This is a genomic window from Streptomyces sp. NPDC048434 (assembly GCF_043200375.1).
In the GTDB taxonomy this organism is placed as follows: Bacteria; Actinomycetota; Actinomycetes; order Streptomycetales; family Streptomycetaceae; genus Streptomyces.
This window is the reverse complement of sequence record NZ_JBICXQ010000001.1, coordinates 452,804-498,073: the sequence shown is the minus strand read 5'-3', so window position 1 is coordinate 498,073 and position 45,270 is coordinate 452,804. Positions and strand designations below refer to the sequence as shown.

36 protein-coding genes and 1 pseudogene are annotated in these 45,270 nt (G+C 72.3%); 19 read left to right on the top strand and 18 right to left on the bottom strand.

Annotated elements, in window-relative coordinates:
• The 7 genes from ACGFWI_RS02255 to ACGFWI_RS02225 all read left to right on the top strand — a co-directional run.
• Nucleotides 1–297 (top strand): NAD-binding protein (locus ACGFWI_RS02255; protein ID WP_393903983.1); only part of this gene is annotated, 297 nt, incomplete at its 5' end.
• Nucleotides 298–301: 4 nt separating this feature from the next.
• On the top strand, nucleotides 302–1,618 hold the full coding sequence (locus tag ACGFWI_RS02250) for a thiamine pyrophosphate-binding protein (protein WP_393903982.1): 1,317 nt from the start codon (nucleotides 302–304) through the stop codon (nucleotides 1,616–1,618).
• Nucleotides 1,619–1,832: 214 nt separating this feature from the next.
• A complete protein-coding gene (locus ACGFWI_RS02245) occupies nucleotides 1,833–3,290 on the top strand; it encodes a catalase (protein WP_393904005.1) in 1,458 nt (485 codons plus the stop codon).
• Nucleotides 3,291–3,761: 471 nt separating this feature from the next.
• Entirely contained in the window at nucleotides 3,762–4,505 is a 744-nt protein-coding gene (locus ACGFWI_RS02240; RefSeq protein ID WP_393903981.1) for a hypothetical protein, read from the top strand.
• A 186-nt stretch (nucleotides 4,506–4,691) separates the two neighbouring features.
• Nucleotides 4,692–4,844 (top strand): hypothetical protein, encoded by a 153-nt coding sequence (locus ACGFWI_RS02235; RefSeq protein ID WP_393903980.1) that lies wholly within the window; start codon nucleotides 4,692–4,694, stop codon nucleotides 4,842–4,844.
• Nucleotides 4,841–5,377 carry a GNAT family N-acetyltransferase gene (locus ACGFWI_RS02230; RefSeq protein WP_393903979.1) on the top strand — a complete coding sequence of 179 codons (537 nt, stop codon included), beginning with the start codon at nucleotides 4,841–4,843 and terminating at the stop codon, nucleotides 5,375–5,377. The genes ACGFWI_RS02235 and ACGFWI_RS02230 overlap by 4 nt, the downstream gene beginning before the upstream one ends.
• 183 nt (nucleotides 5,378–5,560) lie before the next feature.
• The gene (locus ACGFWI_RS02225) at nucleotides 5,561–5,941 is read left to right on the top strand and encodes an MmcQ/YjbR family DNA-binding protein (protein ID WP_393903978.1); all 381 of its coding nucleotides are present in this window, start codon (nucleotides 5,561–5,563) and stop codon (nucleotides 5,939–5,941) included.
• A 65-nt stretch (nucleotides 5,942–6,006) separates the two neighbouring features.
• On the opposite strand, the gene ACGFWI_RS02220 is transcribed toward ACGFWI_RS02225, so the two are convergent.
• Nucleotides 6,007–6,744: an SDR family oxidoreductase gene (locus ACGFWI_RS02220; protein ID WP_393903977.1), complete on the bottom strand. Its 738-nt coding sequence runs from the start codon at nucleotides 6,742–6,744 to the stop codon at nucleotides 6,007–6,009.
• Between the two features lie 261 nt (nucleotides 6,745–7,005).
• On the opposite strand from ACGFWI_RS02220, the gene ACGFWI_RS02215 reads away from it, so the two are divergent.
• Nucleotides 7,006–7,806, top strand: coding sequence for a helix-turn-helix transcriptional regulator (locus ACGFWI_RS02215; protein ID WP_393903976.1), 801 nt, complete (start codon nucleotides 7,006–7,008; stop codon nucleotides 7,804–7,806).
• A gap of 118 nt (nucleotides 7,807–7,924) precedes the next feature.
• On the opposite strand, the gene ACGFWI_RS02210 is transcribed toward ACGFWI_RS02215, so the two are convergent.
• The gene (locus ACGFWI_RS02210; protein ID WP_393903975.1) at nucleotides 7,925–9,565 is read right to left on the bottom strand and encodes an AMP-binding protein; all 1,641 of its coding nucleotides are present in this window, start codon (nucleotides 9,563–9,565) and stop codon (nucleotides 7,925–7,927) included.
• On the bottom strand, nucleotides 9,562–11,265 hold the full coding sequence (locus ACGFWI_RS02205) for an AMP-binding protein (protein ID WP_393903974.1): 1,704 nt from the start codon (nucleotides 11,263–11,265) through the stop codon (nucleotides 9,562–9,564). Before ACGFWI_RS02205 ends, ACGFWI_RS02210 begins: the two co-directional genes overlap by 4 nt.
• A gap of 93 nt (nucleotides 11,266–11,358) precedes the next feature.
• Here ACGFWI_RS02205 and ACGFWI_RS02200 point away from each other — a divergent pair, with 93 nt between their 5' ends.
• The gene (locus ACGFWI_RS02200; RefSeq protein WP_393903973.1) at nucleotides 11,359–12,237 is read left to right on the top strand and encodes a response regulator transcription factor; all 879 of its coding nucleotides are present in this window, start codon (nucleotides 11,359–11,361) and stop codon (nucleotides 12,235–12,237) included.
• A gap of 151 nt (nucleotides 12,238–12,388) precedes the next feature.
• Here the strand turns inward: ACGFWI_RS02200 and dmpI are convergent, their stop codons facing one another.
• Both dmpI and ACGFWI_RS02190 read right to left on the bottom strand, forming a co-directional pair.
• Complete coding sequence (gene dmpI / locus ACGFWI_RS02195) at nucleotides 12,389–12,571, bottom strand: 4-oxalocrotonate tautomerase DmpI (protein ID WP_246296523.1); 183 nt, start codon at nucleotides 12,569–12,571, stop codon at nucleotides 12,389–12,391.
• Between the two features lie 172 nt (nucleotides 12,572–12,743).
• On the bottom strand, nucleotides 12,744–13,673 hold the full coding sequence (locus ACGFWI_RS02190; RefSeq protein WP_393903972.1) for a LysR substrate-binding domain-containing protein: 930 nt from the start codon (nucleotides 13,671–13,673) through the stop codon (nucleotides 12,744–12,746).
• A gap of 115 nt (nucleotides 13,674–13,788) precedes the next feature.
• Between ACGFWI_RS02190 and ACGFWI_RS02185 the strand changes: the two genes are divergently transcribed.
• Nucleotides 13,789–14,352, top strand: coding sequence for a GNAT family N-acetyltransferase (locus tag ACGFWI_RS02185; protein WP_393903971.1), 564 nt, complete (start codon nucleotides 13,789–13,791; stop codon nucleotides 14,350–14,352).
• A gap of 61 nt (nucleotides 14,353–14,413) precedes the next feature.
• On the opposite strand, the gene ACGFWI_RS02180 is transcribed toward ACGFWI_RS02185, so the two are convergent.
• On the bottom strand, nucleotides 14,414–15,673 hold the full coding sequence (locus ACGFWI_RS02180; protein WP_393903970.1) for a GNAT family N-acetyltransferase: 1,260 nt from the start codon (nucleotides 15,671–15,673) through the stop codon (nucleotides 14,414–14,416).
• A 17-nt stretch (nucleotides 15,674–15,690) separates the two neighbouring features.
• Here ACGFWI_RS02180 and ACGFWI_RS02175 point away from each other — a divergent pair.
• Nucleotides 15,691–16,485: pseudogene (locus tag ACGFWI_RS02175) on the top strand (NAD(P)/FAD-dependent oxidoreductase); the annotation flags it as partial.
• Nucleotides 16,486–16,703: 218 nt separating this feature from the next.
• On the opposite strand, the gene ACGFWI_RS02170 reads toward ACGFWI_RS02175, so the two are convergent.
• From ACGFWI_RS02170 to ACGFWI_RS02150, 5 genes are all read right to left on the bottom strand, one after another.
• Nucleotides 16,704–17,942 carry an XdhC family protein gene (locus ACGFWI_RS02170; protein WP_393903969.1) on the bottom strand — a complete coding sequence of 413 codons (1,239 nt, stop codon included), beginning with the start codon at nucleotides 17,940–17,942 and terminating at the stop codon, nucleotides 16,704–16,706.
• 37 nt (nucleotides 17,943–17,979) lie between these two features.
• The gene (locus ACGFWI_RS02165) at nucleotides 17,980–19,437 is read right to left on the bottom strand and encodes an NCS2 family permease (RefSeq protein ID WP_393903968.1); all 1,458 of its coding nucleotides are present in this window, start codon (nucleotides 19,435–19,437) and stop codon (nucleotides 17,980–17,982) included.
• Nucleotides 19,438–19,680: 243 nt separating this feature from the next.
• Nucleotides 19,681–22,095 carry a xanthine dehydrogenase family protein molybdopterin-binding subunit gene (locus ACGFWI_RS02160; protein WP_393903967.1) on the bottom strand — a complete coding sequence of 805 codons (2,415 nt, stop codon included), beginning with the start codon at nucleotides 22,093–22,095 and terminating at the stop codon, nucleotides 19,681–19,683.
• A gap of 5 nt (nucleotides 22,096–22,100) precedes the next feature.
• Nucleotides 22,101–22,700, bottom strand: coding sequence for a (2Fe-2S)-binding protein (locus ACGFWI_RS02155; RefSeq protein WP_393903966.1), 600 nt, complete (start codon nucleotides 22,698–22,700; stop codon nucleotides 22,101–22,103).
• Nucleotides 22,691–23,590, bottom strand: coding sequence for an FAD binding domain-containing protein (locus ACGFWI_RS02150; protein ID WP_393903965.1), 900 nt, complete (start codon nucleotides 23,588–23,590; stop codon nucleotides 22,691–22,693). The genes ACGFWI_RS02155 and ACGFWI_RS02150 overlap by 10 nt, the downstream gene beginning before the upstream one ends.
• A 270-nt stretch (nucleotides 23,591–23,860) precedes the next feature.
• Between ACGFWI_RS02150 and ACGFWI_RS02145 the strand changes: the two genes are divergently transcribed.
• From ACGFWI_RS02145 to ACGFWI_RS02135, 3 genes are all read left to right on the top strand, one after another.
• A complete protein-coding gene (locus tag ACGFWI_RS02145) occupies nucleotides 23,861–25,522 on the top strand; it encodes a PucR family transcriptional regulator (protein WP_393903964.1) in 1,662 nt (553 codons plus the stop codon).
• A 357-nt stretch (nucleotides 25,523–25,879) separates the two neighbouring features.
• The gene (locus ACGFWI_RS02140) at nucleotides 25,880–26,734 is read left to right on the top strand and encodes a hypothetical protein (protein ID WP_393904004.1); all 855 of its coding nucleotides are present in this window, start codon (nucleotides 25,880–25,882) and stop codon (nucleotides 26,732–26,734) included.
• 493 nt (nucleotides 26,735–27,227) lie between these two features.
• Nucleotides 27,228–28,103, top strand: a complete 876-nt coding sequence (locus ACGFWI_RS02135) for a hypothetical protein (RefSeq protein WP_393903963.1) — start codon at nucleotides 27,228–27,230, stop codon at nucleotides 28,101–28,103.
• A 17-nt stretch (nucleotides 28,104–28,120) separates the two neighbouring features.
• Here the strand turns inward: ACGFWI_RS02135 and ACGFWI_RS02130 are convergent, their stop codons facing one another.
• Nucleotides 28,121–28,819: a GntR family transcriptional regulator gene (locus ACGFWI_RS02130; RefSeq protein WP_393903962.1), complete on the bottom strand. Its 699-nt coding sequence runs from the start codon at nucleotides 28,817–28,819 to the stop codon at nucleotides 28,121–28,123.
• A 172-nt stretch (nucleotides 28,820–28,991) separates the two neighbouring features.
• Here ACGFWI_RS02130 and ACGFWI_RS02125 point away from each other — a divergent pair, with 172 nt between their 5' ends.
• Nucleotides 28,992–29,825, top strand: coding sequence for a (2Fe-2S)-binding protein (locus ACGFWI_RS02125; RefSeq protein ID WP_393903961.1), 834 nt, complete (start codon nucleotides 28,992–28,994; stop codon nucleotides 29,823–29,825).
• Between the two features lie 186 nt (nucleotides 29,826–30,011).
• On the opposite strand, the gene ACGFWI_RS02120 is transcribed toward ACGFWI_RS02125, so the two are convergent.
• On the bottom strand, nucleotides 30,012–31,481 hold the full coding sequence (locus tag ACGFWI_RS02120; RefSeq protein ID WP_393903960.1) for an FGGY-family carbohydrate kinase: 1,470 nt from the start codon (nucleotides 31,479–31,481) through the stop codon (nucleotides 30,012–30,014).
• A 385-nt stretch (nucleotides 31,482–31,866) separates the two neighbouring features.
• Here ACGFWI_RS02120 and ACGFWI_RS02115 point away from each other — a divergent pair, with 385 nt between their 5' ends.
• Nucleotides 31,867–32,952 (top strand): DUF2637 domain-containing protein, encoded by a 1,086-nt coding sequence (locus ACGFWI_RS02115; RefSeq protein ID WP_393903959.1) that lies wholly within the window; start codon nucleotides 31,867–31,869, stop codon nucleotides 32,950–32,952.
• 40 nt (nucleotides 32,953–32,992) lie between these two features.
• On the opposite strand, the gene ACGFWI_RS02110 is transcribed toward ACGFWI_RS02115, so the two are convergent.
• Nucleotides 32,993–33,370, bottom strand: a complete 378-nt coding sequence (locus ACGFWI_RS02110) for an ATP-binding protein (protein ID WP_393904003.1) — start codon at nucleotides 33,368–33,370, stop codon at nucleotides 32,993–32,995.
• 373 nt (nucleotides 33,371–33,743) lie between these two features.
• On the opposite strand from ACGFWI_RS02110, the gene ACGFWI_RS02105 reads away from it, so the two are divergent.
• Nucleotides 33,744–36,920: an alpha-mannosidase gene (locus tag ACGFWI_RS02105; RefSeq protein WP_393903958.1), complete on the top strand. Its 3,177-nt coding sequence runs from the start codon at nucleotides 33,744–33,746 to the stop codon at nucleotides 36,918–36,920.
• Between the two features lie 176 nt (nucleotides 36,921–37,096).
• Here the strand turns inward: ACGFWI_RS02105 and ACGFWI_RS02100 are convergent, their stop codons facing one another.
• Nucleotides 37,097–37,234, bottom strand: coding sequence for a hypothetical protein (locus tag ACGFWI_RS02100; RefSeq protein WP_393903957.1), 138 nt, complete (start codon nucleotides 37,232–37,234; stop codon nucleotides 37,097–37,099).
• A gap of 1,124 nt (nucleotides 37,235–38,358) precedes the next feature.
• Here ACGFWI_RS02100 and ACGFWI_RS02095 point away from each other — a divergent pair.
• Complete coding sequence (locus ACGFWI_RS02095; protein ID WP_393903956.1) at nucleotides 38,359–39,117, top strand: XRE family transcriptional regulator; 759 nt, start codon at nucleotides 38,359–38,361, stop codon at nucleotides 39,115–39,117.
• Between the two features lie 82 nt (nucleotides 39,118–39,199).
• On the opposite strand, the gene ACGFWI_RS02090 is transcribed toward ACGFWI_RS02095, so the two are convergent.
• Nucleotides 39,200–40,942, bottom strand: coding sequence for a pyruvate dehydrogenase (locus tag ACGFWI_RS02090; protein ID WP_393903955.1), 1,743 nt, complete (start codon nucleotides 40,940–40,942; stop codon nucleotides 39,200–39,202).
• A 141-nt stretch (nucleotides 40,943–41,083) separates the two neighbouring features.
• Nucleotides 41,084–42,409, bottom strand: coding sequence for a protein phosphatase 2C domain-containing protein (locus tag ACGFWI_RS02085; RefSeq protein WP_393903954.1), 1,326 nt, complete (start codon nucleotides 42,407–42,409; stop codon nucleotides 41,084–41,086).
• Nucleotides 42,410–42,903: 494 nt separating this feature from the next.
• On the opposite strand from ACGFWI_RS02085, the gene ACGFWI_RS02080 reads away from it, so the two are divergent.
• Nucleotides 42,904–43,386, top strand: a complete 483-nt coding sequence (locus ACGFWI_RS02080) for a DUF456 domain-containing protein (protein WP_393903953.1) — start codon at nucleotides 42,904–42,906, stop codon at nucleotides 43,384–43,386.
• Between the two features lie 4 nt (nucleotides 43,387–43,390).
• Here the strand turns inward: ACGFWI_RS02080 and ACGFWI_RS02075 are convergent, their stop codons facing one another.
• Nucleotides 43,391–45,091, bottom strand: a complete 1,701-nt coding sequence (locus ACGFWI_RS02075; protein ID WP_393904002.1) for a bifunctional transcriptional activator/DNA repair enzyme AdaA — start codon at nucleotides 45,089–45,091, stop codon at nucleotides 43,391–43,393.
• Nucleotides 45,092–45,270 lie beyond the last annotated feature (179 nt).

Here is a 45,270-nt window from a genome sequence, read left to right as displayed (position 1 = left end):
GACCTCCCCGCCGCCCTCGACGTCCTCAACGGCGGCCTGGCCGCCTCCACCGTCCTGACCCGCAAGAAAGACAACTTCACCCACCGCGACTTCCGCCCCGGCTTCCGCATCGACCTCCACCACAAGGACATGGGCATCGTCACCGACGCCGCCCGCACCGTCGGCGCCGCCCTCCCCGTCGGCACCCTCGTCGCCTCCCTCGTCGCCGCCCTCCGCGCCCAGGGCGACGGCAACCTCGACCACTCCGCCCTCCTCCGCGGCGTCGAACGCCTCTCCGGACACCCCACCGAAAGCTGAGGCCATGGCGGCGCAGCGGATTCCCGCCGTACAGGCGGCCGTCCAGATCATGAAGGACGAGGGCGTGGATATCGCCTTCGGCTGCCCCGGGGCCGCCCTTCGCCCGCTGTACGCGGCGATGGCGGAGGCGGGCGGCATCGAGCGGTTGTCGGTGCGGCACGAAGAGACCGCCGCGTTCATGGCTGACGGCTGGGCCCGTACGACGGGGAGGACCGGTGTCGTCGCGGTCACCGCGGGACCGGGGGCGGCACGTCTGATCACCGGCCTGTATGCGGCGCGGCAGGACGCGGTCCCGCTGGTGTGCCTCACGGGCAGGGAGACGGCCGGCCCGAGCCGGCGGAGCGGCCCGCCCCACCAGGAGGTGCACCGCCCACCGGATCTCGTCCGGCTGGCGGGTCCGGTCACCAAGCGCGCCGAGCGCATCGAGGATCCGGCGCGGATTCCGGGGGCGTTCCGCGAGGCGTTCCGGATCGCGCGGGAGGGCCGTCCCGGCCCGGTCCTGATCGATGTCCCGGCGGATCTGGCCACGGTGGAGATCGCGTACGACGCCGGGCGCCGCCCCGGTTTCGACATCCAGCCCCCGCAGGCCGGAATGCCGCACGCCGGGACGGCGCAGGCCGGGTCCGCACCTGCCGGGTCCGTACGGCCGCCCGTCCCCTCGGACCGGGCCGGCCACACGGGCCCCGACGCCCTCCCGGCCTCCCGGGTCCTGGCGGAGGTCACCGCGGTCTTCGGTGCGCCGGGTCCTCCGGACGCCGCGTCGGACACCTACCTCGTCAGCAGCTCGGCGAGCGCCGCTGCCACCGCTCTTGCGGACGCTCCACGACGGCATCGGCTGCACGGCCGGGGCCGGCCTCCCGGCTGGGAGGTGCCGGCCGCGATCGGCGTCCGCAAGGCCCTGGACTCCCGGGGCGAGCGGACTGCGGAGGTCGTCGTGGTCATCGACGGCCACGGATTGCCGCTCCTGGCCGACGAGTTGGCGTCCGCGGTCCGGTACGAGGTGCCCTTCGTGCTGATCCTGTGCAGCCCCGGCCACGAAGACCACGGCGGGTACGAGGGCCACGGCGCCGACGACGAGCACGTCACGGACCACGTGAAGCTCGTGGAGGCGTACGGCTGCGCGGGCCGGGACGTCGTCGAGCCGGCGGAACTGCGCTCGGCGGTCGAGTGGGCACGTAAGGAAGCCGTCTCCACACGGCGGCCGGTCCTCGTGGAGGTCCGGGCCGAGCGGGCCGTCGCGGAACGGGCCCGGCCGCTTGCGGGACGCCTGTCCGGCGGCGCGGCCACCGATCCCGTGCACGAGTTCGCCCACCGGGCCTAGGGCCTGGAGCAGGTCCCCCCAGCTTCCGGGCGGCGGCTGCGCCGACACTTGTCCTGTCGCGCCCAGGCGTGGCCGCCGCCCGGAATCCCCCCGGATACCACCCAGCTTTGTTTCAACAAACTGTTGACGTTTGGTCGGAGCCCTTCTTACGCTCCGACATGCGGAAGCCAACTTCCGCGCTCTCGTACGGAAGGTCACCATGTCGAAGCCCACGCTGACGGCGCGCTTTCTCACTACGGAGGCTGGCGCCCCCGTCGCCGACAACCAGAACTCCGCCACCGCCGGCGCCGGCGGCCCGGTCGTCCTCCAGGACCAGCACCTGCTGGAGAAGCTCGCCCGCTTCAACCGCGAGCGCATCCCGGAGCGCGTCGTCCATGCCCGTGGCTCCGGCGCGTACGGCTACTTCGAGGTGACCGATGATGTCACCGGCTTCACCCGTGCCGACTTCCTCGGCACCGTCGGCAAGCGGACCGAGACCTTCATCCGCTTCTCGACCGTCGCCGACAACCTCGGCGGCCCGGACGCGGCCCGGGACCCGCGTGGCTTCGCCCTGAAGTTCTACACCGAAGAGGGCAACTACGACCTCGTCGGCAACAACACCCCGGTGTTCTTCATCAAGGACCCGATCAAGTTCCCCGACTTCATCCACTCCCAGAAGCGCGACCCCTTCACGGGCAAGCAGGAGCCGGACAACGTCTGGGACTTCTGGGCGCACGCCCCCGAGGCGACCCACCAGATCACCTGGCTCATGGGCGACCGCGGCATCCCGGCCTCCTACCGCCACATGAACGGCTACGGCTCGCACACCTACCAGTGGACGAACGCCGAGGGCGAGGCCTTCTTCGTCAAGTACCACTTCAAGACGAACCAGGGCATCCGCTGCCTGGACGCCGAGCAGGGCGCCGAGCTGTCCGGCAAGGAACCGAACAGCCACCAGACCGATCTGCTGCAGTCCGTCGAGCGGGGCGTCTACCCCTCCTGGACGCTGTACGTGCAGATCATGCCGGCGGCCGAGGCGGCCGACTACCGCTTCAACCCGTTCGACCTGACCAAGGTGTGGCCGCACCGCGACTACCCGCTGCAGCGGGTGGGCCGCCTGGTCCTGGACCGCAACCCCGACAACGTCTTCGCCGAGGTCGAGCAGTCGGCCTTCTCGCCGAACAACTTCGTGCCCGGCATCGGTCCGTCCCCGGACAAGATGCTCCAGGGCCGGCTGTTCGCGTACGCCGACGCACACCGTTACCGCCTGGGCGTCAACCACACCCAGCTGCCGGTGAACGCCCCCAAGGCGACCCGGGCCAACAACTACGGCCGGGACGGCCTGATGGCCACCAACGGCTACGACCGGCACGCCAAGAACTACGAGCCGAACTCCTACGGCGGCCCGGCCCAGACGAACGAGCCGCTCTCCGCCCCGCTGGCCGTCGCCGGCCACACCGGCACCCACGAGGCCCCGGCCCACACCAAGGACGACGACTTCTTCCAGGCCGGTGAGCTCTACCGCCTGATGTCCGAGGACGAGAAGAACCGTCTGGTGAACAACATCGCCGGTGGCCTCTCCCAGGTCAGCCGCGACGACGTGATCGAGAAGAATCTCGCTCACTTCCACGCCGCCGACCCGGACTACGGCAAGCGTGTCGAGGCCAAGGTCCGTGAGCTGCGCGAGGACTGACGGGAGGTCAGCATCCTTGCGCACCGTACCGGCCGGCCCTTTTGAGGGGTGGCCGGCCGGTACGGAGAGGTAGGGCGGGCTCCGCGGTACACGGGGAGAACCAGTGCGGTGGCCGTGCCCGCCCGACAGAAGGGCGGGCCTCTCCCCCACCACGGAGCCCGCCTCCTCCCCCACCCCACAGACTCCGTCCGGCGGCACGATGTCCTGTCGCGCCCGATTCTCGTGCTGCCGGACGGGAACCACAGCGGGCCCGGAATCCGTACGTCACGGATTCCGGGCCGAGTGTGCGCCGCACCTGCCGCACGGCCCTTGTGCGCACGGTGCGCTCCCTCCGTGCGCCGTGGCTCCCCTGCTGTTCTTCCCCACCTGCGCTTCTCCTCGCAAATCGCCCCCCTGCAGCCGACTTTGGAGAGACCATGGGGGCAGCAGCAGATCCGACCTGTCTGCCGCCCGACCTGCCAGGAGCCGACCATGGCCGACAGCGTGCCGGTGCGGTGCCCCACGTGCCGCCGCGAGAACGCCTTCACCCCGCCCACCTTCCCGTGCGCGTGCGGTGCCCCGCTGACCATGCCCGTGCTGCGTGGCGGGGTACCCGTCGAGATACTCCACCGCACCTGGCAGGCCTCCTGGGTGGAGGTGCGCTGCGAGGTCTGCGGACGGCAGGACGAATGGCCGGCGCCGGAGTCCGGCTGCGTCTGCGGCACGGTCGTACGGATCCCCGTCGCCCCCGCGCCCGTCCCACCGCCGCCGAACTTCCCCTCGTTCGGGCCGCCCGCACCGAAGCCCGCACCGCAGCCCGCCCCCGTCACTCCGCGCGCCGCCCTGCGGCCCGCGTTCCGCCCGGTGACGATCCGTACCGCCCGCGACTGTGTCACCGCCGCCCAGCAGTATCTGAAGTGGCTGGGCTACGCCGATGTCGCACGGACCCAGGAGCGCACCGCCTCCGGCGTGGACCTCCGCGGTACGGGTGTGGTCGCCCAGGTCGACCCGACCACCCACGCCACCAAGCTGCGCGAGATCGAATGCGTCTGGCTCAACGGCCTCAACAACTCGGCCATCGCGGTCTTCTTCTCGCTCGCCGGCTATGCCCGCGACGCCCGGTCCCGCGCCGACGAGCTGCACATCCCGCTGTTCGTCATGGACCTCACCGGCACCCCGCAGCCGGTCAACGACCCGGCGGACGAACTGATCAAGTACGGCGCATCCGGCGGGTGAACCGGCCGTCCACGGCTGCCGGCCGTGGCTCGCCCGGTTCCAGGCCAGTACGCCCATGAACCGTCCGAGGGCCGGCACCGGAACGTACCCCAGCGATCGATCATCTGCCGTACGGGCGCACGCAGTTGCTCGTCAAGTGACTCGTAAGGCCGGCTGCGCGGCCGCTCACCCGGCAGCATGGCCCCCATGAAGATCATCGTGATCGGAGCGACCGGCACCCTCAGCAGCGCCGTCGCCCGGCAACTGGAACAGCGGGGCCATGAGGTCGTCCGCGCCGCCCCGGCGGGCCCGGAAATCCGGTGGCCGCTTCCGGCGGAAACGGCGACACTGGCCCGGTGATCATCCGTCCGCCTTCCCTTGCCGACCTGCCTGCACTGCGCGCGGTCGAACGGGCCGCCGGTGAGCCGTTCCGCGGTCTGGGCATGACATCGGTCGCCGACGACGAGCCACCGTCGCTCGCCCAGCTGACGCGCTTTCAGCAGGCCGGCCGGGCACTGGCCGCGTACGGGGAAGCGGGGCAGGCGGAGGTGGAAGGCCGGCCGATCGGCCTTCTGCTGTGGGAGCCGGTGGACGGGTGCACCCACATCGAGCAGGTGTCGGTCCACCCGGAGCATGCCCACCACGGCATCGGCCGGGCCCTCATCGACCGGGCGGGGCGGGATGGCGGCCCGGTCGCGCTGACCCTGACCACCTTCGCCGAGGTGCCGTGGAACGCGCCGTATTACGCCCGGATCGGGTTCCGGGTGCTCGCCGATGCCGAATGCACACCGGGGCTGCGGGCGATCCGTGCCCAGGAGGCGGCCCTGGGGCTCGACCGCTGGCCGCGGGTCTGTATGCGCCGGGAGCCCGGCCGGCCGGGTTCCGGCCTGTGACCGTCGTGGAGGGTGACCTTCGCGCTGGGTGCGGCGTCCCGGTCCGGTCGGTGGGCAGGCGCGGCAGGGTGCGACCACCAGGCCGTCGCCGCGGAGAGCCGGCCGGCGGCCGTGGGCGGGCCGGTCGGCGTCACCTGACGACCGGTCAGGCGGCCCCCGCCCCTCCCCGGAGATAATGCGGGGATGATCGACGCGCCTACCCTTCGGACCGTCTGCCTGGACTTCAACGGTGTGACCCAGGAATGTCCCTTTCCGCGGCACCCGGACGTATCGACCTTCAAGGTCGGCGGCAAGATCTTCGCGCTGACGACGCTGACGGACACACCGCTCAGCGTGAGCCTCAAGTGCGAGCCCGAGCTGGCGGAGCGGCTGCGAGCGGCACACCCCGAGGTGGTGCCCGGCTATCACCTCAACAAGCGGCACTGGAACACCGTTTCACTGGACGGTGACCTTCCCGACCGGCTCGTCCTCGACATGATCGAGGACTCGTACGACCTCGTGGTCGCTTCGCTTCCCCGCGCCACGCGCCTGTTGCTCGACTGGCCCGGGGAGCGGCGGGACTGAACAGCCGCCCGGATGCGCCACCTCACGCGCCGGCCGACGACTCGCCCACACGGGGAGCGGCGGGGTCAGTTCTGGGCGGTGGGCCGGACGACGATCTCGCTCACGTCGACGCCGGCCGGCTGCTCGATCGCGAACGCGATGGCCCGGGCGATCGACTCGGGCGGGATCGCGATCCGGTCCCGGGTCTCCTTGATCTGCTCTCTGACCTGCTGATTCGTTGATGCCTCGGCGAAGTCGGTGTCCACTGGGCCGGGCGAGACGGTGGTCACCCGCAGGGAGTCGCCGGCTTCCTGGCGCAGGCCTTCGCAGAGGGCGCGGACCGCGAACTTCGTAGCGGCGTAGACCGCCATGGCCGGCACGATGCGAAAGGCGGCGGTGGAGGCCGTGGTGATGAAGTGGCCGGTGCCCTGCGCCCGGAAGACCGGCAGCGCGGCGCCGATTCCGTGCAGCACGCCTTTGAAGTTCACGTCGACCATCTGGTCCCACTCGTCGACGCGCAAATCGTCGAGGGGCGAGATCGTACCGACCCCGGCGTTGCTGACCAGCACGTCGAGCCGGCCGAATCGCTCACCGGCCAGCGCCACCAGGGCGTGCAGGTCGTCGCGCCGGGTCACATCCGTACGGATCTGCACGGCCGTGCCGCCCGCCTTCTCGATCCGGGCCACCAGATCCGCGAGGCGCTCGCTTCGGCGCGCCCCCAGGACGAGGCGGGCGCCTCGCTCGGCCAGCAGCAGCGCGGTCGCCTCTCCGATGCCGCTGCCGGCCCCCGTGATCGCCACGACCTTGCCGTCGATTCCCGACATGGTGTCTTCCTCTTCCCTCTCGTTTCCGGGTTCCGGCTCGTTTCCGGGATCCGGCTGGTCACCGGGCTCCGGCTCGTCACCGTTCCGGGCGCTCGCCCGGCCCCGTCCGGGCTCCGAAACACCGGAGCCGCCCGGTGCCGGGACGAGCCGTCCACAGACCCACCCTCGGTGAGTCCGTAACCCCGCTCGGGCACCAGTCTGCGGGGGCTTTAGCCTGGTATCCAGAGCGCGTTTATTCTGGAACCAGGGATGCCATCCACCATGCCGAAACAGCCGGATCAGCGCCGTGAGCTGAGTGCTTTCCTGCGCAGCCGCAGGGAGCGGATCACGCCCGAGCAGGTCGGCCTGCCACGAACCGGACGACGCCGGACGCCGGGACTCCGCCGGGAGGAACTCGCGCTGCTCGCCGGGATCAGCGCCACCTGGTACACGTACCTGGAGCAGGGCCGGGACATCCGTGCCTCGGACCAGGTGCTCGATGCCCTCGCCGCGGTGCTGCGGCTCGACCGGCACGAACGCGGACACCTCTTCCAGCTCGCCGGTCATGCGCCCGCGGCCGAGGCCGAGGAACCCGAGCCGCTCGCCGCCGAGGTGGCGGCCGTCCCGCTCCTGCTCCAGCCGAACCCGGCGTACATCATCGGCGGCACCTATGACGTGCTCAGCTACAACCAGGCAGCCGACGAGCTGTTTCCGCACCTCATCGCGGCGGCGGACCGGCCGGCGAACTTCGCCCGCTGGGTGTTCCTCGAACCTGTGGCCCGGGACGTTGTGGTCGACTGGGAGCCCGAGGCGCGCGGCCTGCTCGCCCGGCTGCGGACGCTGGCCGGGCACCACCCCGGCGACGCCCGCTACACCCGGCTGATCGACGAGCTGAAGGCGGGCAGCCCGGAGGTGTCCGCCTGGTGGCCGCGGTACGACGTGCAGGCGCGGCACGGCGGACGGAAACGGCTACGGTGCCCGGGACGCGGGGCGGTCGATTTCACGTACACCGCATTCCACCTCGCCGAACAGCCGGAGCGGACACTGGTGATCTACTCCGATGCAGGAGAGCCGGCCGGCTGAAGCAGGACCTGCAGGACCTGCAGGTGAGCGGAGCGGTTCGTGCTGCGCACTCGCCCACGACGCGTATTCCCCGCGGCACGGCGGGCGGGGACGTGCCCCGCTGACCGCCGGGCGCGGGTCATGGCGACACTCGCCCCAGTTCCTCCGCCAGCCGCTCCCGCAGCTCGATCTTGCGGACCTTGCCGCTGACGGTCATCGGGAAGGCGTCGAGGAGGTGGAGGTGGCGCGGCACCTTGTAGTGGGCGAGGCGGGAGCGGCAGTAGCGGGCCAACTCATCGCGGGTGAGCGGGTCTTCGGGGTCACGGAGGATGACGCAGGCGGCGATCTCCTCGCCGTACTTCTCGTCGGGGACGCCGACGACCTGGACATCGGCGATCTTGGGGTGGGAGTAGAGGAACTCCTCGATCTCGCGCGGGTAGACGTTCTCGCCGCCTCTGATGATCATGTCCTTGATGCGGCCGACGATCCGGACATAGCCGTCGTCGTTCATCACCGCGAGATCGCCGGTGTGCATCCACCGGGCGGCGTCGATGACCTCGGCGGTGCGCTCGGGGTCCTCCCAGTAGCCGAGCATCACGCTGTAGCCGCGGGTGCACAGCTCGCCGGGGGTGCCGCGGGGCACGGTCACCCCGCTCGCCGGGTCGACGACCTTCACCTCGATGTGCGGCAGCACCCGGCCGACGGTCCCGGTGCGGTGGGCGAGGTCGTCGTCGCGCCGGGTCTGGGTGGAGACCGGGGAGGTCTCGGTCATGCCGTAGCAGATGGAGACCTCGGCCATGTGCATCTCGGCGACCACCCGCTTCATCACCTCCTCCGGGCAGGGCGAGCCCGCCATGATGCCGGTGCGGAGGCAGGAGAGGTCGAAGCCGGCGAAGTCGGGGTGGTTGAGCTCGGCGATGAACATGGTGGGGACGCCGTAGAGGGAGGTGCAGCGCTCGTCCTGGACGGCCTGGAGGGTGGTGGCGGCATCAAACGCGGGGCCCGGGATGACGATGCAGGCGCCGTGCGAGGTGATGCCGAGGTTTCCCATGACCATGCCGAAGCAGTGGTAGAAGGGCACCGGCAGACACACCCGGTCCTGCTCGGTGTAGGCGACGGTCTCGCCGACCCAGTAGCCGTTGTTGAGGATGTTGTGGTGGGAGAGGGTGGCGCCCTTGGGGAAGCCGGTGGTGCCCGAGGTGTACTGGATGTTGACCGGGTCGTCGGCGGCCAGGGCCTTTTCCCCCTCGGCGAGTTCGGTGTGCGGGACGCTGGCGCCGGCCGCCAGCAGCCCGCCCCAGGTCGGGTCGCCGATGTAGACCACATCGCGCAGCGCCGGGCTCTCGGCGCGCACCTGCTCGATCATCCGGCGGTAGTCGCTGGTCTTGTGGTGGGTCGCGGAGACCAGGACGGTGATACCGGCCTGTCGCAGGACATACGCCAACTCGTGGACGCGGTAGGCCGGGTTGACGTTGACGAGGATGGCGCCGATCCGCGCGGTGGCGTACTGGACGAGGACCCATTCGGCGCAGTTGGGCGCCCAGATACCGACCCGGTCGCCCTTGCGGACGCCCTTGGCGAGCAGGCCGAGTGCCACCTCGTCGACCGCGCGGCCCAGTTCGGTGTAGGTCCAGCGGCGGCCGCTCGCCACCTCGACCAGCGCCTCACGGTCGCCGAACCGGGCGATGGCGCGGGCCAGATCGGTGCCGATGGTGTGGCCGAGCAGCGGCTGCTCGGCGGCCCCGCTGGCGTACGACAGTTCCTGGTGCGGCTGGCTCATCGGTGGTTCTCCTCCCGGTACTCGGCGCCGCCGTCGCCCTGCGCGGTGCGCTCACGCAGTTCGATACGGCGGATCTTGCCGGAGACGGTCTTCGGCAGTTCGGCGAACTCCAGCCGCCGGATGCGCTTGTAGGGGGCCAGGACCTCGCGGGAGTGCTCGAAGATCAGCTTCGCGGTCTCCGGGCCGGGCAACCACCCGGCCGCCAGCACGACATACGCCTTGGGCACCGACAGCCGCAGCGGGTCCGGGGCCGGCACCACGGCGGCCTCGGCGACCGCCTCGTGCTCCAGCAGGGCGCTCTCCAGCTCGAACGGCGAGATCTTGTAGTCGGAGGCCTTGAAGACGTCGTCGGCGCGCCCAACGTAGGTGAGCCGGCCCTCGCTGTCGCGGGAGCCGATGTCGCCGGTGCGGTAGTAGCCGTCGGCCATCGCCTCCGCGGTGCGTGCCGGGTCGCCGTGGTAGCCGGTCATCAGGCCGACCGGCCGGGCGGAGAGGTCGAGGGCGATCTCTCCCTCGTCGGCCGGTGCGCCGCTGACCGGGTCGAGCAGGACGACGTCGAAGCCGGGGGTGGGCCGGCCCATGGAGCCCGGTTTGACGGTCTGGCCCGGGGTGTTCGCCACCTGGACGGCGGTCTCGGTCTGTCCGAAGCCGTCGCGGATCGTCACGCCCCAGGCCTGCCGCACCTGCTCGATGATCTCCGGGTTCAGCGGTTCGCCGGCGGCGACGATCTCCCGCGGCGGGGTGCGCAGCGCCGTCAGATCGGCCTGGATGAGCATCCGCCAGACGGTGGGCGGGGCGCAGAAGCTGGTGACGTGGGCCCGGTCCATCTCGGCCATCAGCCGGGCCGCGTCGAAGCGGGTGTAGTTGTGGATGAAGACGGTGGCCTCGGCGTTCCAGGGCGCGAAGAGATTGGACCAGGCGTGCTTGGCCCATCCGGGCGAGGAGATGTTCAGATGCACATCGCCGGGCCGCAGGCCGATCCAGTACATCGTCGCGAGATGACCGATGGGGTAGGACGCGTGGGTGTGCTCGACGAGCTTGGGGCGGGCGGTGGTGCCGGAGGTGAAGTAGAGCATCAGGGCGTCGTCGGCCCGGGTGGGACCGTCCGGCTCATAGCTGTCGGGACAGTCGTACGCCTCTTCGTAGGCCAGCCAGCCGTCCACCGCGCCGCCGACCGCGATCCGGTGGTAGTCGCCCGGTACGGCGGCGAACTTGTCGGTGTCCGCGGCGCGCACGATGACATGGCGGGCCCGGCCGCGGTCGATCCGGTCGTGGAGATCGGCCGCGCCCAGCAGGGGTGTCGCGGGGATGACGACGGCGCGCAGCTTCATCGCGGCCAGCGCGGTCTCCCACAGTTCCGCCTGGTTGCCGAGCATCACGACGATGCGGTCGCCGGCCCGTACCCCTTTGGCGGACAGCCAGTTGGCGGCCTGGTCGGAGCGGCGGCGCAGCTCCTCGAAGCTCAGCACGGTCTCGCCGCCGTCCTCCTCGACGATGTGCAGCGCGGTGCGGCCGTTGTCGCGGGCGATGACGTCGAACCAGTCCAGCGCCCAGTTGAAGTGGTCGGGGCGGGGCCAGCGGAAGCCCGCACGGGCCGCTTCATAGTCCTCCCGGTGCCGCAGCAGGAAATCCCGCGCCGCCCGGAACGCCTTGGTGGCGGCCGGTGCGCGACCCGTCGCAGCGTTTTCCGTGTCCGTCATGTGTCCTCCTCATTGCCGCACCGCTCCCTGCCATCGTGTAATCAGTGGCGCAGGTCTCACCACCCCCGAACGGGGGGAAGCGGAGGTATCGGCGTGCAGCGCGAGTCGGCGGCGAACGATTCGGTGGACGTACGGACGGCGCTGTCGCGGCTACGGCGGGCCAGCGGGCTGCCGGTGGCGTTCGGCGGTCTGCTGGCCGGCACGGGGCGCTATCGCATCAATGAGCTGGCCGGTACGGAGACCGCGGTGCTGCACGGCCTGGACATTCTGCAGGGCAACGGGCTGGGCGGGAAGGCCGTGGCACTGTCCCGGCCGTTCGCGGTGACCGACTACAGCGTCTCGTCGGTGATCAGCCATGAATACGACGCGGCGGTGGCCGCGGAGGGGCTGCGGTCGGTGCTCGCGGTACCGGTGATCGTCCGGCGCCGGGTGCGGGGGGTGCTGTACGGGGCGCTGCGCCGGCCGGTGCGGCTCGGCGACCGGCCGCTGTCGGCGGCCGTGGAGGCGGCGCGGGAGCTGGAGCAGGCGCTCGTGCTGCAGGACGAGGCGGCGCGGCTGCTGTCGGAGGTCCTCCCCCATGCCTTGCGGACACGGGAGGCGCCCCCCTCGTCGGCGGCCGCCGATCCGGCGAGGTGGGAGGAGGTACGGGAGGCGCACGGTGAGCTGCGCGCGCTGGCCCAGCGGGTCGGCGACCCGCTGCTGCGGCAGGAGTTGCTGGGGGCGTGCGGCCGGCTCGCGGCGGCCTCGTCGAGGCGGCCCGACGCGGACGGTGCGGGCCCGGTGCTGTCGCCGCGCGAGGTGGACGTACTGGCCTGTGTGGCGTCGGGCGCGACGAATGCGGTGGTGGCGCGGCGGCTGGGGCTGCGCCCGGAGACGGTCAAGAGCTATCTCCGGTCCTGTATGCGGAAGCTGGGGGCGCACACCCGGCTGCAGGCGGTGATCGCGGCCCGGCGGGCCGGGGCGCTCCCGTGAGGGGAGCTCCCGTGGGGCGACTCCCCTACGGCGACTCCCGTCAGGGGACTCCCGTACGGCGACTCCCCTACGGCGACTCCCGTACGGCGACTCCCGTAAGGCGAGGCGTGGGCCGGTCCTCCCCCGTGAAGACCGGCCCGCCGCTCGTCGGCTACTTGTCGGCGGTCAGCGTGCCCGCCGCGCCCCAGCTGTCGGTGGGGACTTCCTGGATCCAGACCTGCACGGTCTCGGCGGGAATCCGGTACGCGTCGACGAACGCGTCGGTGATCTGCCGGACCAGTTCCCGCTTCAGCTCGACGCTGCGCGGACCCTGCTGGACGGTGACGATCGGCATGACGTAACTCCCTTGTCATCTACGGCCGTTGGGAAGTGGGACACAGGGACTCCCCGTGTTCCGCGGCCTGCGGTGCGCCCGGGTTACCCCCGGTTTCCGGTGGTTGGCCGGCGTGTCCTCAGTCCATCGCGAACGGGCCGAGCGACCAAGAAGCGGATCGCGCACACAGCGATCAACGATCGAGATCGGACGCCGCGCCGTCGTCCGTCACCGCACAGGCCCGCAGCAGCAAATCCAGTCCGGCCGGCGAGTCGGTACGGCGCACCGCGACCGAGGTGGTGAGTTCCATGCCCGGGTCGCGGAACGGCAGGAAGGCGACTCTGGGGGTGCTCAGCCGGGCGGCGTGCGAGGCGTAGACGACGGTCCACAGCCCGTCCGTCGCACCGGCGGCGCCGATCGCCGTCAGGGTGTCGTCCAGCGAGCCGTAGGCGGGCCCGGTGACGGGGGTGAAGCCGGCGCCGTGGCAGGCGTCGACGACCAGATCGACCAGGGCGCGGTTGTGGCGTCGCGCGGTCAATACCAACGGGACGGGAGCGAGTTCGGCGAGCGCGACGGTGTCCCGCGAGGCGGCCAGCGGGTGGCGGGCCGGGACGACCGCCACCAGCGGGTCCTGCCACAGCGGAACGAAGCGCAGGCCGTCCCGCTGTCCGTCGTGCGGCTCACCGCGGAGGAACGCGGCAGCCAGCTCGCCGGACGCCACCCGGTCGAGCCGCTCCCGGGCCCGCGCCGCCACCAGCTCCACCCGGATCTTCGGGGCGAGATCTGCCAGCGCCTCCAGCACGCGGTCCAGATGGGCGCCCAGGCCCGTACTGGTCCCCACGCGCAGGGTGGCGGCCCGGACCTCGGCGAACTCGGCGACGACGGCGCGGGCGCGCTGCTCGGCGGCGAGCAGTGCCCGCGCCTCCGGCAGAAACCGCTCGCCGACGGCGGTCAGCCGCACCTGGCGCGCCGAACGGTCGAACAGCTCGGTCTGCAACTCCCGCTCCAGCCGTCTGATCTGCTGGCTCACCGCCGACTGCACGATGTGCAGCTTCTCGGCAGCCCGCCCGAAGTGCAGCTCCTGCGCGACCATGACGAAGTACCGCACCTGCCGCAGCTCCACGCCTCCCCCTTTCCGGCCCGCTCCTGCTGAGCCGGCCCGCCCCCACCCGGTCCGGCACTCCCCCGCCCGGTCAATTCCGTTGCCGTACGCCCCACGGCCCGGACATCATCACCCCATGATCGACGCCACCGCCCTCTCCGAGAAGCCGGTGCTCACAGGCGCCCGGATCCGCCTCGCACCGCTGTCGTCACGGCATGCGGCCGCCTTCCACACCGCCGCCGTGGACCCGGAGACCCGCCGGCTGACCGGCACCCATCATGACTTCACGCTGGAGGAGATGCAGGCGTGGTGCGCCGGCAGTGCCGACCGCGCGGACCGGCTGGACCTCGCCATCGAGGACCGGGAAACCGGCGGCTTCCTGGGCGAACTCGCCCTGAGCGGGATCGATCCGCCGAACGCCCACGGGAGCTTCCGGATCGCCCTCACCCCGGACGCCACCGGCCGCGGCATCGGCAGCGAGGCGATCCGGCTGCTTCTCGACTACGCCTTCGACCGGGTGGGGCTGCACCGCGTCCAGCTGGAGGTCTTCGACTACAACCCGCGCGCCCGGCGTACGTACGAGAAGTGCGGCTTCGAAGTGGAAGGCCGGATGCGTGAGGCTCTCTTCTGGGACGGCGCGTGGCATGACGTGTTCGTGATGGCGGCGCTGCGGCCGCGGCGGTCCGGGGGAACGGGCTGAGGGGCGGGGGCGCGGGCTGCGGCGGCCGGGGCGGGCACCCCGGCCCGACCGCGCCCGTCGCTCAGTGGTTCTCCCCGGTGAAGGGCAGCCACTCGGTCTGCAGGGCGGCGTCCAGGCGGCGGACCGCGCCCGGGGTGTGTTCGGTGGCCAGACCGGCGTGAACGAAGTGCCGCAGGGGGGTGCCACCGAGGTAGCAGGAGCCCAACTCCCTTACGTCCAGGGAGATATCGGGAGCCTCGTCGACGGGTTCCCAGGTGGCGCCGCCGGGCCCCGCGGTCAGCCGGAAGCGGCCCGCGTTGGCGGGCAGGCCGGTGTCGCGCAGATCGAGGACGAGGTCGACGGGGGCCGCCCAGGAGCGGGCGGTCAGCGCGGCGTCGACGTCCACCAGCCGGAGCCACAGGTTGGGCTCCTGCCCGGTGACGCGTACCTGGTCACGGTCGGCGGCGAGGTACAGGAGAGGGTCGTCGGCGGGGCGGCCCTGGACCCGCACGACCGAGGTGAGGTCGATCGAGGCGAGGTAGGACCACAGGGCGGCGGCGGCCGGTGCGGACTCCGCCTCCAGTTCGCCGACGAAGACCGCTCCGGTGCGGCCCTCCCCCGGGCCGCGGGTGCGGTAGACCGCATAGCCGCCGGGCTCCTCACCGGGGGCGCCGAGCACCACGACACGCGCCGCTCCGAACCCGTCCTGACCGGCGTTCATCCGGGCGCCGTTGAGGTCCAGCGCCCCGGCGCGCCACCAGCTCGCGTCGCGGGTGAAGCGGCCGGCGCGCTGCGGCAGGGTCGCGTCGTAGCGCGGTGCGAGGACCGCGGGTGCCTCGGCCGGGTCGATCAGCCGCAGCGGACGGCTGTCGGGGGCGAGGCGCAGGGCGAGCGGGCGGGACGTGTCGATCTCGATGCCGTACAACTCGGTGGCGGCGCCGAAGCCGTAGCGTCCGTAGATGGCGCTCTCGGACGCCCAGAGGCAGGCCAGTGGCCGCCCGTCGGCGGCACAGCGGCGCCAGAGCCCGTCCATCATCGAGGTGAGGACGCCACGGCGCCGGTGGGTGGGCAGCACGGTGACGAAGTCCACCGCGGCACAAGGAAGTCGGCCACCCGGTACGGAGAGGGTGCGGCGGTGCGCCCCGGCCAGTCCGGCCAGCTGTGCGCCGTCGTACGCACCGACCCGGAGGCCGGCCCGCAGCAGATCCCCGTGGAAACTCCGGGTCTTGTCGCCGGGCTGCAGATGGAAGACGGAGTAGCACATGTCCAGGGCCTGGTCGCAGTCGGCCGCGGGGAGATCCCGGATGTTCACGGTGGCGCGGGCGGCGTCGTCAGTGGTCACCCCGGGACGCTAACTCGGTGCGTCGGGACCTTCATCCCGTTTTCCGGTCCGGCCCGGTCCGTTACCGCTGCTCACCGCCGGGTTGCGTGGCCGGCGGTCCGGGCGGTGCGCCGGTGCCGTACCGGTGGGCGGCCGGCTCCCCGGGGAATCGAGGACCAGCTCCGTCAGGCAGGCGAGGTACAGGGCGATGGCCTCCGCCCGGCAGCCGCGGCACCCGCAGCGCCGGGTTCCTCGTCGAGGACCAGTGGTCGCTGGACCCGTCGTTGTTCGTCGACCGGCTGGCGGCGCGGCTGCGCGCGAAGGGCGTACGCGTCGTGGAGGGCGCCCGGGTCACGGACGTCGAGGAGTACCCCGGCGGCGTGGCGGTGCACACCACGGCGGGCAGCCACCACGCGGACCGCACGGTGATCGCGGCCGGTGTCCGCTCCCGCGAGCTGCTGCGCGGCCTGGGCACCGCGGTCACGCTGTTCCCCGGCAAGGGCTACAGCTTCTCCGTACGGACCGAGCGGCCGCTGCGGCGGCTGGTGCACCTCGGCTCCGCACATGTCGTCCTGACACCGTTGCGAGACCGGGTGCGGGTTGCCGGGACGATGGAGTTCGACTCCGCCCACGACCGGTTCCGGGCCGGCCGGGTGCGGGCCATCGCGGCGGCCGCGGGCCCGTATCTGCCTGAGGTGGACTGGTCGGCGCGGCAGGAGGAGTGGGTCGGCTCGCGCCCCATGACGCCCGACGGGCTGCCGCTGATCGGTCCGGTCCCCGGCACCGCCCGGGTGCTCGCCGCCTGTGGTCACAACATGCTGGGGCTGATGCTGGCGCCGGCCACCGAGGCGCTGGTGACCACGCTGGTTCAGGGAGACGGAGCCCCCGAGGCCGCCACGCCGTTTGCGCCGGCGCGGCTGGCCCGCAGGCACGGGCCGTTCCGCCGCCGTACGCCGTCGGCCCGGCGGTCTGGCGGTCTGGCGGCTGAGACACGACACCGGCGGAGAGCGCCGTGCGCGACGACGCCTGCCGGCCGGCGGGTCCCACGCCCTCAGGCCACCGACCCGATCCGCCCCACCGGCCGGGCCGTGTCGTGGTGGATGGGGGTGTGTGCGCCGGTCAGCGGTACGCCGGTGCCGCCGCGGCGGTTGGCGACGATCTCGGCGGCGATGGACAGCGCGGTCTCCTCCGGGGTGTGGGCGCCGAGGTCGAGGCCGATGGGCGAGCGCAGCCGGTTGAGTTCGAGTTCGGTCAGGCCGGTGTCGCGCAGCCGCCGCAGGCGGTCCAGGTGGGTGCGGCGCGAGCCCATCGCGCCGACGTAGGCGACCGGGAGCTTGAGCGCCCGCTCCAGCAGCGGTACGTCGAATTTGGCGTCGTGGGTCAGCACGCACAGCACCGTGCGGGAGTCCAGGTCCTGGGAGTCCAGGTAGCGGTGCGGCCAGTCGACGACGATCTCGTCGGCGTCCGGGAAGCGGGTGCGGGTGGCGAAGACGGGGCGGGCGTCGCAGACCGTGACGTGGTAGTTGAGGAACTTGCCGACCTTGACCAGCGCGGAGGCGAAGTCGATGGCGCCGAAGACGATCATGCGGGGCGCGGGGACGGAGGATTCCACGAGGAGGAGGACGGGCTGGCCGCACTGCGCCCCGCTCGGCTGTGCGGCGCCTTCGCCGGTGGCGTCGTCCTCGGGTGCCGGGCCCGCGCCGATCTCGATCGTCGTGGTGCGCCCGGCGTCCAGCAGGGCACGGGTCTGCGCGATCGCGGTGCGGTCGAGGGCGGGGTGGCCGCCGAGGGTGCCGGTGTGGCTGCCGTCGGGGCGGACCACCAGGGCGCGGCCGAGAAGTTCTGCGGGGCCGTCGATGATCCGGGCGACCGCCGCCGCCTCCCCCGTGGCGGCGGCGGCCAGCCCGGCGGTGAGCGTGTCGGCGGTACCGTCCGCCGGCTCCCCCGGCGCTCCGCCGCCTGCCGGGCGCCGGACGGCCGTCCGTATCGGCTGCACGAGGATGTCGATGATGCCGCCGCAGGTCAGGCCCACGGCGAAGGCATCCTCGTCGCTGTAGCCGAAGCGCTCCAGGACCGGCTCACCGGTCTGCAGCGCCTCCTGGCACAGCTCGTACACCGCCCCCTCCACACATCCGCCGGAGACCGACCCGATCGCCGTGCCGTCACTGTCGACGGCCAGGGCGGCGCCGGGCCGGCGGGGCGCGCTGCCATGGGTGGCCACCACGGTGGCCACCGCGAAGTCGCGGCCCTGCCCGACCCACCGGTGCAGCTCTTCGGCGATGTCCAGCATGTCGGTCTCCTTACGGACGGATGGGGAGGGCGGGCGGTTACTTGACGCCCAGCCACTGCTCGATCGGATGGAGCGAGAAGTAGAGGACGAAAATCGCGGTCAGCACCCACATGAAGCCGCCGACCTCGCGCCATTTGCCCTGTGCCGCCTTAATGGCAACGTAGGCGATGACGCCGGCGCCCACACCTGCGGTGATGCTGTAGGTGAAGGGCATCATGACCACGGTCAGGAAGACCGGGATGGACACCGAGCGGTCGCGCCAGTCCACGTGGCCGGCGGCGCTCATCATCATCGAGCCGATGACGACGAGGGCTGCCGAGGCCACCTGGGCCGGTACGAGCTGGGTGACCGGGGTGAAGAACAGGCAGGCCGCGAAGAACAGGCCGGTGACGACGGACGACAGACCGGTGCGTGCACCCTCGCCGACGCCGCTCGCCGATTCGATGAACACGGTCTGTCCGGAGGCGCCGGCCAGACCGCCGAGAGCACCGCCCGCGCCGTCCACGAACAGCGCCTTGGACAGGCCCGGCATCCGGCCCTTGTCATCGGCCAGCTTGGCCTCCGTGCCGACGCCGATGATGGTGGCCATGGCGTCGAAGAAGCCGGCCAGTACCAGGGTGAAGACGATCATGCCGACGCTGAGCGCGCCGATGGAGCCCCAGCCGCCGAACTCGACATGGCCGAAGAGGCCGAAGTCGGGCATCGCGACCGCGCCGCCGCTCAGCTCGGGGGGCGTACCGCCCCAGTCCTTGGCCGTCAGGCCGCCGATCCTGGTCACGGCGATGGAGAGCACGCTGCCGGCCACGATGCCGAAGAGGATCGCGCCGGGTATCTTGCGGGCCTGCAGCATGAAGATCAGCAGCAGGGTCACGCAGAAGAACAGGACCGGCCAGCCGGACAGCTGTCCGTTGAGACCGAGGGTGACGGGGCCGCCCTCGCCCTTGCCCACGAAGCCGGCCTTCACCAGGCCCAGCAGGGCGACGAACATACCGATGCCCATGGTGATCGCGTGCTTGAGCGCCAGCGGGATGGCGTTCATGATCATCTCGCGGAGGCCGGTGACCACCAGCAGACAGATGACCACGCCGTAGATCACACACATGCCCATGGCCTGCGGCCAGGTCATGTTCGGGACCACCTGTGCGGTCAGGGCGGCGGAGACGTTGAGGCCGGCCGCCAGGGCCAGCGGTACCTTGCCGATGAAGCCCATCAGCAGCGTGGAGACCGCCGCGGCCAGCGCGGTCGCGGTGACCACGCCCGCATGCGCGAGGGTGTTCTTCTCCACGTCCGGGGTCGAGAGGATCAGCGGGTTGAGCAGGAGGATGTAGCACATCGCCATGAAGGTGGTGATGCCGCCGCGCACCTCTTGCGCGAGCGTCGATCCTCTGTCGGAGATGTGGAAGTACCGGTCGAGCCAGGACCGGCCGGCGGGCTGGCGCGAGCCGTCGCCCGCCTCTTCCGCCGTGGTCCTCGGCTCGGTGGACTGCTGGGTCATGGTGCCTTACTCCCAAGGTTCAAAGGGGCACTCGCCTCGAGTGCGAGATTTGGGATGGAACTTCGGCTGCACGACCCGGGGGACGGCCCGAGACGAACGATGGGGTACTGGCTCCGCCGGGGCGGAGCAGCGACTGCGTGGTGCGGCGTGGGACTCCGGGCGGTGCGCGGAGGAGGACGGACAGGGACACCCCTGACACGCACCGCCCGGAGACCGGTGTCCGGGGTCGTCCCGGACGGCTCTCTATGTGCCGGTGAGGTGCTCGGGACGTACCGGCGTCTTGTTGAGCTCCAGCCCGGTCGCGTTCCGGATCGCCGCGAGGACGGCCGGGGTGGACGACAGGGTGGGGGCCTCGCCGACGCCGCGCAGCCCGTACGGGGCGTGCTCGTCGGCGAGTTCGAGCACATCGACCGGGATGGTCGGGGTGTCGAGAATCGTGGGGATGAGGTAGTCCGTGAAGGACGGGTTGCGCACCTTCGCGGTCTTGGGATCGACGATGATCTCCTCCATGACCGCCACGCCCAGGCCCTGGGTGGTGCCTCCCTGGATCTGGCCGACGACGGACAGCGGGTTGAGCGCCTTTCCGACGTCCTGGGCGACGGCCAGCTCGATGACCTTCACCAGGCCGAGTTCGGTGTCCACCTCGACGACCGCGCGGTGCGCCGCGAAGGAGTACTGGACGTGACCGTTGCCCTGGCCGGTGTGCAGGTCGAAGGGCTCGGTCGGGCGGTGCCGCCACTCCAGCTCCAGGTCGACCGCCTCACCCTCCAGGACGTCCGCCAGGTTGGCGAGGACCTCGCCGCCGTCGGTGACGACCTTGCCGCCCTCCAGCAGGAGTTCGGCGGTCGCCCACGCCGGGTGGTACGTACCGAACTTGCGCCGGCCGAGGTCGAGGACCTGCTCCCGGACGTGCTCACAGGTGTTCTTGACCGCGCCGCCGGTGACATAGGTCTGGCGGGAGGCGGACGTCGACCCCGCGGAGCCGACCTGGGTGTCGGCCGGCTGGATGGTGACCTGCTGGACCCCCAGTTCCGTACGGGCGATCTGGGCATGGACGGTGACACCGCCCTGGCCGACCTCCGCCATCGCGGTGTGGACCGTGGCGACCGGCTCGCCGCCGACGACCTCCATCCGCACCCGGGCGGTGGAGTAGTCGTCGAAGCCCTCGGAGAAGCCGACGTTCTTGATGCCGACGGCGTAGCCGATGCCGCGGACCACGCCCTCGCCGTGGCTGGTGTTGGACAGTCCGCCCGGCAGCGCACGGACATCGGCGCCCTCACCGGCCGCCAGCCACTGCTGCTCCGGGGGGAGCGGCATCGCCTTGACGCGCCGGAGGAGTTCGGCGACCGGGGCCGGCGAGTCGACCGGCTGGCCGGTGGGCATGAGCGTGCCCTGTTCCATGGCGTTGAGCTGCCGGAACTCGACCGGGTCCAGGCCCAGCTTCTTGGCGACCTTGTCCATCTGCGCCTCGTAGGCGAAGCACGCCTGGACCGCGCCGAAGCCACGCATCGCGCCGCAGGGCGGGTTGTTGGAGTAGAGCGCGATGGCTTCGATGTCGACGTCCTCGACCACGTACGGGCCGACGGCGAGCGAGGAGGCGTTGCCGACGACGGCCGGGGAGGCGGACGCATAGGCGCCGCCGTCCAGCACGATGCGGCACTTGAGGTGCGTGAGCTTGCCGTCCTTGGTGGCGCCGTGCTCGTACCAGAGCTTCGCCGGGTGCCGGTGGACGTGTCCGAAGAAGGACTCGAACCGGTTGTAGACGATCTTTACGGGCTTGCCGGTGCGCAGCGCCAGGAGACAGGCGTGGATCTGCATCGACAGGTCCTCGCGGCCGCCGAACGCGCCGCCGACGCCGGAGAGCGTCATCCGCACCTTCTCCTCGGGCAGGCCGAGGACCGGGGCGATCTGGCGGAGGTCGGAGTGCAGCCACTGGGTGGCGACGTACAGATCGACGCCGCCGTCCTCGCCGGGCACCGCGAGGCCGGACTCCGGGCCGAGGAAGGCCTGGTCCTGCATGCCGAAGACGTACTCGCCGGAGACGATGACATCGGCCTTCTTGGCGGCCTCGTCGGCGTTGCCGCGGACGATCGGCTGGCGGTGGACGATGTTCGGGTGCGGGACATGGCCCACGTGGTGGTCGTCGCGGTTCTCGTGGATCAGCGGGGCGCCCTCGGCGGTGGCGGAGGCCTCGTCGGTGACGACCGGCAGCTCGGCGTAGTCGATCTTGATCTTGGCGGCGGCGCGGCGCGCGGTCTCCGGGTGGTCGGCGGCGACCAGCGCCACCGGCTCCCCGTGGTGGCGTACCTTGCCGTGCGCGAGAACCGGCGTGTCCTGGATCTCCAGGCCGTAGTTCTTCACGTCGGTGGGCAGGTCGTCGTAGGTCAGGACGGCATAGACACCGGGGGTGGCCAGCGCCTCGGCCGTGTCGATCGACCTGATCTCGGCATGCGCGGTGGTACTGCGCAGGGTGAAGCCCCACAGCATGTCCTCGTGCCACATGTCCGAGGAGTAGGCGAACTCGCCGGTCACCTTGAGGGTGCCGTCGGGCCGCAGGGTGGATTCACCGATCCCGGCCTTGGTCTTGCCGCCCTGTGTGAGGTCGGTGGGGGTACGGCCCGGAGCGGTGGCGACTCGTGGTGTGGGTGTGTCGGCCATGATGATCAGACCCCCTGTCCGGCGCTGTGGTGCTCGCCGCGGGCGGCCGCGAGCCGGACCGCGTCGAGGATCTTCTCGTAGCCCGTGCAGCGGCACAGGTTGCCCGACAGCGCCTCCCGGATATCGGCGTCCGACGGGGAGTCGTTGCGCTCCAGCAGTTCGTCGGCGGCGACCAGCAGGCCCGGGGTGCAAAAACCGCACTGGACCGCACCGGCATCGATGAACGCCTGCTGGATCGGGGAGAGTTCAGCCGCCCCGCCGGTCTGCGAGTCGGCGGGCCCGGCCTGCCACCGCTTGGCCTCGTCGAGGCCGGTGCCGCAGGCGCCGGAGGCGCAGCCGCCCTTCTCGGCGCGCTGCTTGGCGAAGTCCGCCAGGCCCTCGACGGTCACCACGTCGCGGCCCTCGACCTGCCCCGCTGCGACCAGACAGGAACAGACCGGCACCCCGTCCAGACGGACCGTGCAGGAACCGCATTCGCCCTGTTCACAGGCGTTCTTGGAGCCCGGCAGACCCATCCGCTCACGGAGGACGTACAGCAGGCTCTCGCCTTCCCAGACGTCGTCGGCCTCCTGCTGACGGCCGTTGACGGTGAATGTCACGCGCACTGTGCGCCTCCCTTTGTGCCGTGGGCGTTGCCGCGGTAGGACTCCCAGGTCCAGCCGAGGGTGCGGCGCGCCATGATGCCGACCGCGTGCCGGCGGTACTTGGCGCTGCCGCGTACGTCGTCGATCGGGTTGCAGGCGCCGGAGGCGAGCTGCGCGAACTGTTTGGCGACGGACGGCGGAATGCGGCTGCCCGACTCCCAGAAGCCGCCCTCGTCCAGCGCTGCGGCGAGGAAGTCCTCGGCCTCGCGGGCCCGTACGGGGGTGGGTGCGGCGGAGCCGATGCCGGTGCGCACCGTGCGGGTGTCGGGGTGCAGCGCGATACCGAACGCACAGACCGCGATCACCATGGCGTTGCGGGTGCCGACCTTGGAGAACTGCTGCGGGCCGTCCGCCTTGGGCAGATGCACCGAGCGGATCAGCTCGTCGGGCTCCACCGCATTGCGCTTGACGCCGGTGTAGAAGTCGTCGATCGGGATCATCCGGCGGCCGCGCACGGATTCCACCTCGACCTCACAGCCGGCGGCGAGCAGCGCGGGGTGCGCATCGCCGGCCGGGGAGGCGGTGCCGAGGTTGCCGCCGACGCCACCGCGGTTGCGGATCTGCGGGGAGGCCACGGTGTGCGAGGCCAGTGCCAGACCCGGGAGTTCGGCCCGTAGATTCTCCATGATCGCGGTGTACGGGACGGAGGCTCCCAGGCGCACGGTCTTCTCTCCGACCTCCCACTCGCTCAGGTCACCGATGCGGTTCAGGTCGAGAAGGTACGCGGGGCGGCGATGATCGAAGTTGATCTCGACCATCACGTCCGTGCCGCCCGCGATGGGCACAGCGGTAGGGTGCTCGGCCTTGGCGGCGAGCGCCTCCTCCCAGCTGGCGGGGCGAAGGAAGTCCATGGTTGGCCTCTTCTAGGAATTCTACGAAATCGGTCGTTCGCTGCTCATGGTGAGGATGCTGCGCTGGCATCGCCATGGAGCCGTTCATGTCTCGTTCATGCGGATGCGCTCAGTGAACGCGCCCGGGACCCGCCCGGTGCAGTCACCGAAACCATGAAGCGGTTGGCTGGCCAAGCCACCTGTCTTGTAGATTCGAACGAAAGACGAGGCGCTGAAACCTCGCGGCATTCCACCGGCAACACCAGACAGCAAAGAACGGCGGGCGAGGTCATGCGGCTCCGCGCACTCCTGGATACCCCCACCCTGGGCCTTCGGCTGCTCGGGGGCGAGGACGAGCTGGACCGCACGGTACGCGGCGTGATGACCACCGACCTGCGCGACCCCAGCCGCTACCTCTCCGGCGGCGAGCTGGTGCTGACGGGGCTGGCGTGGCGCCGTGAACCGGACGACTCCGAGCGGTTCGTGCGCATCCTGGCCACCGCCGGGGTCGCCGGGCTCGCGGCGGGCGAGGCGGAGCTGGGCTCGGTCCCCGACGACCTCGTCGAGGCCTGTGTCCGGCACCGGCTGCCGCTGTTCTCCGTCGTCGAGGACGTCTCGTTCGCCTCCATCACCGAGCATGTCGTGCGCCAGGTCTCCAGCGAGCGGGCCGGCGATCTGGCCGCCGTGGTGGACCGCCACCGGCGGCTGATGACGTCGGGCCCCACGGGCGGCGGCCCGGAGGTGGTCCTGGACCTGCTCGGCTCCGACCTGGACCTGCGGGCCTGGGTGCTCTCCCCCACCGGCCGGCAGATCGCGGGCTCGACGCTGGCGGACTCCGGGCCCGAGCTGTCCGGTGAACTGGCCGCCCGGCTCGCGGGCGAGCATCTGGCGGCGGCCCGTACGGGCCGCCGGGGCCCGCACCGGGTCACCCTGGACGGCTCCGCCTTCTCCCTCTTCCCGATCCGCCACGAGGGCCGTGATCTGCGCCAGACGCTGCTGAGCGACTGGCTGCTGGCCGTCGAGGCGGACGCCGGCGACTGGCCCGAGGAGCGCCTCGACCTGCTGCACGGGGTCACCCAGCTGATTGCCGTGGAACGCGACCGGCGCGATGCGGCCCGTACGGTCCGCCGCCGGCTCGCCCAGGAGGTGCTGGAGCTCGTCCAGACCGGCGCACCGCCCGCCGAGATCGCGGCCCGGCTGCGGGTGGCGGCCCCGGTGCTGCTGCCCGGACTGGGCGCCGCACCGCACTGGCAGATCGTGGTGGCCAGGGTCGAGTGGGAGGACGGCGACGTCCCCGGTGGCCCGGTGGCGCAGAGCCTGCTGGAGGAGATGCTGGTCGACCCCGGCACCTTCGGCCCGGAGCCCTCCGACCGCATCGCCGTGGCGCACACCGGCGACGAGGCGGTGGCGCTGGTGCCGCTGCCCGTCCCGGACGAGCCCGGAGACGCCTCGACGACCGGTCTGCACGCCGATGAGCTGCTCTCCGTCGTCCGGGAGCCGCTCGGCCGCGGTCTGTCGGACGACGGGCGGCTGACGGTCGGGGTGAGCGCCGCGGTCCACTCGGCCGAGGGGCTGCGCGGCGCCCTGGAGGAGGCCCGGCACGCCCGCAGGGTCGCCGCGGCCCGCCCTGGCCGGGTCTGCGCCGCCGGGCACGAGGAGCTGGCCTCGCACGTCCTGCTGCTGCCCTTCGTGCCGGACGACGTCCGCCGGGCCTTCACCGCCCGCCTCCTGGACCCGCTGCGCGACTACGACCGCAAGCACCGCGCCGAGCTGATCCCCACCCTGGAGGCGTTTTTGGACTGCGACGGCTCCTGGACCCGCTGCGCCAGCCGCCTCCACCTGCACGTCAACACCCTCCGCTACCGGGTGGGCCGGATCGAGCAGCTCACCGGCCGCGATCTGTCCCGCCTGGAGGACAAGCTCGACTTCTTCCTGGCGCTGCGGATGAGCTGACGGCGGCCGCGCGCCACGGATCCCGTCGCCCGGCGGCGGGGCCGGCGTCCGGCGCCCCCAGCTCCCCCGGCCCCGTCGGTTCGGCCCCGGCGGGGCCCGATTACGCCATTCGGGGTAACTCGATCGGGCGGCATCGCACTCGACGCCGTCCGGCCCCCGGACGGCCGCCGGACGGCCGCACGGTGCCGCGATGCGGCCGATCAGGCCCTCGCCCGCCCTCCGGACCACCCACCAGGGATTGTGAATTCATTCACTCACCCCCTTGGCCGCACGACGGAATTCGTGCTGAGATTCGCCCACGGCTTCCATTTCCAGCTCAATGGCGCGCTCGGGGAGGGCAATGTGGCGGATACCGCCATGTCAGAATCCGCGGATTCCGCGGATCCGGTCAGTTCTGTGTTTCCGGTACCGATCCCGGTACCGGCACCCGCATCCGCACCTGAAGCAGGCGCAGTCGGCACGGTCGAGGGGGACGATCCCCTCGACCGTGCCGTTTGGCGACTGCGTTCCCGCGGCTGCTGGGACGATGCGGCCGCCCTGCTGGAACCGCACTCCGTCCATCACGCGCCGTCCGCACTGCGTCGCGCCGCGCTGCTGGTCGAGCGGTGCATGTTCACGGCCACCGGCTGGGCCGCGGCCGAGGATGCGCTGCGCGCCGCCGAGGCGCTGGCGGCCGACGACGACGAGCGGGGCGGCGCGGCCTGCGAGCGCGGCCATCTCGCGTACGCCGCCACGGTCTTGAGCGTCCGTGACCGGGCCGACGAGGCGCGTTCGGCGCTCGGCCGGGCCGCCGCGCTGCTGGCGCCCGCAGCGGCCGGCCGGCCGCTGCTGGACTTCCGCCGCGGGCTGATGGCCGAGCATGTCGCCGACAGCCCGGACGCGGCGCGGGCCGCCTACCGCCGCGCACACGCCGGCGCCACCGCGCACGGCGACACCCTGCTGCTGTCCTTCACCTGGCGGCATCTGGCCGGGCTTGCGCTGCGCGACGGGGAAGTGGCGGAGGCCCGGCACGGTTTCGCCGAGTCGCTGCGGATCCGCGAGGAACTGGGCTTCCTGGTCGGCACCGCGCCGGCCCTCGTGGCGCTGGCCGACGCCGCCCCGGACGCCGACGCGGACCGGCTGCGCGCCGAGGCGGCCCGGCTCTTCCGCCTCATGGGCGGCGTTCCCACGTGGCTCGCCGACCATCTGTCCACCGGCGTCACGGCGACCTAGGGATGTGTCCGTAATGATCACGGGCGGGGGGGGGGCCCCCCCCCCCCCCGGCGGGGGGGGGGGGGGCCCCGGGGGGGGGGGGCCCCCCCCCCCCGCCCGGCCCCCGCCCCCCCGCCCCCGGCGCCCCCCCCCCCCCCCCCCGCGGGGGGGCGCCCCCCCCCCCGCCCGTTCGCTGTCGGCCCCGCCCACTCGTTCTCTCCCCGTCAACCCCCCAACATCAGCCATGCCGATTCCTTCGACGATTGGCCGAATCTGGACGGTCCCCGCGGCGGATCGGCCGGGGTGTGACGGTTGCGGCCCCGGCCGGCCGCCGACGCGCCGGGCGAACCCTGAGGTGGGACTATGGGCCGGAGGCCCCGGGGCAGCGGCGTCTCTCGACGCCCCATAGGCCCCGAGAATGGCCGCAAGTCGCACTGTGAGGCGGCGGCGGGGTATGGATGCTGGTCCGGGACCAGCTGGCCCCACCCACTGGCACAGCCTTTCAGGAGGCCACATGACAGCAGGAGTGACCAACACAACCGCTGCAACAGACTGGGGCAAGGCAGATTTCGAGGCGATTTACAACTGCCCGGATCCCCGTCGGTACTTCACCACACTGCACCCCCTGGACTACGAGATTCCGCACCACGGCCAAGCGGTGTTCCGTGCCGTGGCCGAGACGCTGCAGCGGCACCGCAGCGACCGTCCACCGCTGAACGTCGTCGATCTGTGCTGCTCGTACGGGGTCAACGCCGCACTGCTCAACCACCGGCTGTCCCTCTCCGATCTCTACGGCCGCTATGCCGTGAACGGCCGGGCGCTCCCGCCCACCGACCAACTCACCGATGAGGACCGCTCGTTCTTCGCCAGTCGGCGGCATGCCGAACCCTTCCGGGTGACCGGCATCGACTCGGCGGACCGTGCGGTCGGCTACGCCCGGAAGGTCGGTCTGCTCGACCACGGCTTCGCGGAGAATCTGGAACTCGAGGAGCCGAGCCCGGAGATGCGGAAGGTGCTGGCCGACACCGATCTGATCACCGTCACCGGCGGCGTCGGCTATATCTCCGCGCGTACCTTCGCCCGCCTCTTCGACTGTGTCTCCACACCGCCCTGGGTGGCCGCGTTCGTGCTGCGTGAGGTGTCCTACCGGCCGATCTCCGCCCTGCTGGCCCGGGCCGGCCTGGTGACGGAGAAGCTCACCACCCGTACGTTCCGTCAGCGGCGGTTCGCCGACGGCGACGAGCGGCAGGCGGCGTTCGAGGCGCTGGCCGCCCGCGGCCTGTCCACCGCGAACAAGGAAGCCGACGGCTTCTACCACGCCGATCTCTATCTCTCCCGGCCCGCCGCCGATGTCGCGGCGCTGCCACTGGAGGAGCTGCTACCCGGCTGAGGCGCCGGCCGCCCCGCTCAGTGCGGGTGGCGGGCCACCGAGACGTGCTCACGGGCGATCCGCTCGGCCACCGCGTACTCCTGGGCGACAAGGGCGTCGAGCAGCGCCGTGTGCTCGGAGGCGTCGGCCAGCAGCTCGGCCGTACGCCTCCGGGGCCCGCCGGCCGGCGGCCACTGGGCGCGGCGCAGCAGATCGCCCGTGACCTCGGTGAGCCGGCGGTTGCCGGTGAGCGACATCAGGGCGTCGTGGAAGGCACGGTCCGCCTCGGCGTAACCGACCCGGTCGCCGCGGGCGGCGGCCGCGACGCTCGCCTCGGCGAGCGGGCGCAGCTCCTCCCAGCGCTCGGGGGGCAGCGCCCGGGCCAGCCGGACGACCGCGGGCACCTCCAGCATCGCCCGGACCTCGGCCAGTTCGGCGAGGTCGCGGGAGCTGCGCTCGGCGACCCGGAAGCCGCGGTTGGGCACGACCTCGACGGCGCCTTCGCCCGCGAGCTGCTGCATGGCCTCGCGGACCGGGGTCGCGGAGACGCCGTAGCGCTCGGCGAGTGCGGGCGCGGAGTAGACCTCGCCCGGGGTCAGCTCCCCGCCGACCAGCGCATGGCGCAGCGCGGCCAGCACCTGGCCCCGGACGGAGTGCCGCCGGGGCACGACGGGACCGGCCTGCGCGGGCACCCACGCCCGGGCGCGCGGCTCGTGTTCCGCTGTGCCCTGCTCCATGACGGTTCCTCCTGACGTTTCCAGCACCATAGGCGGCGCGCGCCGCGGTGCAAATCCCGGCGGCCCGTCCGGAAGCCGTACGGGCCGCCGGGACTGGCGCTCAGCGGGTACGGGTAAGCCTTGGGTAAGGTAAGGCTTACCTGCTGACGATCGCGATTCGGTGGTCTCCCGCATGACTCGTGCCCCCGCCGTCCACCCCCACCCCCTCGCCGAGGCCTACGCCCGGCTCTCCGCGGCCTTCCCCGGTCTGCGGGTGACCCTGTGGGACGCGGCCCCGCCCAGCGGCGACGGCTGGGTGTGCGCCGCCGGACTCGCGGCCGGCGGCGAGAGCCTGGATGCCTTCCTCGCCTGGGACGACGCACAGATCGTGCGCGACTACGGACAGCGCGCCCGGCCGGACGTCATCGCGAGCTTCGCGCTGCACCGCTACGCCTGGCCCGCCTGCCTGCTGATCACCATCCCCTGGTTCCTGCACCGCCGGGTCCCGCGGCTGCCGGTGCAGGACGTCTCCTTCCAGCGCGAGCTGGGCCGGATGGCAGTGCGGATCAGCGCCTTCAGCTGCCTTCCGGACGATCCGGCCGCGGCGCTGCCCGGCGCCCGGGTCGTACCGGACGAGGAGGCGCTGCGGACCGAGGTGCGGACGGCGGTGGCCCAGCACCTCAGGCCTGTGCTGGAGGGTTTCCGTCCCCGGATGCGGCGCGGGCCGCGGGCGCTGTGGGGCCTGGCGTCCGACGAGATCGTCGAGGGTCTGTGGTACCTGGGGCATCTGCTGGGCGAGGAACCGCGTGCGGTGGCCGAGCTGGGGCGGCTGCTGCCGGGCGCCACCGCTCCGTACGTGGGAAGCGCGGGGTTCCGCGAACTGACCGGGCCGCGCGGCGAGGCGCTGGCGACCCGGGACCGCGCCGGCTGCTGCATGTTCTACACGCTGCGCCCCGAGGACACCTGCATCACCTGCCCGCGCACCGTCGACGAGGACCGCGTCAAACGCCTCACCGCAACCGCCTGACCCCTGCACCGCCCTTTCGGGTACACCGCCCTTTCGGGTCATCGCATGCGCACGCAACCCGCCCGACCGGGTGCACTCCGCCCGGCCTCCGGGCGGAGTACACAACACCGTTGAGGTCGTCGCTCCGGCGAGCGCCCTGCGTGTACCGCGCCCGGACAGCACACGGCGGGGGCCGCCCCGACGAGGTCAGCCCGCGCGCTGGAACCGGGCCAGGGCGTGCGCCGCCGCGCGGGTCGCCGGATACAGATCCCGGTACAGCGCGTGCAGTTGGTCGTACACATCCCTCGCTGCCGGGTCCGGCGCGCGCTGCTCGCGTACGGGGTTCCAGAGCGCGATGTCCGCCTCCGTGATCTGCTGCGCCGCCAGCCAGGCGGCGCCGTAACAGGCGCCGACGGTGACGGTGGGGATGTCCTGCGGCAGCCCGGTGACATCGGAGACGATCCGGGTCCAGAGCCCGCCCTGTGTGCCGCCACCGACCGCGACCACCCGCTCGATCCCGGCGCCCGCCGCGCGCATCGCCTCGATGTTGTGGCGTACGCCGTGCGCGGTGGCCTCCAGCGCGGCCCGGTACAGATCACCGCGGGTGTGCTCGACGGTGAGACCGGCGATCACTCCGCGTGCGTCGGGGTCGGCGATCGGAGTGCGCTCCCCGGCGAAGTACGGCAGCATCGCGAGGCCGCGTGCGCCGATGCCGCTCCGCGCGGCCTCCGCGAGCAGGTCCGCGTGACCGGGCGAGCCGAACAGCCCGCGCAGCCACTCGGTGACCGCCCCCGAGGTGGCCATACCGCCGGCGAGGGAGCGGGTGGCGGGGAACGCGCCGACGGTGCTCCACAGCTCCGGCACCCGCAACTGCCCGGTGACGGTGGCGACGAGGAACATCGTCGTGCCGTACATGAGCATCAGATCGCCCGGCCGGGTCGCACCGACGCTCACCGCCTCGGTCCACGCATCGATGGTGCCGGTGATGACGGGGGTACCCGGGGTGAGGCCGGTCGCCGCTGCCGCCCCGGCCGTCACCGTCCCCGCCGGGTCGCCGGGCCAGCGCAGCTCGGGGAGTTCCGCGTGCGGCCACACCGCCTCCGCCCAGGGCCGGTACCAGTCCTGGGCCCGGGTGTCGTAGAACGGGACGGACTGGCTGGCCGAGTGGTGGTCGAGAACGTAGGCACCGGTGAGCCGGTGGGCGAGGAAGGACGCGGGCATGAACAGCCGCCGGGCGGCCGTGAACACCTCCGGCTCGTACTCGGCCACCCAGGCCACCTTCGGCCCGACCGCCTGGGTGGACAGTGCGCTGCCGCACCGGTCGAGGACGGCCTCCCGGCCGAACTCCGCCTCCAGACGGGCGATCTGCGCACCGGCCCGGGTGTCCACGCCGTACAGGATCGCCGGGCGCAGCGGCCGGTTCGCGGCGTCGGCCAGGGCGACGCACGGGCCCATGCCGCTGACGCCGACCGCCTCCACCGGCTCGCCGTGGGCCAGGAGTTCCCCGGTGAGGCCGCGGAACTCCGCCCACCACACCTCGGGGCCCATCTCCACGTGTCCGGGCTTCGGGCGGTCGACCGTGTGTCTGCGCACCGCGGTCGCCCGCACCCGGCCCGCGGCGTCCACCAGGACACCCTTGCTGCTGGAGGTACCGATGTCGACGCCGAGAAAGCTCATACCCGGACTTCCCCGCACAGACGGACGCTGACACCCGGCGCGTGAAAGGCGGCCACCTCGGCGACGGGTACGGCATCGGGGGCGGGTGCGGCATCGGGGGCGCCGGGAGCGCAGGCGCGCTGGACGTGGTGGGCCGGTGCCGGGCCCGCCCCCGCCCGGCAACCACCGGCGCCCCAGAACCGCACCTCAGTCCCGCACGCCGCCCGTCAGGGTGGACTTAATCGAACCCAACTCGCCCTCATGCCGCAACAGTTCGACTTCAGGGCGATGAATGCCTGCTTCCTTGCACCCCTTGGCGTTCTCTTGTTCCGAATACCTCGGTGACGGCATCGGCTTCCGCCAGGATGTCGCGCAAAACAGCGTTGGCGAGCCAAGGGATCCCAGAATGAGAATGACCGACATATCGCTGGATTGGCTGGTTCCCGGAGCCCTGCTGCTCGTCGGCGTGCCGGTGGCCGCGGCACTGGTGGTACGCGGGAGGCGCGCGGCCGCCCGAGCTGCCGGCGAGGATTCCTGGGAACGCAGCGAGGAGCGCCGGCGCCGCAAGGAGACCGTCTTCGCCTCGGCCTCCTATCTGCTGCTGTTCTGCTGTGCGGCGGTCGCCGCCGCACTGTCCTTCCACGGTTTGGTCGGCTTCGGCGTACAGAACCTCAACCTCTCCGGGGGCTGGGAGTACCTGGTGCCGTTCGGGCTCGACGGCGCGGCGATGTTCTGCTCCGTGCTCGCCGTGCGGGAGGCCAGCCACGGTGACGCGGCGCTCGGTTCCCGGTTGCTGGTGTGGACGTTCGCGGGCGCGGCGGCGTGGTTCAACTGGGTGCATGCGCCGCGTGGCCTGGACCACGCGGGCGCGCCGCAGTTCTTCGCCGGGATGTCGCTGTCGGCGGCGGTCCTCTTCGACCGAGCGCTCAAGCAGACCCGCCGGGCGGCGCTGCGCGAGCAGGGCCTGGTGCCCCGTCCGCTGCCGCAGATCCGGATCGTCCGCTGGCTGCGCGCTCCCCGCGAGACCTTCGCGGCGTGGTCGCTGATGCTGCTGGAGGGCGTACGGACGCTGGACGAGGCGGTCGAGGAGGTCCGCGAGGACCGGCGCGAGAAGGAAACACACCGTCTCCGCAGGCGCGAGCAGGGCAAGCTCGACCGCGCACGCATCAAGGCCATCAACCGGCAGCACCGCGGCTGGGGCCTCGGCCGGGGTGGCGGCCGGCAGCTGGCGGTGACACAGGCGACGGCGGCCCCCGCGGAGGTGGCCGACCCCGCCATAGCCGGCGACGCCGAGCCGCTGCTCACCGGCGAGCTGCCGGTGCGCGCCCGTCCGGCACTCAAGGCCGTATCCGGCGCTGAGACCGAGGGTGCCGATATCGCGGCCGGGTCCCGACCGGCCGTGGATCTCACCGCCGAGGACGACACCCAGACGATTCCCCGTCTGGACTCCCTGGAGGAGAAACTCGCCGAGATCGAACGGCAATTCGGCTGACGGATGGCGGACCGCGCCGACCGGCACCCTCGCCCATGGGTCAGGCCGGTCCGCCGCCCAGCTCGAACCACACGCTCTTGCCGAGGCTTTCGGTACGGATCCCCCATGCATCGGCTAAGGAACGCACCAGCATCAGCCCCCTGCCGGAGGTTCCTTCGGTCGTCGGTGTGCGCGGCTCGGGGCGGCCGGGAACGAAGTCCCGCACCTCCACCCGCAGCCGGTCGCTGACCCTGGCCGTGACGACGGCGCCGCCCTCCGCATGCACCAGGGCGTTGGTGACCAGCTCGCTGGTGAGCAGCGTCGCGACCTCCGCGAGCTCGCCGTCCCCCGGCGCCGCCCAGCGGTTCAGCAGCTGGCGCAGCTCCCTGCGCACCTCGCCGACCGCTTTCAGATCCGCGTGTCGCACCTTGCGCTCCAGTACACCCGGCGCTCGCGCGGCGATTCCCCCGTTCCGGCTCCCCTCGGCCGTTTCCTGCTTTCTGTCCCGTTGTCCGCGCCGCACAGGCTGACGCATTTTCTCCCCCGCCCCCAACGAACTTCGGCGCTCTGTCTCGAACAGCCTCACGGTCAGCATGCCCATCGGATCTGCCGCCATGCCTTCCACCCGCCGGGTCGCCGCTCCGCGTCCCGCGCGCCGGGTGGGCCGAGCCGGGCCCCAGTGGGTATGCCTCACCCCGATCCTGTCGTGGAACCCCGGCCGGGACCCGGATGACCGGGACACCCCCGGCAACCGCGGGGGCACCGCGCCCGCGCCCTGGAGGCGTCGGGGAGTACGAGCGTGAGGAGCCGCTGTGCACGACGACCGACTGCTGGTGGAGGGGCGCCTGGAGCGGGCGCTGGGGCAGTTCATCCGGCCCGCGCAGTACGCGGCGCGGGTACCGCTGCGCCTCACGGTCTGGCATGCGCCGGGCGTGGGGGCCTCCCCTGCTCCGGGGGAGTCGGGAGCCGGGGGAGCCGGGGGAACAGTGCCGGTGGGCGAGGCGCTGCGGGCCCCGTACGAGCCCTTCGCGGTCGGCGAAGCCTGGGGGCCGCCGTGGTCCACGAGCTGGTTCCGGCTGGCGGGTGAGGTGCCGCGGGAGTGGGCGGGGCGGCGGGTGGAGGCCGTCATCGACCCGGGCTTCAGCGGTGACGGGCCCGGGTTCCAGGCCGAGGGGCTCGTTTACGACGCCGAGGGCGTGCCGGTCAAGGGCATCCATCCGCGCAACCGGCATGTCCCGGTCGGCGCGCCGGTCAGCGGCGGTGAGGAGGTGCGGCTGCTGCTGGAGGCGGCCGCGAATCCGGCGGTGCTGCGGGACTTCCGCCCCACCGACCTCGGCGATGTCCGCACCGCTCCGCGCCGGCCGCTGTACCGCTTCGCCTCGGCGGATCTCGCGGTGCTCGACGAGAACGTCTGGCAGCTGATCCTCGATATCGAGGTGCTGTCGGAGCTGATGCACGAGCTGCCCGCCGACGGCTCGCGCCGGCACGAGATCCTGCGGGCCCTGGAGGACATGCTGGACGCGCTCGATCTGCACGATGTCGGCGGCACCGCGACCGCGGGGCGGGCCGCGCTGGCGGACGTACTGAGCCGGCCGGCCACGGCGAGCGCCCATCGCGTCTCGGCCACCGGACATGCGCATATCGACTCCGCCTGGCTGTGGCCGCTGCGCGAGACCGTGCGCAAGGCGTCCCGCACCTTCGCCAATGTCACCCAACTCGCCGGGGAGTACCCGGAGTTGGCGTTCGCCTGCTCCCAGGCGCAGCAGTACGCCTGGGTCAAGGAGCACCAGCCGCACCTCTGGGAGCGCATCAAGGAGGCCGTACGGAACGGCAATTGGGCTCCGGTCGGCTCGATGTGGGTGGAGTCCGACGCCAATATGCCCGGCGGCGAGGCGCTGGCCCGGCAGCTGGTGCACGGCAAACGGTTCTTCCTGGAGGAGCTGGGGGTGGAGACCGAGGAGGTCTGGCTGCCGGACTCGTTCGGCTACACCGCCGCCTTCCCGCAGCTGGCGCGGCTGGCCGGCGCGAAGTGGTTCCTGACCCAGAAGCTGTCGTGGAACCAGACCGACAAAATGCCGCACCACACCTTCTGGTGGGAGGGCATCGACGGCACCCGCGTCTTCACCCACTTCCCGCCGGTCGACACCTACAACTCGCAGCTGGCCGCCCGTGAACTCGCCCACGCCGAACGCAACTTCGCCGACAAGGGCCGCGCCACTCGCTCCCTGGTGCCCTTCGGCTGGGGCGACGGCGGGGGCGGCCCGACCCGCGAGATGCTGGAGCGGGCCCGCCGGCTGCGCTCCCTGGAGGGCTCGCCCCGCGTCGGGATCGAGCCGCCGGCCCGGTTCTTCGAGTCCGCCCACGCCGAGTACGGGCCGGCGGCGCCGGTCTGGTCGGGTGAGCTGTACCTCCAGTTCCACCGCGGCACGTACACCTCGCAGGCGAAGACCAAGCAGGGCAACCGGCGCAGTGAACACCTGCTGCGGGAGGCGGAGTTGTGGGCCGCGACGGCGGCGGTACGGGCGGGCGACGGCGGCTACACCTACCCGTACGACGCCCTCGACCGTCTCTGGAAGACCGTGCTGCTGCACCAGTTCCACGACATCCTGCCGGGGTCGTCCATCGCCTGGGTCCACCGCGAGGCACGTGACACCTATGCGGCGGTGGCGGCCGAACTGACCGGGATCATCGAGACGGCGCTCGGGGCGCTGGAGGCGGATGCGGCAGCGGCGGCCGGGGGGCTGACGGTGTTCAATGCCTCGCCCTACGCCCGGGACGAGATCGTCGCGCTGCCGGCGGGCCCGGGGACGGACGGGCCCACCGAGGTCGCGGTGCATGTCCCCGCGCTGGGCTCGGCGGCCGTCCGCCCGGCCGGCCCGGACTCCCCCACCCCGCCGCCCCCGCCCGTACGGGCGGACACCGGCGACGGAGGCACGGTCACGCTCGACAACGGGCTGCTGCGGGTGCTCGTCGACGCCGACGGCCTGCTGGCCTCCGTGCGCGATCTGCACGCCGGCCGGGAGGTGCTGGCGCCGGGCGCCCGCGGCAATCTGCTGCAGCTGCACCCCGACCACCCCAACCAGTACGACGCCTGGGACCTCGACCGGCACTACCGCCACCGGCACACCGATCTGACCGAGGCCGAGTCCGTCGAGCTGGCCGAGGCCGGGCCGCTGTCCGCGACGGTGCGGGTGACCAGGGCGTTCGGCGCGTCCCGGATCACCCAGGAGCTGATCCTGCGGGCGGGCTCGCACCGCCTCGACATCGCCACCGACATCGAGTGGCACGAGTCGGAGAAGGTCCTCAAGGCCGCGTTCCCCCTGGATGTGCACGCCGAACGGTCCACCTCCGAGGTGCAGTTCGGGCACGTGCACCGCCCCACGCACACCAACACCAGCTGGGACGCGGCCCGTTTCGAGATCTGCGCCCACCGCTGGCTGCGGGTGGCCGAGCCCGGCTACGGCATCGCCCTGCTCAACGACTCCACATACGGCCATGACGTCACCCGCACCCCGCACCCCGAGGGCCTGGGTACGACGGTCCGGCTGACCCTGCTGCGCGCGCCGCACAGCCCCGACCCCGAGACCGACCAGGGCGTCCACCGCTTCACCTATGCCCTGCTGCCGGGCGCCGGGGCCGGCGAGGCGGTGGCCGAGGGCCTGGCGCTCAACCTGCCCCTCAGGACCGCCACCGCACCGCCCGTCCTGCCGCTGATCCGCGTCGACCACCCGGCCCTGACCGTCGAGTCGGTCAAGCTCGCCGAGGACCGCAGCGGCGATGTGGTGGTGCGGCTGTACGAGTCCCGCGGCGGACGCGCGAGCGGCACGCTCTCTCCCGGTTTCCCGGTCGAACGGGCCACCGTCACCGACCTGTTGGAGCGGCCGCTGCACGAGGAGCAGGAAGGGCCGACGTCGGATGTGGCGGTGGAGCTGCGCCCGTTCCAGATCCTGACGCTACGGCTGCGTCCGCAGCGCCCGCCTGGCGCCTGAGCTCGTACTTTGACCTGGAACGTTCACCGGCTTGGCGCTCGTCGTGGTGGACGATGTCGCGAGCACGCCCTCGGGCGGACGGATTGCGTACGGGTTCGCCTGGACCGGTGAGCGTCACGAAGGGCCCCGCACACGAGCCGCCAGGGCTCGCGGACGGGGCCTTGGGAGTGGCCGGACTACTCAGCCGCTCCGGACTCCGCATCGGGAAAGACGAACCCGCGGACGGGCGCCCCGTCCTCGCCGTCCGGTTCCTCCTGAGCATCACGCCATGCCTGCACGAGGGGGGCGTATCGGGGGTTGGTCCATTCAGTCATGGGTCCTCCTGTCGATGCCCAGAGTGTGGCAGACGCCCGTTACGGCTTATCCCGGCACGGAGGCCGGGGGGCCGGCATGGGCTTGATCGGGCCGGTGTCGCTCGGGGAGTGCTGGCACTTCGCTGCGACGGTGACAAGCTGATCGCCTCGTGGGGAGCCCCACAGCTCCTCGTCGACGTCGTATCCGGCAGCCCGGATGGCGTCCTGCGTGCGTACCAGAATCATCGGGTCGTAGTTCTTGGGGTCGTAGCCCGGGTAGTGATGGATGAAACCCCCCATTCGACGCGCACAGCCCTGCGTACACCTTTGTGTGGAGAATCAGAGCGTGCCACCCCTCATCGACGACGCGCGAGGGCGCCAACGGGGCGTCAGGAGTCGCTGCGCAGACTGCCACGAACTTCAGCCCCTCATCGGCAATTCGCTCAGCGAGCGGGACCTCCATACCGGGGTTGTTGTCCGTCCTGGCGACGCTCCGATACGCCGCCGGGCTGATCAGATCCCTTACGGTGGTTAACACGTGTGACCTCTCATCGAGTTGTGTCATACGGGCGCCGTTCCCGGCCGTGATCGCTGTCCAGGCATTCGGCCGGGGACGGTCGTTTCGCTTCATGCAACCGGCCCGGGTCACCTATGCCCCGGGCCGGGGTCTGTGACGGTCGTCCGGCAACACGTCTGGCTCCGGACCACCGCATTCCGGCACCGAGGAGCGACAGGATCGTCCCAGCGGCCGACGGTGCACGGTGTGTCCTCATTGCCGCCCCGCCCGGCGGCAGCGGACGCACGGGTCGGGGCACGGCTGGATGACTTCCTCGGCGGGGACGAAAGTGACGCCCGGGATCACGTACGGGCGAACCGGTAACGTGCCCGTCGATGTGTCGTCCATCCGGTTGTGTGCGGGCTCCAGTTGTTCCGACGTCATGATGTTCGCTCCCACTTCCCGCGCGTCCCGGGCAACGTGGAGGCTCAGCTCCTCCGCTGCCGCAGCACCCTTCGCGTCTCGGACTGACACGGGAATCATGTCGCCACGTTCCGTCACGTACGACGACAGTCAAGGCGTCATGTCGGCGACATACGGGGCGTCATATAGGGGTCCTCAGAACCCAGTTACGCCCTACCGTAGGAGCATGGGCGGACCCAACACGATCCTTCAGACCGTACGTAAGGGGCTCCTCATGAGCCAGGATGATCTGGCACGCGCGCTACGCGCTGCCGGCGACCGCTCAGGTGATCCGAACGACGCCAGCAAGCGGCTTGTTCAGCGCTGGGAATCCGGCAGCATCAGCGTTCCGCGCCCTGTCTATGCCCGTGCGCTGGAAACCGTGACGGGACTCCCCATCGACTCTCTGGGGTTCAGCGGACTGGCTTCCGTGGCACGCGTGACGGACGACGGCGCAGGCGGCCACGATCTGCAGCCGGCTCCCTCAGGGGTAGCGCCGGCGCAAGCGCACCCGCCGCGGTCCGAAGCGTCACCGTCCCGTGGGCCGCATTCCGGGGTGTGGCTGAGCCGTTACGAGTACTTCAGCAGCGGACGGGACGCAACGCACACCGGCCGGCACTTCGTAGTCGTGCTGCAACACGGTCATCGGCTCGCGGTGCGCAGCCTTCCTGACTCGTCCGATTCTCCGCTGACGATGGATCTGGAGATCGACGGTGCAGTGGTGACAGGCTCGTGGACGGAGCAGACGGCCTCGGAGGGCTACTACGCAGGTGCGCGGTACCACGGTGCAATCCAGATGCTCGTGGAACCGACGGGCCGTCGCATCGCCGGCAAGTGGGTAGGGTTCGGAAAGGACTTCGACGTGAATACGGGTCCATGGGAGTTGGTCTTCCAGGACGCGTCCACGTCGAAAGCCACCCTGGCGAAGTACAACCACCGCCCCTGAACGGTGGTGCAGTTCGACGAGTCCCGCGGCAGGCGTGCAGCCGGCACGCTCTCCCCGGGCCTCTCCCGCCGGAGGAACTTACCTACATCCGGGGAATGTTCCGCAGATTGGAGCGGGCCATCTGCAGCATCCGGCCGACCCCGCCGTCCAGCACGATCTTGCCGGCCGACAGTGCGAAGCCGGACACCATCTCGGCGCTGATCTTCGGCGGGATCGACAGGGCGTTGGGGTCGGTGACGATGTCGACCAGCGCCGGGCCCTTGTGTTTGAAGGCCTCGCGCAGGGCGCTGCGCAGTTGCTTGGGCTTCTCCACCCGGATGCCGTGTGCCCCGGAGGCGCGGGCGATGGCCGCGAAGTCCGGGTTCCGGTAGGTGGTGCCGTACGACGGCAGACCGGACACCAGCATCTCCAGCTCCACCATGCCCAGCGAGGAGTTGTTGAACAGCACCACCTTCACCGGGAGGTCGTACTGGACGAGGGTGAGGAAGTCGCCCATCAGCATGGAGAATCCGCCGTCGCCGGACATGGAGACGACCTGGCGTTTGCGGTCGAGGAACTGGGCGCCGATCGCCTGCGGCAGGGCATTGGCCATGGAGCCGTGGCTGAACGAACCAATCACCCGGCGGCGGCCGTTGGGGCTGAGATAGCGGGCGGCCCAGACGTTGCACATACCGGTGTCGACCGTGAAGATCGCGTCGTCGGCGGCCTCCTCGTCCAGGATGGCGGCGACGAACTCCGGGTGGATCGGGACATGCTTCTCGACGTTGCGGGTGTAGGCCTTGACCACGCCTTCCAGCGCCTCGGCGTGCTTCTTCAGCATCCGGTCGAGGAACTTGCGGTTCTGCTTCGGGCGCACTTTGGGGGTCAGACCGCGCAGCGTCTCGCGGACATCGCCCCAGACGGCCAGGTCGAGCTTGGAGCGGCGGCCCAGATGTTCGGGCCGGACATCGACCTGGACGATCTTGTTGTCGTCGGGCAGGAACGCGTTGTACGGGAAGTCCGTGCCGAGCAGGATCAGCAGGTCGCACTCATGGGTGGCCTCGTAGGCCGCACCGTAGCCGAGCAGTCCGCTCATGCCCACGTCGTAGGGGTTGTCGTACTGGATCCACTCCTTGCCGCGCAGCGCATGGCCGACCGGGGACTTCACCCGCTCGGCGAACTCCATCACTTCGGCATGGGCGCCGGCCGTGCCGCTGCCGCAGAACAGCGTGACCTTGTCGGCCTCGTCGATCATCCGGGCCAGCTTGTCGAGCTCGGCGTCTCCGGGGCGTACGGACGGACGCGAGGTGACCAGGGCGTGCTCGATCGCGCGCTCGGGGGCCTGTTCGGCGGCGATGTCGCCGGGGAGGGAGACGACCGCGACCCCGCTCTGCCCGATGGCGTGCTGGATCGCCGTCTGCACCACCCGCGGCATCTGCCGGGTGTTGGAGATCAGTTCGCTGTAGTGGCTGCACTCGGAGAACAGCCGGTCGGGGTGGGTCTCCTGGAAGAAGTTGGTGCCGATCTCGCTGGAGGGGATCTGGGAGGCCAGGGCGAGGACCGGGGCCATGGAGCGATGGGCGTCGTACAGGCCGTTGATGAGGTGCAGATTGCCGGGGCCGCAGGAGCCGGCGCAGGCCGCGAGCTTGCCGGTGAGCTGGGCTTCCGCCCCGGCGGCGAAGGCGGCGACCTCCTCGTGGCGGACCTGGATCCAGTCGATCGCGGAGTTCCGCCGGATGGCGTCCACCACCGGGTTGAGGCTGTCGCCGACGACGCCGTAGAGCCGCTGCACCCCCGCCCGCACGAGGATGTCCACGAACTGCTCGGCCACGGTCTGCTTCGCCATGTCGCTGTCGCTCCTTCGACGGGTGGGGGCTGCCCGCTGACGCGGTGGGGGATGCCTTCCCATGAACCCATGCGGTGCCCCGGCGCGCCTCCGCTGTGCGTCCCCTTCCGGTCCACGCTCCGGGTCCCCGTGTGCCCGGCGCTACGACTCCCACACCCCGACGGCCGTACGGTCCTTCGGGTGGCCCTCGACCCGCAGTTGCGCGGTGGCGAGGAAGTCCACCAGGCCCGGCGGTTCGGCGGCGGACCACCGGTCGGCCAGCCGGGCGGCGACGGCGGGCTCCTCCCGCAGCGGCTCGGCGAGGCCGGCGCTGCACAGCAGCAGAGTGTCCCCCGGACGGGCGAAGGCCGTCCGGAAGAGGAACGGCTCGGGCCGCGCCGGGCTCTCGGCCGGGGCGGGACGGGGCAGTCCGCCGGTGCCGCCCGCCGTCTCCCTGGAGACCTGGCCCGTCACGGCGGGCTCCAGGTCCTGCCAGGCGCCGTCGCGCAGCAGGAAGAGGCCGCCCGCGCCGACGCCGAAGAACACCCGGGTACGGCAGTCCGGGTCGGCGGGCAGCAGCAGACAGCGCAGCGCGGCCGGGTACCGCTCCGGTGGGGCGGCCCGCTCCGGTGCCCGGCCGCGCAGCTTGCCGTAGCTGCGGTCGGTGAGCCGCTGCAGCCCGGACTTGAGGGCGTCGCGACGGTCCGTGCGGATGTCCTCCGCCAGTCGGGTGTAACTGCGGCCGACCGCGCCACCGATCCAGGTGCAGGCGTCCCGGGCGGCGCGGTCGGCGCCCTCGGCGGGCGTCCGGCCGGTGGCGACGGCAACCAGGATCAGGGCGTGCCGGCCGGCCCCGAAGCGGGCGGTGAGCAGCGCATCACGGCGTACGTCACCGCGACGGCGGGCGGCGTCGCCGCGCTGTGAGGCGGCACGCAGGGTCAGCGCGCCGTACCGGGCGCCGTCCAGCATGGTGTCGGGCACCATGTCGTCGAGCGCGGCCGGGTCGGCGGCGGGCAGTTCGCCCGGCTCGGCCCCGTAGGACGGTGGCCGGTCACCGGCGAGGCCGGCGGTGGCGGGCGGCGGCGTGTCCCGGGGTGGGCGTGGGACCGGGGCGGCTCGTCGCCCGGCGGACGGGCGGTCGGCGGATGCCGTGTGCGTGCCGGACCCGGTGGACCGGAGCGGGATCGGTGCCGACGGCTCGGGCGGGGGTGGTCCGGACCGGCCCGGCGGTTCCCGCGGTGGCAGCTCGGCCGTACCGGAATCCGGGGGCTCCTCCGGCGCCGGACCGGCCCACCGCGGCACGCCCAGCGCCCGCAGCGCCGACTCGACCCGGTCATCGAGGGTGTCCGGGGCGTCGGACGGCCCGGCATCGCACACCGCGCCGCGCGCCGGAGTGCCCTCTCCCACGCCCTCGCCGCCGCTGCCGTCGCCGTACAACTGCCGCCACCAGTCGTCCTCGTGGCCACGCGCGGCTCCCTGCTGATTCATGGGCCGTATTGTCCCTGGACGGCCACGGCCGAAACAGGGCGCGAAAGAGCGTCCACCGGGCGGCCGGCCTCCTACGGGTGACCGTCCGACGGAGGGCAGCGGTCGGCGCAGGTCACGGGTGCGGACCAGGGCCGGTCCGACGGTTCAGGGACGGAAGGGCGGCCGTGATCCGTCGGACCGGCCCTGAGATCCGGCGGTCCGGATTGCCGTGGGCATCGGCCAGTTCGGCCTTCGGCGTTGTCTGTTTGCCGGGTGATGCGGGAGGGGCGGGGCTGACGGCGGGGCACTCGCCGGGCGCCCCGGTCCGGCCGGCCGGCAAGCGCTTCCGGGCCGCGTCCGGCACGCTGGGCCCATGAGAGTGTGCAGCGTACGAGCCGTCATGGGGCGTGCGCCCGCCGGGAGTGAGGCCGGCGCGTGAGCGAGAGCAGCGAGCGAGCCTTGGGACGGTGCCTGCCTCGCGACGGCAAGCCGGCCCCGCGACGTGGGGCCGGCGCATGAGTGTGTGGCAGCTGGTTGCGGTCGGACTGGTGTTGCTGCTCGGGCTGCTCGGGGTGCTGGTGCCCGGTATCCCCGGGCCGCTGATCGTCTGGGCGGGCGTGCTGTGGTGGACGCTCTCCGAGAAGTCCTCCCTGGCCTGGTTGGTGCTCATGGGTGCCACCGCCGTGCTGCTCCTCAACCAGACGCTGAAGTGGCTGCTGCCGGTCCGCAATCTGCGGGCCGCGGGCGCGCCGTACCGGACGCTGTTCCTGGCGGGGGTGGCCGGCATCGTGGGGTTCTTCGTGATCCCGGTCATCGGGGGTCCGCTGGGCGCCGTCGGCGGCCTCTACCTGCTGGAGCGTGTCCGGCTCGGCAGCCATGGCGATGCCCGCGCCTCGACCCGTACGGTCATGCGCGCCATCGGCCTGAGCGTGCTGATCGAGCTGTTCGCCTGTCTGCTGGTCATCGGCGCCTGGGCCGGGGCCGTGTCGGCGGGCTGAGCCGTCACCCGGCCCGGCCGGCCACGGCACACACGGGCCGGGCCGACGGCGGGGGTGCCTCCGACGGCCGGTACGCCTCCGACGGGCCGGACGCCTCCGTAGCCCCGTACGCCCCCGCCGGCCCGGACACCTCCGACGGCCCGGACGCCCCCGACACCTCTCCGGTCAGCATCTCCCCCGCCGGCAGCAGCCCGGCGTGCCACAGATGGTGCAGGGCGTACGCACCCCAGGGCCGCCACGCGGCGGCCGGGCCCACCCTCCCGTACCCGTCCCGCTCCTGACCGCTCCCCTGCGCCGCCGCCCCCACATCCGGGTCGCCCAGCGCACGCATCCTGAGGTACGCGGCCGCCCGCGGGCCGACCCCGGGCAGTGCGGCCAGCGCCCGTTCGGCGGCGCCACGGTCCGCGCCCGCGTCCAGCAGCACCGCACCGTCGGCGAGTGCGGTGCACAGCGCGCGGACCGGCTCCGCGACCTCCGCGCCGGTCAGTTCGGCGGGTGCGGGGAAGAGGTGGGTGAGCCCGCCGTCCGCCGCGTCCAGCGGTTTGCCGTACCGCCGAACCAGCGCGGCGGCGCGCTCCGGCGGGCCGCCCAGCACGGTCCGTACCGCGAGTTCCCCGGGGTCCGCCGCGCCGGGTGACCGCAACCCCGGCCGCTCGGCCACCAGCGGCCGGAGCAGCGGATCCGCGCCGAGCCGCTCGGCCACCGCGTACGGGTCGGCATCCAGGTCGAACAGCCGGCGGATCCGCTGCACGGCCGTCGACAGATCCCGCAGATCGGTCAGCCGCAGCCGGCACTCCAGCCAGCCGCCGTCCGTCCCGCGCGCCGCCGGGCACACCCGTCCCGCCGGTGGCCTGCGCCGTCCGGGCAACCCGGCGGGCTCATCGACCTCGGCGATCCCGCTGCCGTGGCTGAGCCGCAGCGTACGGCGGTAGGTGCGGCGGCCGCCGGGCCCGCGCACCTCCTCGACGCCGGGCACCGCCCGCGCCTGCAGAAAGTCGAAGATCTCGGCCGCCGCGTACGGCCCGCGGTAGGCCAGCCGCAGCGGAATCCCGGTGGCCGCCGAGCCGTCGTCGGCACCGGCTCCGCCCGGTCCGGTACCCGCCCCGGTTCCCGCCCCGCTTCCGGCGGTACGGCCCGCGGCGCCCCCACGCCCGGCCGCCGCCCGCAGGTCGCTGGGCGTGCCGGCGTAGATCTCCCGCATCGTGTCGTTGAACTGCCGGATGCTGGCGAACCCGGCCGCGAACGCCAGCTCGGTGACCGGCAGCGCCGTGGTCTGCAGCAGTACCCGCGCGGTGTGCGCCCGGCGGGCCCGCGCCAGCGCCACCGGCCCCGCGCCGAGCTCCGCGGTCAGCTGCCGCTGCACCTGACGCGCGCTGTACCCCAGCCGCTGCGCCAGCCCGCCGACGCCCTCCCGGTCGACCACTCCGTCCCCGATGAAGCGCATGGCCCGGCCGACCAGGTCGGCACGCACATTCCACTCGGCGGACCCCGGCACGGCGTCCGGCCGGCACCGGCGGCAGGCCCGGAATCCGGCCGCCTGCGCGGCGGCGGCCGACGGGAAGAACCGCACATTCACCCGCTTGGGAGTGACCGCGGGACAGCTCGGCCGGCAGTAGATACCGGTCGTCACCACCGCGAAGAAGAATTCCCCGTCGAACCGCGCGTCCCGGCTGGACACCGCTTCGTACCTGGCCTCGTCGTTCATCACCCCTTCAGTCTGCGCCGCACACAGCTCCCGGACTGGCGGAAATCGGACATGGCGTTCGGGGGGAGGGGCGGCCGGGGGGCGGCCCCCCCCCCCCCGCGTCACCTCACATCTGCGGCCCCCCCGTCCGCTCCATCATTTGTGGGCCCCGCGCCGGCGTGTTCTTGCAGTCCCCGCGG

What these genes read in the sequence shown, in the direction of transcription:
- ACGFWI_RS02250 (WP_393903982.1), top strand. Translation starts at nt 302, where the DNA reads ATGGCGGCGCAGCGGATTCCCGCCGTACAGGCGGCCGTCCAGATCATG.
- ACGFWI_RS02240 (WP_393903981.1), top strand. Translation starts at nt 3,762, where the DNA reads ATGGCCGACAGCGTGCCGGTGCGGTGCCCCACGTGCCGCCGCGAGAAC.
- ACGFWI_RS02235 (WP_393903980.1), top strand. Translation starts at nt 4,692, where the DNA reads ATGAAGATCATCGTGATCGGAGCGACCGGCACCCTCAGCAGCGCCGTC.
- ACGFWI_RS02225 (WP_393903978.1), top strand. Translation starts at nt 5,561, where the DNA reads ATGATCGACGCGCCTACCCTTCGGACCGTCTGCCTGGACTTCAACGGT.
- ACGFWI_RS02220 (WP_393903977.1), bottom strand. Translation starts at nt 6,744, where the DNA reads ATGTCGGGAATCGACGGCAAGGTCGTGGCGATCACGGGGGCCGGCAGC.
- ACGFWI_RS02215 (WP_393903976.1), top strand. Translation starts at nt 7,006, where the DNA reads ATGCCGAAACAGCCGGATCAGCGCCGTGAGCTGAGTGCTTTCCTGCGC.
- ACGFWI_RS02210 (WP_393903975.1), bottom strand. Translation starts at nt 9,565, where the DNA reads ATGAGCCAGCCGCACCAGGAACTGTCGTACGCCAGCGGGGCCGCCGAG.
- ACGFWI_RS02205 (WP_393903974.1), bottom strand. Translation starts at nt 11,265, where the DNA reads ATGACGGACACGGAAAACGCTGCGACGGGTCGCGCACCGGCCGCCACC.
- dmpI (WP_246296523.1), bottom strand. Translation starts at nt 12,571, where the DNA reads ATGCCGATCGTCACCGTCCAGCAGGGTCCGCGCAGCGTCGAGCTGAAG.
- ACGFWI_RS02185 (WP_393903971.1), top strand. Translation starts at nt 13,789, where the DNA reads ATGATCGACGCCACCGCCCTCTCCGAGAAGCCGGTGCTCACAGGCGCC.
- ACGFWI_RS02170 (WP_393903969.1), bottom strand. Translation starts at nt 17,942, where the DNA reads ATGCTGGACATCGCCGAAGAGCTGCACCGGTGGGTCGGGCAGGGCCGC.
- ACGFWI_RS02165 (WP_393903968.1), bottom strand. Translation starts at nt 19,437, where the DNA reads ATGACCCAGCAGTCCACCGAGCCGAGGACCACGGCGGAAGAGGCGGGC.
- ACGFWI_RS02160 (WP_393903967.1), bottom strand. Translation starts at nt 22,095, where the DNA reads ATGGCCGACACACCCACACCACGAGTCGCCACCGCTCCGGGCCGTACC.
- ACGFWI_RS02150 (WP_393903965.1), bottom strand. Translation starts at nt 23,590, where the DNA reads ATGGACTTCCTTCGCCCCGCCAGCTGGGAGGAGGCGCTCGCCGCCAAG.
- ACGFWI_RS02145 (WP_393903964.1), top strand. Translation starts at nt 23,861, where the DNA reads ATGCGGCTCCGCGCACTCCTGGATACCCCCACCCTGGGCCTTCGGCTG.
- ACGFWI_RS02140 (WP_393904004.1), top strand. Translation starts at nt 25,880, where the DNA reads ATGTCAGAATCCGCGGATTCCGCGGATCCGGTCAGTTCTGTGTTTCCG.
- ACGFWI_RS02135 (WP_393903963.1), top strand. Translation starts at nt 27,228, where the DNA reads ATGACAGCAGGAGTGACCAACACAACCGCTGCAACAGACTGGGGCAAG.
- ACGFWI_RS02130 (WP_393903962.1), bottom strand. Translation starts at nt 28,819, where the DNA reads ATGGAGCAGGGCACAGCGGAACACGAGCCGCGCGCCCGGGCGTGGGTG.
- ACGFWI_RS02125 (WP_393903961.1), top strand. Translation starts at nt 28,992, where the DNA reads ATGACTCGTGCCCCCGCCGTCCACCCCCACCCCCTCGCCGAGGCCTAC.
- ACGFWI_RS02120 (WP_393903960.1), bottom strand. Translation starts at nt 31,481, where the DNA reads ATGAGCTTTCTCGGCGTCGACATCGGTACCTCCAGCAGCAAGGGTGTC.
- ACGFWI_RS02115 (WP_393903959.1), top strand. Translation starts at nt 31,867, where the DNA reads ATGAGAATGACCGACATATCGCTGGATTGGCTGGTTCCCGGAGCCCTG.
- ACGFWI_RS02100 (WP_393903957.1), bottom strand. Translation starts at nt 37,234, where the DNA reads ATGACTGAATGGACCAACCCCCGATACGCCCCCCTCGTGCAGGCATGG.
- ACGFWI_RS02095 (WP_393903956.1), top strand. Translation starts at nt 38,359, where the DNA reads ATGGGCGGACCCAACACGATCCTTCAGACCGTACGTAAGGGGCTCCTC.
- ACGFWI_RS02090 (WP_393903955.1), bottom strand. Translation starts at nt 40,942, where the DNA reads ATGGCGAAGCAGACCGTGGCCGAGCAGTTCGTGGACATCCTCGTGCGG.
- ACGFWI_RS02085 (WP_393903954.1), bottom strand. Translation starts at nt 42,409, where the DNA reads ATGAATCAGCAGGGAGCCGCGCGTGGCCACGAGGACGACTGGTGGCGG.
- ACGFWI_RS02080 (WP_393903953.1), top strand. Translation starts at nt 42,904, where the DNA reads ATGAGTGTGTGGCAGCTGGTTGCGGTCGGACTGGTGTTGCTGCTCGGG.
- ACGFWI_RS02075 (WP_393904002.1), bottom strand. Translation starts at nt 45,091, where the DNA reads ATGAACGACGAGGCCAGGTACGAAGCGGTGTCCAGCCGGGACGCGCGG.